Source organism: Streptomyces sp. NPDC030799, assembly GCF_055572255.1.
In genome coordinates this window covers 78,144-133,937 of the sequence record NZ_JBVIDS010000021.1, presented here as the reverse complement: position 1 = coordinate 133,937, position 55,794 = coordinate 78,144, and the positions used below count along the sequence as shown (strand labels likewise).

General features: G+C 70.9%; 56 protein-coding genes (2 of these 56 running past the window's edge). 32 read left to right on the top strand and 24 right to left on the bottom strand.

The features are described 5' to 3' along the window. Positions 1-182, top strand: the 3' portion of a protein-coding gene (locus tag ACZ41I_RS39630) for a pseudouridine synthase (protein ID WP_363218205.1). It extends 883 nt beyond the left edge of the window; only the last 182 of its 1,065 coding nucleotides appear in the window; its start codon lies beyond the left edge, outside the window; it ends in the stop codon at positions 180-182. 146 nt (positions 183-328) lie between these two features. Beyond that, entirely contained in the window at positions 329-1,078 is a 750-nt protein-coding gene (locus ACZ41I_RS39625; protein ID WP_468516422.1) for a nucleotidyltransferase domain-containing protein, read from the top strand. On the opposite strand, the gene ACZ41I_RS39620 is transcribed toward ACZ41I_RS39625, so the two are convergent. Further along, positions 1,004-1,747, bottom strand: a complete 744-nt coding sequence (locus ACZ41I_RS39620) for a nucleotidyltransferase domain-containing protein (RefSeq protein WP_468516421.1) — start codon at positions 1,745-1,747, stop codon at positions 1,004-1,006. The two genes, ACZ41I_RS39625 and ACZ41I_RS39620, sit on opposite strands and share 75 nt — an antisense overlap. Positions 1,748-1,769: 22 nt before the next feature. After that, positions 1,770-2,252, bottom strand: a complete 483-nt coding sequence (locus tag ACZ41I_RS39615; protein WP_468516420.1) for a Rieske (2Fe-2S) protein — start codon at positions 2,250-2,252, stop codon at positions 1,770-1,772. Positions 2,253-2,412: 160 nt separating this feature from the next. Here ACZ41I_RS39615 and aroH point away from each other — a divergent pair, with 160 nt between their 5' ends. The 5 genes from aroH (at position 2,413) to der (ending at position 6,869) form a co-directional block, all read left to right on the top strand. Further along, positions 2,413-2,775, top strand: coding sequence for a chorismate mutase (gene aroH / locus ACZ41I_RS39610; RefSeq protein ID WP_363219229.1), 363 nt, complete (start codon positions 2,413-2,415; stop codon positions 2,773-2,775). Beyond that, entirely contained in the window at positions 2,772-3,857 is a 1,086-nt protein-coding gene (locus ACZ41I_RS39605; RefSeq protein WP_399775614.1) for a prephenate dehydrogenase, read from the top strand. The genes aroH and ACZ41I_RS39605 overlap by 4 nt, the downstream gene beginning before the upstream one ends. 115 nt (positions 3,858-3,972) lie before the next feature. Next, complete coding sequence (gene cmk, locus ACZ41I_RS39600) at positions 3,973-4,668, top strand: (d)CMP kinase (protein WP_468516419.1); 696 nt, start codon at positions 3,973-3,975, stop codon at positions 4,666-4,668. 53 nt (positions 4,669-4,721) lie between these two features. Then, positions 4,722-5,324 carry a lysophospholipid acyltransferase family protein gene (locus tag ACZ41I_RS39595; protein WP_468516433.1) on the top strand — a complete coding sequence of 201 codons (603 nt, stop codon included), beginning with the start codon at positions 4,722-4,724 and terminating at the stop codon, positions 5,322-5,324. A 63-nt stretch (positions 5,325-5,387) separates the two neighbouring features. After that, positions 5,388-6,869 (top strand): ribosome biogenesis GTPase Der, encoded by a 1,482-nt coding sequence (der, locus tag ACZ41I_RS39590; RefSeq protein ID WP_363219226.1) that lies wholly within the window; start codon positions 5,388-5,390, stop codon positions 6,867-6,869. Between the two features lie 62 nt (positions 6,870-6,931). Here der and ACZ41I_RS39585 read toward each other — a convergent pair whose 3' ends face one another. Further along, positions 6,932-7,330: a hypothetical protein gene (locus ACZ41I_RS39585; RefSeq protein ID WP_363219225.1), complete on the bottom strand. Its 399-nt coding sequence runs from the start codon at positions 7,328-7,330 to the stop codon at positions 6,932-6,934. Positions 7,331-7,472: 142 nt separating this feature from the next. Then, the gene (locus ACZ41I_RS39580) at positions 7,473-8,264 is read right to left on the bottom strand and encodes a hypothetical protein (RefSeq protein WP_399775620.1); all 792 of its coding nucleotides are present in this window, start codon (positions 8,262-8,264) and stop codon (positions 7,473-7,475) included. Between the two features lie 539 nt (positions 8,265-8,803). On the opposite strand from ACZ41I_RS39580, the gene ACZ41I_RS39575 reads away from it, so the two are divergent. The 3 genes from ACZ41I_RS39575 to ACZ41I_RS39565 all read left to right on the top strand — a co-directional run bounded on the left by ACZ41I_RS39575 (position 8,804) and on the right by ACZ41I_RS39565 (position 11,124). Beyond that, positions 8,804-9,496: a transglycosylase family protein gene (locus ACZ41I_RS39575; RefSeq protein WP_363219223.1), complete on the top strand. Its 693-nt coding sequence runs from the start codon at positions 8,804-8,806 to the stop codon at positions 9,494-9,496. A gap of 80 nt (positions 9,497-9,576) precedes the next feature. Continuing rightward, on the top strand, positions 9,577-10,566 hold the full coding sequence (locus tag ACZ41I_RS39570; protein ID WP_468516418.1) for a helix-turn-helix transcriptional regulator: 990 nt from the start codon (positions 9,577-9,579) through the stop codon (positions 10,564-10,566). A 342-nt stretch (positions 10,567-10,908) separates the two neighbouring features. After that, positions 10,909-11,124, top strand: coding sequence for an I78 family peptidase inhibitor (locus ACZ41I_RS39565; RefSeq protein WP_363219221.1), 216 nt, complete (start codon positions 10,909-10,911; stop codon positions 11,122-11,124). Positions 11,125-11,254: 130 nt separating this feature from the next. Here ACZ41I_RS39565 and ACZ41I_RS39560 read toward each other — a convergent pair whose 3' ends face one another. Further along, positions 11,255-12,277, bottom strand: coding sequence for a phosphatase PAP2 family protein (locus tag ACZ41I_RS39560; RefSeq protein ID WP_399775623.1), 1,023 nt, complete (start codon positions 12,275-12,277; stop codon positions 11,255-11,257). Between the two features lie 237 nt (positions 12,278-12,514). After that, complete coding sequence (locus ACZ41I_RS39555) at positions 12,515-13,849, bottom strand: glycosyltransferase family 39 protein (RefSeq protein WP_468516417.1); 1,335 nt, start codon at positions 13,847-13,849, stop codon at positions 12,515-12,517. 260 nt (positions 13,850-14,109) lie between these two features. On the opposite strand from ACZ41I_RS39555, the gene ACZ41I_RS39550 reads away from it, so the two are divergent. Both ACZ41I_RS39550 and ACZ41I_RS39545 read left to right on the top strand, forming a co-directional pair. Next, positions 14,110-15,717 carry an MFS transporter gene (locus tag ACZ41I_RS39550; RefSeq protein ID WP_468516416.1) on the top strand — a complete coding sequence of 536 codons (1,608 nt, stop codon included), beginning with the start codon at positions 14,110-14,112 and terminating at the stop codon, positions 15,715-15,717. 88 nt (positions 15,718-15,805) lie between these two features. Then, positions 15,806-16,996 carry an acyl-CoA dehydrogenase family protein gene (locus ACZ41I_RS39545; RefSeq protein ID WP_468516415.1) on the top strand — a complete coding sequence of 397 codons (1,191 nt, stop codon included), beginning with the start codon at positions 15,806-15,808 and terminating at the stop codon, positions 16,994-16,996. Between the two features lie 37 nt (positions 16,997-17,033). On the opposite strand, the gene ACZ41I_RS39540 is transcribed toward ACZ41I_RS39545, so the two are convergent. Both ACZ41I_RS39540 and ACZ41I_RS39535 read right to left on the bottom strand, forming a co-directional pair. Further along, positions 17,034-17,471: a cell division protein SepF gene (locus ACZ41I_RS39540; protein WP_363219216.1), complete on the bottom strand. Its 438-nt coding sequence runs from the start codon at positions 17,469-17,471 to the stop codon at positions 17,034-17,036. A 358-nt stretch (positions 17,472-17,829) separates the two neighbouring features. Then, positions 17,830-18,753 (bottom strand): ABC transporter substrate-binding protein, encoded by a 924-nt coding sequence (locus ACZ41I_RS39535; RefSeq protein ID WP_468516414.1) that lies wholly within the window; start codon positions 18,751-18,753, stop codon positions 17,830-17,832. A 387-nt stretch (positions 18,754-19,140) separates the two neighbouring features. Here ACZ41I_RS39535 and ACZ41I_RS39530 point away from each other — a divergent pair, with 387 nt between their 5' ends. The 9 genes from ACZ41I_RS39530 (at position 19,141) to ACZ41I_RS39490 (ending at position 31,772) form a co-directional block, all read left to right on the top strand. Then, positions 19,141-19,998 (top strand): amino acid ABC transporter permease, encoded by an 858-nt coding sequence (locus tag ACZ41I_RS39530; protein ID WP_468516413.1) that lies wholly within the window; start codon positions 19,141-19,143, stop codon positions 19,996-19,998. Next, positions 19,995-21,755: an FAD/NAD(P)-binding protein gene (locus ACZ41I_RS39525; protein WP_468516412.1), complete on the top strand. Its 1,761-nt coding sequence runs from the start codon at positions 19,995-19,997 to the stop codon at positions 21,753-21,755. Before ACZ41I_RS39530 ends, ACZ41I_RS39525 begins: the two co-directional genes overlap by 4 nt. Next, positions 21,752-22,513 (top strand): amino acid ABC transporter ATP-binding protein, encoded by a 762-nt coding sequence (locus ACZ41I_RS39520; RefSeq protein ID WP_399775635.1) that lies wholly within the window; start codon positions 21,752-21,754, stop codon positions 22,511-22,513. The genes ACZ41I_RS39525 and ACZ41I_RS39520 overlap by 4 nt, the downstream gene beginning before the upstream one ends. A 156-nt stretch (positions 22,514-22,669) precedes the next feature. Next, a complete protein-coding gene (locus ACZ41I_RS39515) occupies positions 22,670-23,725 on the top strand; it encodes an LLM class flavin-dependent oxidoreductase (protein WP_468516432.1) in 1,056 nt (351 codons plus the stop codon). A 77-nt stretch (positions 23,726-23,802) separates the two neighbouring features. Then, complete coding sequence (locus tag ACZ41I_RS39510; protein ID WP_363215028.1) at positions 23,803-24,606, top strand: DUF1684 domain-containing protein; 804 nt, start codon at positions 23,803-23,805, stop codon at positions 24,604-24,606. A 180-nt stretch (positions 24,607-24,786) separates the two neighbouring features. After that, on the top strand, positions 24,787-25,689 hold the full coding sequence (locus ACZ41I_RS39505) for a S1 family peptidase (protein ID WP_399775639.1): 903 nt from the start codon (positions 24,787-24,789) through the stop codon (positions 25,687-25,689). 346 nt (positions 25,690-26,035) lie between these two features. Further along, positions 26,036-27,118, top strand: coding sequence for a S1 family peptidase (locus ACZ41I_RS39500; protein ID WP_468516411.1), 1,083 nt, complete (start codon positions 26,036-26,038; stop codon positions 27,116-27,118). Positions 27,119-27,324: 206 nt separating this feature from the next. Beyond that, entirely contained in the window at positions 27,325-30,762 is a 3,438-nt protein-coding gene (locus ACZ41I_RS39495) for a DNA polymerase III subunit alpha (RefSeq protein WP_468516410.1), read from the top strand. Continuing rightward, positions 30,759-31,772 (top strand): DNA polymerase Y family protein, encoded by a 1,014-nt coding sequence (locus tag ACZ41I_RS39490; protein WP_468516409.1) that lies wholly within the window; start codon positions 30,759-30,761, stop codon positions 31,770-31,772. The genes ACZ41I_RS39495 and ACZ41I_RS39490 overlap by 4 nt, the downstream gene beginning before the upstream one ends. Here the strand turns inward: ACZ41I_RS39490 and ACZ41I_RS39485 are convergent. Further along, complete coding sequence (locus ACZ41I_RS39485) at positions 31,750-32,124, bottom strand: cupin domain-containing protein (protein WP_363215037.1); 375 nt, start codon at positions 32,122-32,124, stop codon at positions 31,750-31,752. The genes ACZ41I_RS39490 and ACZ41I_RS39485 overlap by 23 nt on opposite strands. Positions 32,125-32,211: 87 nt before the next feature. Here ACZ41I_RS39485 and ACZ41I_RS39480 point away from each other — a divergent pair, with 87 nt between their 5' ends. Together ACZ41I_RS39480 and ACZ41I_RS39475 are read left to right on the top strand one after the other, a co-directional pair. Then, a complete protein-coding gene (locus tag ACZ41I_RS39480; RefSeq protein ID WP_399775647.1) occupies positions 32,212-32,658 on the top strand; it encodes a MarR family winged helix-turn-helix transcriptional regulator in 447 nt (148 codons plus the stop codon). Positions 32,659-32,825: 167 nt separating this feature from the next. After that, positions 32,826-33,689, top strand: coding sequence for an esterase/lipase family protein (locus ACZ41I_RS39475; RefSeq protein ID WP_468516408.1), 864 nt, complete (start codon positions 32,826-32,828; stop codon positions 33,687-33,689). A gap of 50 nt (positions 33,690-33,739) precedes the next feature. On the opposite strand, the gene ACZ41I_RS39470 is transcribed toward ACZ41I_RS39475, so the two are convergent. Continuing rightward, positions 33,740-34,702 (bottom strand): lytic polysaccharide monooxygenase auxiliary activity family 9 protein, encoded by a 963-nt coding sequence (locus ACZ41I_RS39470; protein ID WP_468516407.1) that lies wholly within the window; start codon positions 34,700-34,702, stop codon positions 33,740-33,742. 377 nt (positions 34,703-35,079) lie between these two features. Further along, on the bottom strand, positions 35,080-35,301 hold the full coding sequence (locus ACZ41I_RS39465; protein ID WP_468516406.1) for a hypothetical protein: 222 nt from the start codon (positions 35,299-35,301) through the stop codon (positions 35,080-35,082). 328 nt (positions 35,302-35,629) lie between these two features. Here ACZ41I_RS39465 and ACZ41I_RS39460 point away from each other — a divergent pair, with 328 nt between their 5' ends. After that, positions 35,630-37,321: a PP2C family protein-serine/threonine phosphatase gene (locus ACZ41I_RS39460; protein ID WP_468516405.1), complete on the top strand. Its 1,692-nt coding sequence runs from the start codon at positions 35,630-35,632 to the stop codon at positions 37,319-37,321. On the opposite strand, the gene ACZ41I_RS39455 is transcribed toward ACZ41I_RS39460, so the two are convergent. Then, on the bottom strand, positions 37,227-37,793 hold the full coding sequence (locus ACZ41I_RS39455) for a GIY-YIG nuclease family protein (protein WP_468516404.1): 567 nt from the start codon (positions 37,791-37,793) through the stop codon (positions 37,227-37,229). The genes ACZ41I_RS39460 and ACZ41I_RS39455 overlap by 95 nt on opposite strands. Before the next feature lie 473 nt (positions 37,794-38,266). Beyond that, a complete protein-coding gene (locus tag ACZ41I_RS39450; protein ID WP_468325678.1) occupies positions 38,267-38,737 on the bottom strand; it encodes an ArsI/CadI family heavy metal resistance metalloenzyme in 471 nt (156 codons plus the stop codon). 79 nt (positions 38,738-38,816) lie between these two features. On the opposite strand from ACZ41I_RS39450, the gene ACZ41I_RS39445 reads away from it, so the two are divergent. The 5 genes from ACZ41I_RS39445 (at position 38,817) to ACZ41I_RS39425 (ending at position 41,669) form a co-directional block, all read left to right on the top strand. Further along, positions 38,817-39,197 (top strand): ArsR/SmtB family transcription factor, encoded by a 381-nt coding sequence (locus ACZ41I_RS39445; RefSeq protein ID WP_399775661.1) that lies wholly within the window; start codon positions 38,817-38,819, stop codon positions 39,195-39,197. After that, entirely contained in the window at positions 39,194-39,931 is a 738-nt protein-coding gene (locus ACZ41I_RS39440) for an aquaporin (protein ID WP_468516403.1), read from the top strand. Before ACZ41I_RS39445 ends, ACZ41I_RS39440 begins: the two co-directional genes overlap by 4 nt. Before the next feature lie 29 nt (positions 39,932-39,960). Next, a complete protein-coding gene (locus ACZ41I_RS39435) occupies positions 39,961-40,371 on the top strand; it encodes an arsenate reductase ArsC (RefSeq protein ID WP_399775665.1) in 411 nt (136 codons plus the stop codon). Between the two features lie 188 nt (positions 40,372-40,559). Next, on the top strand, positions 40,560-41,141 hold the full coding sequence (locus ACZ41I_RS39430; RefSeq protein ID WP_468516402.1) for a hypothetical protein: 582 nt from the start codon (positions 40,560-40,562) through the stop codon (positions 41,139-41,141). A gap of 69 nt (positions 41,142-41,210) precedes the next feature. Continuing rightward, positions 41,211-41,669: a GNAT family N-acetyltransferase gene (locus ACZ41I_RS39425; RefSeq protein WP_468325688.1), complete on the top strand. Its 459-nt coding sequence runs from the start codon at positions 41,211-41,213 to the stop codon at positions 41,667-41,669. 14 nt (positions 41,670-41,683) lie between these two features. On the opposite strand, the gene ACZ41I_RS39420 is transcribed toward ACZ41I_RS39425, so the two are convergent. The 3 genes from ACZ41I_RS39420 to ACZ41I_RS39410 all read right to left on the bottom strand — a co-directional run bounded on the left by ACZ41I_RS39420 (position 41,684) and on the right by ACZ41I_RS39410 (position 43,442). After that, complete coding sequence (locus ACZ41I_RS39420) at positions 41,684-41,818, bottom strand: hypothetical protein (RefSeq protein WP_468516401.1); 135 nt, start codon at positions 41,816-41,818, stop codon at positions 41,684-41,686. A 213-nt stretch (positions 41,819-42,031) separates the two neighbouring features. After that, positions 42,032-42,532, bottom strand: a complete 501-nt coding sequence (locus ACZ41I_RS39415; protein WP_363215017.1) for a ribonuclease FAU-1 family protein — start codon at positions 42,530-42,532, stop codon at positions 42,032-42,034. Continuing rightward, positions 42,513-43,442: a GNAT family N-acetyltransferase gene (locus ACZ41I_RS39410; RefSeq protein WP_399775674.1), complete on the bottom strand. Its 930-nt coding sequence runs from the start codon at positions 43,440-43,442 to the stop codon at positions 42,513-42,515. The genes ACZ41I_RS39415 and ACZ41I_RS39410 overlap by 20 nt, the downstream gene beginning before the upstream one ends. Positions 43,443-43,513: 71 nt before the next feature. Between ACZ41I_RS39410 and ACZ41I_RS39405 the strand changes: the two genes are divergently transcribed. Further along, positions 43,514-43,885 (top strand): GntR family transcriptional regulator, encoded by a 372-nt coding sequence (locus ACZ41I_RS39405; RefSeq protein WP_399775676.1) that lies wholly within the window; start codon positions 43,514-43,516, stop codon positions 43,883-43,885. Positions 43,886-43,900: 15 nt separating this feature from the next. Here ACZ41I_RS39405 and ACZ41I_RS39400 read toward each other — a convergent pair whose 3' ends face one another. Together ACZ41I_RS39400 and ACZ41I_RS39395 are read right to left on the bottom strand one after the other, a co-directional pair. After that, complete coding sequence (locus ACZ41I_RS39400) at positions 43,901-44,671, bottom strand: DUF72 domain-containing protein (RefSeq protein ID WP_468516400.1); 771 nt, start codon at positions 44,669-44,671, stop codon at positions 43,901-43,903. 15 nt (positions 44,672-44,686) lie between these two features. After that, positions 44,687-45,781 carry a DUF5925 domain-containing protein gene (locus ACZ41I_RS39395; protein ID WP_363215013.1) on the bottom strand — a complete coding sequence of 365 codons (1,095 nt, stop codon included), beginning with the start codon at positions 45,779-45,781 and terminating at the stop codon, positions 44,687-44,689. 150 nt (positions 45,782-45,931) lie between these two features. On the opposite strand from ACZ41I_RS39395, the gene ACZ41I_RS39390 reads away from it, so the two are divergent. Next, on the top strand, positions 45,932-47,350 hold the full coding sequence (locus ACZ41I_RS39390) for a GH39 family glycosyl hydrolase (protein ID WP_468516399.1): 1,419 nt from the start codon (positions 45,932-45,934) through the stop codon (positions 47,348-47,350). Between the two features lie 15 nt (positions 47,351-47,365). Here ACZ41I_RS39390 and ACZ41I_RS39385 read toward each other — a convergent pair whose 3' ends face one another. The 5 genes from ACZ41I_RS39385 to ACZ41I_RS39365 all read right to left on the bottom strand — a co-directional run bounded on the left by ACZ41I_RS39385 (position 47,366) and on the right by ACZ41I_RS39365 (position 54,672). Then, positions 47,366-51,229, bottom strand: coding sequence for a lipopolysaccharide biosynthesis protein (locus ACZ41I_RS39385; RefSeq protein ID WP_468516398.1), 3,864 nt, complete (start codon positions 51,227-51,229; stop codon positions 47,366-47,368). Continuing rightward, a complete protein-coding gene (locus tag ACZ41I_RS39380) occupies positions 51,222-52,022 on the bottom strand; it encodes a polysaccharide deacetylase family protein (protein WP_468516397.1) in 801 nt (266 codons plus the stop codon). The genes ACZ41I_RS39385 and ACZ41I_RS39380 overlap by 8 nt, the downstream gene beginning before the upstream one ends. Next, entirely contained in the window at positions 52,015-53,019 is a 1,005-nt protein-coding gene (locus ACZ41I_RS39375; RefSeq protein ID WP_363215009.1) for a glycosyltransferase family 2 protein, read from the bottom strand. Before ACZ41I_RS39375 ends, ACZ41I_RS39380 begins: the two co-directional genes overlap by 8 nt. Continuing rightward, positions 53,016-53,837: a glycosyltransferase family 2 protein gene (locus ACZ41I_RS39370; protein WP_363215008.1), complete on the bottom strand. Its 822-nt coding sequence runs from the start codon at positions 53,835-53,837 to the stop codon at positions 53,016-53,018. Before ACZ41I_RS39370 ends, ACZ41I_RS39375 begins: the two co-directional genes overlap by 4 nt. Before the next feature lie 379 nt (positions 53,838-54,216). Beyond that, positions 54,217-54,672, bottom strand: a complete 456-nt coding sequence (locus ACZ41I_RS39365; RefSeq protein ID WP_468516396.1) for a hypothetical protein — start codon at positions 54,670-54,672, stop codon at positions 54,217-54,219. Positions 54,673-54,924: 252 nt separating this feature from the next. Here ACZ41I_RS39365 and ACZ41I_RS39360 point away from each other — a divergent pair, with 252 nt between their 5' ends. Then, positions 54,925-55,731 (top strand): SGNH/GDSL hydrolase family protein, encoded by an 807-nt coding sequence (locus tag ACZ41I_RS39360; protein ID WP_468516395.1) that lies wholly within the window; start codon positions 54,925-54,927, stop codon positions 55,729-55,731. Between the two features lie 17 nt (positions 55,732-55,748). Here ACZ41I_RS39360 and ACZ41I_RS39355 read toward each other — a convergent pair whose 3' ends face one another. Next, positions 55,749-55,794: the 3' end of a serine/threonine-protein kinase gene (locus ACZ41I_RS39355; protein WP_399775691.1), read on the bottom strand. The gene runs 1,580 nt beyond the window's last position; the window shows 46 of its 1,626 coding nt (coding positions 1,581-1,626); the start codon falls outside the window, past its right edge; its stop codon occupies positions 55,749-55,751.

Sequence of the window (55,794 nt, the reverse complement as noted above, 5' to 3'; positions counted from 1 at the left end):
TGACCCTGCACGAGGGCCGCAAACACATCGTGCGGCGCATGCTGGCGGAGGCCGGCTTCCCGGTGGAAAAGCTGGTACGCACCTCCTTCGGCCCGATCACCCTCGGCGACCAGAAGTCGGGCTGGCTGCGGCGCCTGTCGAACACGGAGGTCGGCATGCTGATGAAGGAAGTCGACCTCTAGGCCCGTCCACGCCGAGGGCAGTTCCCCGCGCCCCTGGGCGGGCTTCGCCCGCCACCAGGGGCGCGGACGCCCGGCCGGCCGGGCCGGGCGGGTCGAGTACCGGGGCGATCTGTCGGCGCCGGGTGCACTCTGGGACGCTTAGGCCCATGATCGACGACCTCGACATCGACCTGAAGCCCGTGGTCGCGGAACAGCCCGACCCCCTGCTGTTCGCGACCGTCTCCGGAGCGCACCTGTACGGCTTCCCCTCGAAGGACTCCGACGTGGACCTGAGGGGCGTCCATCTGCTCCCCGCCGCCGACCTCGTCGGCCTGCGCGAGCCGGAGGAGACCCGCTCGCGGACCTGGGTGCGCTACGGCGTCGAGCTGGACCTCGTCACCCACGACCTGCGCAAGTTCGTCCGGCTGATGCTGCGCCGCAACGGCTATGTGCTGGAGCAGCTGCTCTCGCCCCTGGTGGTGCACACCGGTGACACGCACCGAGAGCTGGCCGCGCTCGCCCCGGATGTCCTCACCGCCCACCACGCCCACCACTACCGGGGGTTCGCGGTGACCCAGTGGCGGCTGTTCGAGAAGACCGGCGAACTCAAGCCGCTGCTCTACACGTTCCGGGTGCTGCTCACCGGTATCCACCTCATGCGCAGCGGCGAGGTGCAGGCGCACCTGCCCACGCTCCTGGAGCTGGTCGACGCACCCGGCTATGTGCCCGACCTGATAGCCGCCAAGGGCGAGCGGGAGCACGGCGTGGCCGGCGTCGAGCACGCGCGCGTGGAGGCCGACGTGGAGCGGCTGCACGTCGTGCTCGACGAGGCCCAGGCCGCGTCAGCCCTGCCGGACGCTCCCGCCGCGTACGACGCCCTGCACGACCTCGTCATACGCGTGCGTCTGAAGGGCTGAGTCCCGGCGTACCCGGAACAGGAAGTCGGCCACGCGCGCATGGTCCGGCTCCGGCGGCAGCGGGGTGCGGTCCAGGGCCTGCTCCGTCTGGGCCCCCAGCCGGGCCATCCGGGCCTCGACCTTGGCCCAGGGGACCTCGCCCCGCTTCACCGCGAGCAGCGGCTCCCGCTGGTCGCCGACCTCGATCCGCAGCTCGCCGGTGCGCAGCAGGTCGCGGGCGGTCGTCAGCAGGCGCAGCAGGTGCATGGCGTGCTTCCAGCGCGGGACGCCCGTCGTACGGACGTCGGCGTCCAGTTTCCTGCGCTGGCCGAGGGCATAGCGGGTGAAGGTGTCGTAGGCCCGGCGGGAGAGGAAGGCGTCGCGCAGGGACAGCAGCTCCCGGCCGGTGTCGTCGACCCGCTCCACGAGCGGGGAGTGCAGGCACTCCAGGATGTTCGGGTTGCCCCGCAGGGCCAGCCCGCAGAACCGTTCCAGTTCCCAGGAGAACTGCTCGTCCCCCGGGCCCTCCACATGCGTGGGCGGCTTCTCGAACCGCCAGAACAGGGGAGTGGGGACGAGGAACACACCCCGGCGGTCCGTGTCGCTGGTGTCCGTCGCCAGACCGAAGGCCCGGGACCCCATGACACAGGCGTAGACGGTGTGGTCGCGCACCAGGGTCTCGGGCTGCATGCCGGGAGCGTACGCGGATCCCTCAGGTCAGGTGGATCGAATTTCTCTCCACCTTGATCGACTTCTGCGGAAGCGGCCTGGTCGCGGGGCCGTGGGCCACCGCGCCGTCGGCGATGTGGAACCTGCTGCCGTGACACGGGCAGTCGATCGTGCCGTCCACGACCTTGTTCACCGTGCAGCCCATGTGCGTGCAGATCGCCGAGAAGGCCTTGAACTCGCCCTTCTTCGGCTGGGTGACGACGACCTTCTGTTCCTCGAAGACCTTGCCGCCGCCCTCGGGGATGTCGCTCGTGGACGCCAGCTCCTTCTCCTGGGAGGAGCCGGAGACCGAGGAGGCGGGCGCCGGGGAGGCGGGGGCCGGGGAGGCGGGGGCCGGGGACGAGGGCACCGCGGGCGCGGACGGCGAGGAACTCTTGTCGTTGCCGCCGCCGCATCCCACGCATCCCATGGCGAGCGCCGCCGCGCCCGTCGCCAAAGCCGTGCGCCGCGTCGCGGGCTGGGTCATGTCACCACTCCGTACAGACGTCGAAGAACAAGGGGTCGAACCGGTGCATACCGGAATGTCCGCATCGTCTCAGTGATCGGGCGCCGTGCGCCGTGTCCGCGCGGGCTGACTACGCTGGACGGACCAAGAACAGATCCGCACGTCAGCAGGGAGCGACGCCGTGGCGGTACGAGCGGTCCGGGGGGCCGTCCAACTGGAGCGGGACGAGGCCGGGCACATGGACGAGCGGGTCGCAGCCCTGCTCACCGCGGTCCTGGAGCGGAACGGGCTGACCGCCGACGACCTGATCAGCATCTGGTTCACGGCCACCCCCGACCTGCACTGCGACTTCCCGGCCGCCGCCGCCCGGGGGCTCGGCATCGTCGACGTGCCCCTGATCTGCGCGCAGGAGCTGGACATCGAGGGGGCCATGCCCCGGGTCGTGCGGATCCTCGCGCACATCGAGTCGGACAAACCCCGCGCCGACATCCACCACGTCTACCTCGGCGCCGCGGCCGCCCTGCGCAAGGACATCGCCCAGTGAGAACCGCACTCGTCATCGGAACCGGCCTCATCGGCACCTCCGCCGCCCTGGCCCTCGTCCAGCGCGGCGTCATCGTCCACCTCGCCGACCACGACCCCGAGCAGGCCCGCACGGCCGCCGCGCTGGGTGCCGGTACCGACGAGGCCCCCGAGGGGCCGGTCGACCTGGCGATCGTGGCCGCCCCGCCCGCGCACGTGGCCGGCGTGCTCGCCGACGCCATGCGCCGGGGCGTGGCCCGCGGCTACCTGGACGTGGCCAGCGTCAAGGGCGGCCCGCGCCGCGAACTGGAGGCACTCGGCCTCGACCTCACGGCCTACATCGGCACGCACCCCATGTCCGGCCGGGAGAAGTCCGGCCCGCTGGCGGCGACCGCCGACCTCTTCGAGGGCCGCCCCTGGGTGCTCACCCCCACCCGGGACACCGACACCGAGGTGCTGAACCTCGCCCTGGAGCTGGTCTCGCACTGCCGGGCCGTCCCGGTCGTCATGGACGCCGACGCCCACGACCGAGCCGTCGCCCTCGTCTCCCACATGCCCCATCTGGTGTCCAGCATGGTCGCCGCGCGTCTGGAGAACGCCGAGGAGGCCGCCGTACGGCTGTGCGGGCAGGGCATCCGGGACGTGACCCGGATCGCCGCCTCCGACCCGCGCATGTGGATCGACATCCTGTCCGCGAACCCGGGCCCGGTCGCCGACCTGCTCGCCGACGTCGCCGCCGACCTGGGCGAGACCGTCGAGGCCCTGCGCGCCCTGCAGTCCTCCGACGAGGCCAAGCGGCGTGAGGGCAGCGCCGGCATCGAGGACGTGCTGCGTCGCGGCAACGCCGGCCAGGTCCGGGTACCCGGCAAGCACGGCAGCGCGCCGCGGGTGTACGAGACCGTCGTCGTGCTCATCGACGACCAGCCCGGCCAGCTGGCCCGCATCTTCGCGGACGCGGGACGGGCCGGGGTCAACATCGAGGACGTACGCATCGAGCACGCGGCCGGGCAGCAGGCCGGTCTGGTGCAGCTCTCGGTCGAGCCCAAGGCGGCGGCCGTCCTGAAGGAGGCGCTGCGCGAGCGCGGGTGGGCCCTGCGGCAGTAGCACCCGGCACCGGATTCCGCGTGCGTCCGGACGAGTGACCCGCACCCAGTAACCTTGTGCAGGGCGCTCTCGCTCCCCGCACCCCGCCAGCACCGCACCAGGAAGGTGTCCCTCCGTGGAAAACGGCGCCGCCCCGACCGCCAAGCCCGTGATCGTCGCGATCGACGGCCCCTCCGGCACGGGCAAGTCGAGCACGTCGAAGGCCGTCGCCGCGCAGCTCGGCCTGAGCTACCTGGACACCGGCGCCCAGTACCGGGCGATCACCTGGTGGATGGTGAACAACGGCATCGACCTGGAGGACCCGACCGCCATCGCGGCCGTCGCCGGCAAGCCGGAGATCGTCTCCGGCACCGACCCGGACAAGCCGACCATCACGGTCGACGGCGTCGATGTGGCCGGCCCGATCCGCACCCAGGAGGTCACCTCCAAGGTCAGCGCGGTCAGCGCGGTGCCCGAGGTGCGCTCCCGGATCACCGAGCTGCAGCGCTCGATCGCCGCCGGCGCGGAGAACGGCATCGTCGTCGAGGGCCGTGACATCGGTACGACCGTCCTGCCCGACGCCGACCTGAAGATCTTCCTCACCGCCTCCCCGGAGGCCCGTGCGGCCCGCCGCAGCGGCGAGCTGAAGGGCGCCGACGTCCACGCCACCCGAGAGGCGCTGATCAAGCGGGACGCGGCCGACTCCAGCCGCAAGACCTCGCCGCTCGCCAAGGCCGACGACGCGGTCGAGGTGGACACCACCGAGCTCACCCTCGCCCAGGTCATCGAGTGCGTCGTCACCCTGGTCGAGGAGAAGCGGGCCGGGAAGTGAGCCTGCCCTCGCAGCGGGGTGCCGAGGTCGGCCGGCGCATCGGCGTCGGCCTGATGTACGGGCTGTTCAGGCCGCGGGTGCTCGGCGCCTGGAAGGTGCCCGCCACCGGCCCGGTGATCTTCGCCGTGAACCACTCCCACAACATCGACGGCCCGATGGTCATGGGCGTGGCGCCCCGGCCGACGCACTTCCTGATCAAGAAGGAAGCCTTCGTCGGCCCACTGGACCCCTTCCTGACCGGCATCGGCCAGCTGAAGGTGGACCGCGCCACCGCCGACCGCACGGCGATCACCCAGGCCCTCGGCGTGCTGGAGAACGGCGGAGTGCTGGGCATCTTCCCGGAGGGCACCCGGGGCGAGGGCGACTTCGCCTCGCTGCGCGCCGGGCTCGCCTACTTCGCGGTACGCAGCGGGGCGCCGATCGTGCCCATCGCCGTACTGGGAAGCACCGACCGGCGCGGACGGTTGATAAAGGGGCTGCCGCCCCTGCGCTCGCAGGTCGACGTCGTCTTCGGCGACCCCTTCGACGCGGGCGACGGCAGCGGGCGGCGTACGCGCAGGGCGCTGGACGAGGCGACCGAGCGCATCCAGAAGCAGCTCACCGGCCACCTGGAAAACGCCAGGCGCCTGACCGGGCGCCAGGCGACACTTGAGTAGTGGATCAGCCCATGCGGGGCTTTTCCACCGATCACCACGAATGAACGACGAGGTACGGACTTCATGAACGACGACATCCAGCCCGGCGACTCGGCTGAGCACGAGTACGACCACGGGGCTCTCGGCGACGCCGAGTACGCGGAGTTCATGGAGCTCGCCGCGGAAGAGGGCTTCGACATCGAGGACGTCGAGGGCGCCATCGAGGCGGCGGGCCACGGTCCGCTGCCCGTGCTCGCCGTCGTCGGCCGCCCCAACGTCGGCAAGTCGACCCTGGTGAACCGGATGATCGGCCGCCGCGAGGCGGTCGTCGAGGACCGACCGGGCGTCACCCGCGACCGCGTCACCTACGAGGCCGAGTGGGCCGGCCGCCGTTTCAAGGTCGTCGACACCGGCGGCTGGGAGCAGGACGTCCTCGGCATCGACGCCTCCGTGGCCGCCCAGGCCGAGTACGCGATCGAGGCGGCCGACGCGGTCGTCTTCGTCGTGGACGCCAAGGTCGGCGCGACCGACACCGACGAGGCGGTCGTACGGCTGCTGCGCAAGGCCGGCAAGCCGGTCGTGCTGTGCGCCAACAAGGTCGACGGCCCGAGCGGCGAGGCCGACGCGGCCTACCTGTGGAACCTGGGCCTCGGCGAGCCCCACCCTGTCTCGGCCCTGCACGGCCGCGGCACCGGCGACATGCTGGACGCCGTCCTGGAGGTCCTGCCGGACGCGCCCGAGCAGTCCTTCGGCACGGCCATCGGCGGCCCCCGCCGCATCGCCCTGATCGGCCGCCCGAACGTCGGCAAGTCCTCCCTGCTGAACAAGGTGGCCGGCGAGGAGCGCGTCGTCGTCAACGAACTGGCGGGCACCACCCGTGACCCGGTCGACGAGATCATCGAACTCGGCGGCAAGACCTGGAAGTTCGTGGACACCGCCGGTATCCGCAAGCGCGTCCACCTCCAGCAGGGCGCCGACTACTACGCCTCCCTGCGCACGGCGGCGGCCGTGGAGAAGGCCGAGGTCGCGGTCGTCCTGATCGACGCCTCCGAGAACATCTCCGTGCAGGACCAGCGGATCATCACCATGGCCGTCGAGGCCGGCCGTGCGATGGTCATCGCCTACAACAAGTGGGACACCCTCGACGAGGAGCGCCGCTACTACCTGGAGCGCGAGATCGAGACCGAGCTGGGCCAGGTCGCCTGGGCCCCGCGCGTGAACGTCTCGGCGCGCACCGGCCGCCACATGGAGAAGCTGGTCCCGGCCATCGAGACGGCCCTCGCAGGGTGGGAGACCCGGGTGCCCACCGGCCGCCTCAACGCCTTCCTCGGCGAGCTGGTCTCGGCCCACCCGCACCCGATCCGGGGCGGCAAGCAGCCGCGCATCCTGTTCGGCACCCAGGCCGGCACCAAGCCGCCGCGGTTCGTCCTCTTCGCCTCCGGCTTCATCGAGGCGGGCTACCGGCGCTTCATCGAGCGCCGCCTGCGCGAGGAGTTCGGCTTCGAGGGCACTCCGATCCATATCTCGGTGCGGGTGCGCGAGAAGCGCGGCACGAAGAAGAAGTAGCGCCGGTACGACGCAAAGGGCGGCACCTGGAGGACCAGGTGCCGCCCTTCACCGTGCGCCGGTCACATGCCCCGGCGCGGCCCCGGAGGCAGGGCCGCGGGCACGTGCTGCATCCCGGTGTCGTGCTGCTGCCGCCCCAGCGTGCCGATCCGCTGCCACTGTGACTGCTGCCGGGCGCTGTAGGCCCCCGCGCTGTAGGCGCTGTACGAGCTGCTGAACGACCCCGCCCGGTGGCCGCCGTAGCCGCCCGTACGGTCCGGAAGCTGACCGAAGGGGCTGAACCTCAGCCCCTCCTCCCCGCTCCGGTCACCCGGCAGCGTACGGAAGCTCTTGACCCACTCCGCGTAGAGCGAGTCGTAGATGGGCGTGGCCGAGGCACCACCAGCCCCTTCCTGCCCCGTCCGTGCGGAGGGAATGGAGGAGAACGATGACCGGCGGGGAGGAGTGTCGTATGCGTGCACGTATGTCCAAACGACGGCACCTCTGAAGAGATACGGCCGCCCAAGGGGCGCGAGGCTGCATTCAATATGCGGCTCCGCCGCGTGGGCGCGACCGGCCGCAACCGCCGGACTGCGCGCAGCCCCCTCTCATCAGGCGAGGAGATCACGTACCCGCAAGAGGCAGCGCCGCAGCAACCAGCTGCCCGTTCGCCGCAGCCTTGTCGAGGGACTCCCGCAGCAGATCCTCCCGCGGCTGCCGCCCGATCGACCCCACCGGCGCCGCGAACATCAGCACCTGCTGGTGCTTGTTGGCGGCAGCCCGCCAGCTGTCCGTCACCTGCAGCGGCTGGTGCGCCTGCCACCAGGCGACCGGCTGCCCGCCGCCCGCCGACGGCTGCAGCACCGCGTGCAGCCGGCCCGCGGCGAGCAGCACCGACCAGCCGTGCAGCACCGGCGGCACGGACGCCAGCTCGGTCACCGGCACGAACCCCTGCTCGATGAGGAGCGGAAGGAAGTCGTCGCCGGTTCCGGTCGTGCCCGGACGCACGATGGGCGAGGTCGGCTCGACGACGAGCGCGGGGTGCAGCTCACCCTCGACCAGGACGAGTCCGCTGGTCACGCCGAGCACCGCCTGCTCGGGCGCGGCCTGCTGCGGCGCTCGCCCGGCGGCCTCGCCGGCGATCCCGCCGATGGAACGGACGGCGCCCTGCAGCTGCTCCTCGGTGACCTGGACGACCTGCGAGGGCAGGCAGCTGGCGTGGGCGAAGGCGAGGACGGCGGTCTCGTCGCCGACGAACAGAACGGTGCTGGTGCGCTCCTGTTCGGAGTCGCCCGGCGTGCGGCAGGACGTGCAGTCGTAACTGCCCGGGGCGTTCTCTCCGGCGAGCAGCCGGTCGGCTTCTTCGTCGCCGATCTCGGCGCGTACGGCGTCACTGACGTCGAGCATGCGCGGCACGGTGGCTCCCTCGGGATGCGGTGCTGGGTCGGCCGGGTGGCTCCCGGCCGATGAGCCCCGGGGTTCCGGGCTCATGAAGAAGACAACGGACGTCCTGTGGTGGGAGTCACGCCTCAAGGTCGACCGGTTCCGACCAAGCACCGCACACGGTCACCTCATGTGCGGAATCCGCCACTCACGGTCAACTCCTCGCCGAGTCAAGGAACTTGATGGGGTGAGGTGAGTCACAGATCGCTTCGGCCGGTGGTCGACAAATCGGGAAATCAGCGCATGTAGTGGGTGGCCGAAAATTGCCGATACTCGCGGTAACGGGCAACTGGCCTGGAAGGACGGGGAGTTGGTTGATTCCGGCTGCTCGACCTCCCTACATTCCTCCGCCGTGTGCAACGAGCACCGCTCGGGTACGTCCGACGGCCGGCACCGGCAGGGCACCAACGCCGGCACCGGCCACACGGACGGGGCGGGCACGGCCGACCGCGGTCCTGCGCGGCGAGGCGTGCTCCGCCTGGGGGAGCCCGGGTTCGTGGAGAGGGAATTACATGTCCGAGTGTGCCGATACCACCCGTAGCACCGCCCGTCACGACGGCGCCCGCAAGCGCCGTACGACGGCCGCGCTCGCCGGAGCCGCCCTGCTGGCCCCCCTGGGCCTGCTGGCCGCCACCGGGAACGCCGCAGCGGCGGACAACGGGGTGTGGGACCGCATCGCCCAGTGCGAGAGCGGCGGCAACTGGCACATCAACACCGGCAACGGCTACTACGGCGGGCTCCAGTTCTCCGCCGGCACCTGGCGCGCGTACGGCGGCTCCGCCTACGCCCCGACGGCCGACCAGGCCTCCCGGAGCGCGCAGATCGCCGTCGCCACCAAGGTCCAGCAGGCCCAGGGCTGGGGCGCCTGGCCCGTCTGCTCGGGCCGCGCCGGAGCCTATGGTGCCGCTCCCGCGGCGGCGCACACCGGCTCCTCCGGTACGCCGGCATCCAAGGGCGCGACGACGAGGTCCGCCCCGGTGAAGTCCGCCCCGGCCAAGTCCGTTCCGGCCAAGACGCCGGAACGCCCGTCGGCCCACCCGGGCCGCAGCTCCTCCCGCGGCGAGTACACCGTCCGCGAGGGCGACACCCTGAGCGCCATCGCCGCCCGGCACGGGACCACCTGGCAGCGGATCTACGCCGCCAACAAGAAGGTCATCGGCGGTGACCCCGACCTGATCGTGCCCGGCCAGCGCCTCGCGCTCTGAGCCTCGCCCGGTCCGCCCGAGACAGCCGCCGTCCCCGATGAGGACGGCGGCTGTCCGCATCCCCTGGCAGACTCGGCCCCATGTTGGAGACCTCGGCACGTCTTCTGCGCCTGCTCTCGCTGCTCCAGGCCCACCGCGAGTGGTCCGGCGCCGAACTCGCCGACCGGCTCGGCGTCACCCCGCGCACGGTCCGCCGGGACGTGGACCGGCTGCGCGAGCTGGGCTATCCGGTGAACGCCAGCCCCGGCACCGGGGGCGGCTACCAGCTGGGCGCGGGCGCCGAACTCCCGCCGCTGCTGCTGGACGACGACGAGGCCGTCGCCGTGGCCGTCGGTCTGCGCACCGCCGCGGGCCAGGGCATCGAGGGCATCGGCGAGACCTCCGTACGCGCCCTCGCCAAGCTGGAGCAGGTGCTGCCGAACCGGCTGCGCCGCCGGGTGAGCGCCCTGAACGCCTTCACCGTGCCGATGACGAGAAGCGGCCCGCCGGTGTCGCCGGTCGATCCCGCGCTGCTCACCGAACTCGCGTACCTGTGCCGGGATGCCGAGCGGCTGCGCTTCGAGTACCGGAGCCACGACGGGGCCACCGGCCGGCGCACCGTCGAGCCGCACCGGCTGGTGTGCAGTGAGCGGCGCTGGTATCTGGTCGCCTGGGACGTCGACCGGGCCGACTGGCGGACCTTCCGCGTCGACCGGATCACCCCCAGGCCGCCGCACGGGCCCCGCTTCACCCCGCGCGAGCCGCCCACCGAGGACCTGGCCGCCTATGTCTCCAGGGGTGTCTCCACGCGCGCGTACGCCACGCACTCCGCCGTACGGCTGCTGGTGCCGCTGCACGAGGCCGCCGAGCGGATCTCCCCGTCCGCCGGAACGCTGGAGCCCGATGGCGCGGACGCGTGCATCCTGCGCTCCGGTGCGGCGAACCCGGACCTGATGGTCGTCCACGTCATGATGCTGGGCTTCCCGTTCGAGGTGATCGAGCCCGCCGAGCTGGCCGAGGCGATCAGAAGGGTCCGGGACCGGCTGGACGCGGCTCTTGCTGCGGCGGAAGCCGACTGTGGTCGGCGGTGAGCCGGTAGGCCGCCGCCCGGCCGGTCCGGTTCCTGCCGTGTACGGCGGTCATGTGCCGAATCGGTGAATTTCCTATGCGGAGTCAGCTGCCGCGGCGCGGCTCAGGATTGCATGGAGAATCCCACTCCGGAGCCGTCCGCATCGACGCTGCGCCACTTTTCGCGGGATAATTCGACGGGGTGCTGCACGGCATGTGAATTGTGGCCGATAGACCCGCTGAGGCCTGCGGAAACCCTCGTACGTGTGAAGAGAACGAGGGATACGCCGGCCGGGAAGCTGTGACAGAAGTGTGACGGGAGTCTGATAGGACTCTTACCCTGGGCTGCGCGGTAGCGTGACGGCATGGCATCGAATCCCACTCCGTCAGCGGAGCCCCAGGACAGTCCGGACGGGTATGTCGGCCTCGACGCCGCGCACGCCGAGCGGCTCGCTCGGCAGCGGGGGTGGTCGACGGTGCGGTCGCTGCCGCCGGGCACGATCATCACCATGGAGTACCGGGCGGGGCGGCTGAACTTCGAGGTGCACGAGGGACTCGTGACGCGGGCGTGGAAGGGCTAGCAGGTTTTCGCCCGGCATGACACCGGCATGCTCCCGGCATGACCAAGGCCCCGGTTCCTTCAGGGAACCGGGGCCCTCTTCGTGGCGTGCGGGCGGTCGTGCGTACCGGGACCCGCTGCCGTCCCTTCCCTCAGCCGCCGGTCAGGGGCCGGGCCGGCTGGGTGCCGCGGGGGAGGCGGTGGTCGGCGTGGGGCGGGCGGCGGCTGCCCGCCGGGGTGACCGGGGTGCGTTCCGAACGGGTCGTGTGCGGACCCGGGGCCAGATGGGCCAGCCCTCTGGAGGCACGGGTCGAGGCGACCGGCTCCCGCGCCGGGGCCTGCTGCTCGGCCGGTGTGACCCGGGGCCTGAGGACCACCGGTGTGAGGACGGCCGGTTCGGGCACGGGGCGGCCGCGGCGGGCGCGCCAGCGGTCGCGCAGATCGAACAGCGCGGCCTCGGCCTTGGCGATCAGCGGCTCGAACCACGGCAGGGCGAGCAGGATCAGCAGGCCCGCGGCCCAGCCCAGCAGGACGTCGCTCAGCCAGTGCGTACCGAGGTAGACGGTGGTGAGGCCGACGCCCAGCGCAGTGATGGCCGACAGCGCCGACAGCCAGCGCCGCGCTCTCGGGGTGGAGGCCAGATAGGCCAGGATGCCCCAGGTCACCACCGCGTTGGCGGTGTGGCCGCTGGGGAATATATCGCCGCCCAGGCCCATCTCGTTCGAGCCGATCACGGTCGCGTAGTGCGGACCGAGGCGCCCCATCCCGAGCTTGGCGGCGCCGACCGTCATGTTCAGCAGCAGCAGGGAGGTGGCCAGGGTCAGCAGCGGGCGCAGCGTGTGCTGCCGCCAGGAGCGCCAGCCGAGCCAGGCCGCGACCATCACCGCGGTGGGGCCGCGCTGGCCGAGCACCACGTAGTAGTCGAGGAAGGCGTGGATCTGCGGCCACTGCTGGTACGGCCGGAAGAACATGACCTGCCAGTCGAGCCGGACCAGCCAGGACGTGATCACCACGGCCCACACGATCGCCAGGTAGAAAGCCAGGGTCGCGGTGAAGAGAACGACCCGGTGCCGGCTCATCCTTGGCACATCGATGTGGGCCGGTCGTTCCGGCTCACGGTCGAGTCTGGCGAACACCCGGTCCAGACGCCGGGTGAGGTTTCGTTCGGTACGCACCCAATCGACGTTACAGCGAGTGAGCTGTGTTCCCGGTCGTAACAGCGGCTTTGTGATGACGATGTGATGTGGGAAACCTCTCAAGCGAGGCGCGAATTCCAGCGATTCCGCAATCCTGTGACGCTGTTCTCTTCAATTCCTTTGATCATGCCGGGTGTTCTTTATGTGGCGCTTATGAATGCGTTAACCCGGTTCTGGGGAGGAATTCTCCGGAGCGTCATCGGCCCTGGATGTTGATCATGGTGGACCGGAGCCGTTCAGCCAGAAGGCCCCGTAGACCGCCGAGGCGACCGCCAACAGTGCCGTGACCAGCACGGATCGGGACGTGCGCAGTCGGGCGAGGGCGCAGGCGAGCGGCAGCAGCACCGGGAAGGCGGGCACCAGCAGCCGCGGCTTGGAGCCGAAGTAGCTCGATGCGCACAGGGCGAGGGCGAGGACGACCCCCGTGTACACCAGCAGTTCGACCGGCTGGCGCCGGCGCACGCCGGTCAGGTAGAGCCACAGCAGCAGGGCGACCCCGACGATCAGGCCGACGCCGGCGAGCGCGGAGGGGAATGACGTGAACTTGGCGGCCACGAAGCGCGCGAATGCATAGCCGCCGTCGAAGCCATTGCGCCATCCGGCCTGAATGTCCAGGTATCCGAACAGCCCCTTGCCGGTCCGCTGCCCCACCCACAGCACGTAACCGGCGGCCCCGAGCGGCGCGATGAGCATGCCGAGGGCGCGGCGCAGTGCTGAGGCCTGTGCGACCACCGCCACCTGGGGGCAGGAAGTGGGCGATGGGGCTTCTGCGCCTGTAGTGGGCGCCGGGGTGTGTGTGACCTGCGATGCGCCGGGTGTGTGCGCTGGGGCGTGGGAGCCCTCTGGTGCGCTCGGCGTGTGCGCCGGGGCGTGTCGGTCGCCGTGTGCGCTGGGTCTGCGCATCGCGCTCCGGTCACGCACGAACGAGATCACGCCCGCCACCCACACCGCCGCGACCACCGCCGCCCCCACCGGCCGGGTCAGCCCCGCCAGTGCGGCCGGCACGCCCGCGGTGATCCAGCGGCCGGTCAGCAGCGCGTACAGCGACCAGGCCGCAAGCGCCGTGAACAGCGACTCGCTGTACGCCATCGACTGCACGATCCCGACCGGCAGCACCGCCCACAGCAGGACGGCGCAGACCCCGGCGCGGGCGCCGTACACCCGGTCGGCGACCGCGAAGATCCCGCAGGCCGCCGCGAGCGAGGCGAGCACGCTCACGACGAAACCCGCGTCCGCGTACGACAGCGGCAGGACCGCGTGCAGCAGCCGCTCCAGCCAGGGCAGCAGCGGGAAGAACGCCAGGTTGGAGTGCACGTCACCGTTGGGCAGCCGCACCTCGTAGCCGTACCCCAGTTCGGCGACCCGCGTGTACCACAGCGAGTCCCAGCGCGCGGTCAGCAAGGTGTACGCGCTCTTGCCGCGCGCGGCGCTCCACACCGCCAGCACCACCAGCCCCAGGGCGCGGACCGCCGCATAGCCCAGCAGGGCCGGCGCCGCCCGGCGCAGCAGCGGGGCGCGGGGCGGGGCCGCGCGCGTGTCAAGATCGGTCACGGACTCGATTATCGACCGGTGGTGGAACCGGATCGGACCCCGGGGCGTGGTCAAGAGGGAGCGACGTGGCGTACGCCACACGGGTTCCGTCGAGCGTGTGAGAGGTCCGCCACGTGCCCCCGTGCCGAACTCGCGTACGCTGACGAGTCACCCGCGTGGGTTCGCGCGGGCCGGAGACACCGCTCCTCTCCGGCCGTACGACAGGGAGTCCCCACCCCGTCGGTCCGCCCCAACGCGAGGCTCATCTGGGAGGTACGTACATGTCCGGGACGACCACGGCTGCCGTACGGCCGCGCCGTCGGACGGCCGGGGCCGGTGCCAACCGCTGGGTCGTCCTCGTCGTCCTCTGCGTCAGCCTGCTGCTCGTCGCGCTCGACGCGACCGTGCTGCACGTGGCGGTGCCCGCCGTCACCGAGGACCTCAAGCCCGGCGCCATACAACTGCTCTGGATCGTCGACGTCTATCCGCTGGTCTGCGCCTCGCTGCTGATCCTCTTCGGCACCCTCGGCGACCGGGTCGGGCGCAGGCGCGTCCTGCTGCTCGGCTACGGCCTGTTCGGTGTCGCCTCCGCCGTGGCCGCGTTCGCGCAGACGGCCGAGACGCTCATCCTCGCCCGTGCGCTGCTCGGCGTCGGTGGCGCCATGATCATGCCGGCGACCCTGTCGATCCTGCGTCAGGTCTTCCCCGACCGGCGCGAGCGCGCGCTCGCCATCGGCATCTGGAGCGCGGTGGCCGCCGTCGGCGCGGCCGTCGGACCGCTGCTCGGCGGGTTCCTACTGGAGCACTTCTGGTGGGGCGCGGTCTTCCTCGTGAACATCCCGCTGATGCTGGTCAGCCTCCCGGTGGGCCGGATGCTGCTGCCCGAGTCCCGCGGTGACCGCAGCGGGCCCTGGGATGTCGTCGGTGCCCTGATGGCGGCCGGCGGTCTGTTCGGTGTCGTCCTCGGTGTGAAGCGGCTGGGCAGCGGCGAGGCGCCGGCGAGCCCCTTCACCGTGCTGCCGCTGCTGGCCGGCGCGGCCCTCCTGTTCCTCTTCCTGCGGCGGCAGCGGCGGCTCCCGCATCCGCTGGTGGACCTGCAGATGTTCCGCCGGCCCGCGTTCAGCACCTCGGTGGGCTGCATCGTGCTGGCGATGCTCGCGCTCGTCGGCCTGGAGCTGATCGCCGCCCAGTATCTGCAACTGGTGCTCGGGCTCTCCCCGCTGCAGACCGGCCTCAGGCTGCTGCCGCTGACCATCGCGGCGATGGCGGCGGGGCTGGCGGGCGCGCGGATGCTGCGTCGCTTCGGGCCGCGCCGGATGGTCTGTTTCGGCTTCTGCCTGACCGCCGCGGCGGTCGTGACGCTCACCGCGATGGGCGGCACCGACAACGCCCCGCTGCTGCTGTCCGGTTTCGTGCTGCTCGGCTTCGGCCTGGAGACCACGCTCTTCGGAGCGTACGAGTCGATGCTCAGCGAGGCCCCGGCGGACCAGGCCGGCGGGGCGGCGGCGATCGGCGAGACGTCGTACCAGCTCGGCGCGGGCATCGGGATCGCGCTGCTCGGCAGCGTGATGAACGCGGCCTACGCCCCGGGTCTGCGCTCGGTGCCGGGCGTCCCGCGGCACGCGTCGGAAGCGGCGGGCCACTCTCTCGGTGAGGCCTACGACATCGCCGGACGCCTCGGCGGTACGGCCGGGGCGGCGCTGCGCCGGGCCGCGCGGGACTCCTTCGTGCACGGGCTGCATGTGACGCTGCTGGTGAGCGCCGGTCTGTTGCTGCTGGGCGCGGTGATGGCGCTGCGGCTGCCGTGGGCCATGCAGTGCGCGGAGCCGGCCGCGGCGGTGGAACTGCCCGCACCGCGGGAAGTGGCGGAGCCGCGCGTCACGGCCTGACCCACTGGACGTGGGGGGCACTGCACCGTAACGTCGGCAGCGAAATGTAACTAGCGGTGCTAGTTTCTTGTGTGCCGGAGGGTGTTCCATGTTCGCGTCCTCGAAGTTGCCCCCCTTTGATCCCGCCGACCCGCTCGGGATCGACGACCTGCTGGAACCGGAAGACCTGGCCGTGCGGGACACCGTGCGGTCCTGGGCGGCGGACCGGGTACTGCCGTACGTCGCCGACTGGTACGAGACGGGTGAGCTGCCCGGCATCCGGGACCTCGCGCGTGAACTCGGCGCCCTCGGTGCCCTCGGCATGTCCCTGACCGGGTACGGCTGCGCGGGCGCGTCGGCCGTGCAGTACGGCCTGGCGTGCCTGGAGCTGGAGGCGGCGGACTCGGGCATCCGGTCGCTGGTCTCGGTGCAGGGCTCCCTCGCCATGTACGCGATCCACCGGTTCGGCAGCGAGGAGCAGAAGCAGCAGTGGCTGCCGCGCATGGCGGCCGGCGAGGTGATCGGCTGCTTCGGGCTGACCGAGCCCGACCACGGCTCCGACCCCGCCTCCATGCGCACCCACGCCAAGCGCGACGGCGACGACTGGATCCTCAACGGCCGCAAGATGTGGATCACCAACGGATCGGTCGCCGGGGTCGCCGTCGTCTGGGCACAGACCGAGGACGGCATCCGCGGCTTCGTCGTGCCCACCGACAGCCCCGGCTTCTCGGCGCCCGAGATCAAGCACAAGTGGTCCCTGCGCGCCTCCGTCACCAGCGAACTCGTGCTGGACGACGTACGGCTGCCCGCCACCGCCGTACTGCCGGAGGTCACCGGACTGCGCGGACCGCTCAGCTGCCTGTCGCATGCCCGGTACGGCATCGTCTGGGGTGCGATGGGCGCCGCGCGCAGCAGCTTCGAGGCGGCACTCGACTACGCGAAGACGCGGGAGCAGTTCGGGCGGCCCATCGGCGGCTTCCAGCTCACCCAGGCCAAACTCGCCGACATGGCGGTCGAACTGCACAAGGGAATCCTGCTCGCCCACCATCTCGGGCGGCGGATGGACGCCGGCCGCCTGCGCCCCGAGCAGGTCAGCTTCGGCAAGCTCAACAACGTCCGCGAGGCCATCGAGATCTGCCGTACGGCGCGGACGATCCTCGGTGCCAACGGGATCTCCCTCGAATACCCCGTGATGCGGCACGCGACCAATCTGGAATCGGTGCTCACCTACGAGGGCACCGTCGAGATGCACCAGCTCGTGCTGGGCAAGGCGCTCACCGGGCTCGACGCCTTCCGGTGAGCCCCCGAAGGAGGCAGGGCCGGTGAGCGGCCCTGCCTCAGCTCTGGTTGAAGAAGCCGTCCTCGCGGTGGGCGGACGCCTCACCGCTGATGATCTCCGTGTCGGCGGGCGTCAGCAGGAACACCCGGTTGGACACCCGGTCGATCGAGCCGCGCAGGCCGAAGATGAGCCCCGCCGCGAAGTCCACCACGCGCTTGGCGTCGGCGGGCTCCATCGCAGTGAGGTTCATGATGACCGGGACCCCCTCCCGGAACAGCTCGCCGATGGCGCGGGCGTCCCGGAAGCTGTCCGGGGTGACCGTGCCGATCCGGCGGCCCTTCTCCTCGGCCGTGTCCGCGGCCACCTTCACCCGGGGATCCGTGACCCAGGCGTCCCCGGATTCGGTGCCCTCGGAGTACTCGTCGTCGTAGTAACGCTCGTCATCGTTGTCGTCGACGAGGCCGAGCCACGCACTCGCCTTGCGTACCGATCCCATGGACGCCTCCTCTCACAGCGGTCTTTCTTGCTTTCCGCATCCCTATGGTCATCCATGATGCGGACGGCGCGCCAAGTGGATAGACGCCGCGCGGGGGGTTTGTGACGGTACTGGTGCACAGGCGATCCGTCGAGAGTCCTTGTACCCCAAGGGTCCTGACACATACGGCTGCTGACTGAGAGTGAAATATGATAGTCGGCGGCGGATGGGTGACGACCGGTGCGTCCGGGTGAACGTCAAACTCGTACCACATCACGAGGGAACGCCGTGCGCGGAATCGTCAGACTGTGCGTTCATCGTGACGGACCATGAGGGTTTTCCTCTCGCTCCTGACGGAGAATCAGGCCGGGCGGCTCCCTCAGCCCTTCAGTTCCGGCGGGCTGATCCGGGACTTCTTGATGGCCGAACCCGTCGTGCCCCACTTCTTCAGAATCTTGGCGTACGTGCCGTCGGCCAGCAGTCTGTTGACCGCCGCCTGGAGCGCCGGAGCCAGCCTGGTGCCCTTCTTGAAGGCGAAGCCCACGTCCAGGCGGTGGTACTCGTTCAGGAACTTCAGCCCCGGCTGGTGGGCCACGGCGTAACGCAGGCCGTTGATCGTGGACATCACGATGTCGCTGCGGCCCTGCTGCACGGACGACCAGATCGCACTCGGCTCGGAGTACGTCTGCACCTGGTACGCCTTCTTGCCCGCGTCGGCGCACACGTGCTTGTTCTCCTCCAGCGTGGCCTCGAAGGTGGTGCCGGCGCCCGTCGCCACGTTCAGGCCGCACAGTTGCCGGAGGTCGGTGATCTTCGTCAGTTTGCTGTCCTTGCGGGTGGCGAAGCCCTGGCCGTCGTTGACGTAGGTGACGAAGTCGATGGTCCTGCGGCGCTCGTCCGTGACGCCGAAGTTGCTGGCGCCGAAGTCGTACTTGCCGCTGTCCAGCGCGGGCAGGATCGCCTCGAAGCTCGCCTGTTCGACCTTCAGTTTGATACCGAGCACCTTGGCGACCGCCTTGGCGAAGTCGACGTCCTGGCCGGTCAGCGTCTTGCCGTCGGGCAGGTAGGTGGTGCCGGGCGGAGTGCCGCCCACGCTGATCGCGACGGTGAGGCGGGTGGTGCCGGCGGGCAGCAGCCCGGCCGCCGCGCCGTCCTTCTGCTCGGCGGAGACGACGTCCGTGGTGGGTACCTCGCCGGGCTCGGCCGCCACTGCGGACGTGTCCGTCCCACCCGAGCCGCAGGCGGTGAGGAGCAGGGCGGCGGAGGTTATGCCGACAAAAGGCATGAAAACACGCTTACGCATCGGTGGCGGTCTCCTGAGAGCAGAGTGGTGCAGAGCGCGAGGGGAGGGGGCGCGTGTGAAGGCAAGAAAAGGAGGAGAGAAACGCGACTGCGCCCGCCCGGAGGGCAGGCGCAGGCAGGGGGTCAGCTCAACAGGAAGAGGACCACACGCGACCGAAGTCGATGTGGGAGCGCGTGACCAGCCACTGCTGTGGATGCATGGGCCAAGTGGAACAGGCATACGGTTCCGCGTCAACTGACTTGAGATGTACGGCTCACAGTCCGGACAGCCTTGACAGCGATGGGAAACGCCCCCGTACTCTCGACGGACGGCCCTGCTGAGGGGCTCGGCCGTGTGAAGGCACCACCCCGTGTTCTGACGTTCCTCCAAGCGTCACGGAGCCTTCGCATGTCATCCGACACCCTTGCCAAAGTCCCCACCGCAGCGGGCCATCCCGAGCCGGCGGACGTCCCGCGGATCGTGCCGCGGCGTCGGTACGGCCAGTGGGCGGCAGCCGTCGCCGTCCTCGCGCTGCTCGGCCTCGCCGTCAACTCCGTCCTGCGCAACCAGGCGTTCCAGTGGGACGTCGTCGCCGACTACTTCACCACCGACTCCGTCCTGCGCGGACTGTGGCTCACGCTGTGGCTGACCGCGGTCGTGATGGTCCTCGGCTTCGCCCTGGGCGCCCTGCTCGCCGCCTTCCGGCTCTCCGCCAACCCGGTGCTGCGGGCGGTCGGCTGGGGCTATGTGTGGCTGTTCCGGTCGATCCCGATCCTGGTGCAGCTGCTGCTGTGGTTCAACATCGGGGCGCTGTACCCGCAGGTGTTCGGCGTGAGGACCGTCGACCTGCTCACCCCGGTCGCCGTCGCGATCGTCGGACTCACCCTGCACGAGGCCGCCTTCGCCGCCGAGGTCGTCCGGGCCGGCATCCTCTCCGTCGACCGCGGCCAGATCGAGGCCGCCCAGGCGCTCGGCCTGAGCCGGTGGCGCCGCTGGTGGCGGATCGTGCTGCCGCAGGCCATGCGGTCCATCGTGCCGCCCGCCGGCAACATGCTCATCGGCACCCTCAAGGGCACCTCGATCGTCAGCGTCATCGCCGTCAACGACCTGCTGTTCTCAGCCCAGTTGATCTACCACCGCACCTATCGGGTCATCCCGCTGCTGATGGTCGCGACCCTCTGGTACGCGGTCGTCACCTCGCTGCTCGGCCTCGGCCAGCACTACATCGAGAAGTACTGCGCGCGCGGCACGGAGCACGCCCGATGAGGCCGCAGCTGGTGATCGTGGGAGCCGGGCCGCGGGGGACCGGCCTCCTGGAGCGGATCGCCGCCAACGCCCCCGAGCTGCACGGCACTTCGGGCCTCGACATCCATCTGGTCGACCCGCATCCGCCGGGCGGCGGCCGCATCTGGCGCCAGGCGCAGTCACCGCTGCTGTGGATGAACTCGCACGCCGAGGACGTCACCATGTTCACCGACGAGACGGTGACCATGGACGGCCCGGTGCGCGAGGGCCCCACCCTGCACGAGTGGGCCGGGCTGGACGGCGGCACCTTCGCCGACCGGCAGCTCCAGGGCCGCTATCTGCACTGGGTGTACGAGCAGGCCCTGGCCGCCCTGCCGCCGGACGTCACCGTCCACCACCACCCCCGGCGAGCCCTGCGCATCAGCGGCCCGCGCGAGGGCCGTCAGCAGGTGTGGCTGGAGAGCCGCGCGCGTCCCCTCCTCGCCGACCTGGTCGTCCTCGCCATCGGCCACCTCGACGCCGAACCCGACGACGAACAGGCCGCGCTGGCCGCCTACGCCCGCGAACACGGCCTGGTGCACCTGCCGCCCGACTTCACCGCCGACAGCGACCTGTCCCCGCTGGCGCCCGGCGAACCCGTCCTCGTGCGGGGCTTCGGGCTGGCCTTCGTCGACCTGATGGTGCTGCTCACCGAGGGGCGCGGCGGCCGGTACGAGGGCGACGCCTACCTTCCCTCGGGCCGGGAACCGGTGCTCTACGTCGGCTCCCGGCGCGGAGTGCCGTACCACTCGAAGATCGGCTACGACTGGACCGGCGACCGGCCCCCGCTGCCCCGCTTCTTCGGCCCGGCCGAGGTGGACGCCCTGCTCGCCCGCCCGGCGGGCTTCGACTTCCGGCGCGATGTGTGGCCGCTGGCGGAGAAGGAACTGGGCTTCGCCCACTACCACCGGCTGTTCACCGCCCATGCCGAGCGTACGACGATGGCCTGGGCCGACTTCGAGGAGAAGTACGCCGCGGCGAGCGACCGGGCCGAGGTACAGGCGCTGGTCGCCGCCGCCGTGCCGGATCCGGCCGACCGGCTCGACCTCGCCGCGCTCGACCATCCGCTGGACGGGGTGCGCCATGCGTCGCACGAGGACTTCCAGGAGGGCTTGCGGCAGTATGTCGAGGCGGACCTGAGCCGCCGCCACGACCCCTCCTTCAGCGCGGATCTCGGTGTCTTCCTCGGCCTGCTCTCCGTCTACGGGCAGCTCGTGCGGCTCGGGAACACCAGCCCCTGGTGGCACGGCTTCTTCAGCTACCTGGCGTCCGGGCCGCCCGGACCCCGGCTGCGGCAGATGCTCGCGCTGTCCCGGGCCGGGCTGCTGAAGTTCGTCGGCGCCGACATGACCGTCGCCGCCGAGGACGGGGTGTTCCGGGCCGCCAGTCCCACCGTGCCGGGCTTCTCGGTCGAGGCCCGCGCGCTGGTCGAGGCCCGGCTGCCCGAGCCCACCGTCGGACGGGCCCGCGACAGCCTGCTGCGCGAACTGCACACCGACGGCGCCGCCGAGACCCCCGAGGGGCTGCTCCGGGTCGCTCCCGGCGACGGCCGGATCCTCGACCGGGCCGGGCGGCCGCATCCCCGGCGGTTCGCGCTCGGCCCCTACACCGACGCCCGCACCCCCGGCGCCTTCACCCGGCCGCGCACCGGCGGGGCCGCGTTCCGGCAGAACGACGCCACCGCCCGGGCGGCGCTGGCCTTTCTGAGCGCCTCACACGTAAAGGAACCCGCGCGATGAGCGTCATGGTCGACATCAGGTCCGTGCACAAGAGCTTCGGCCCGCTCGACGTCCTCAAGGGCGTCGATCTCCAGGTGCGCGCCGGTGAGGTGACCGTCGTGCTCGGCCCCTCCGGCTCCGGCAAGTCCACGCTGCTGCGCACCATCAACCATCTGGAGAAGGCCGACCGGGGCGAGATCAGCGTCGACGGCTCGCTGATGGGGTACCGGCGCGCCGGGGACAAGCTGTACGAGCTGCCCGAGCGCGAGGTGCTCCGGCAGCGCACCCGGATCGGGTTCGTCTTCCAGAACTTCAACCTCTTTCCGCACCTCACGGCCTTGGACAACGTCGTCGAGGCGCCGGTGTCCGCGCTGAAACGGCCCCGGAAGGAGGCGGAGGCGGGCGCGCGCCGGCTGCTGGAACGGGTGGGGCTGGGCGACAAGGCCGACGCCTATCCACGGCAGCTGTCCGGCGGGCAGCAGCAAAGGGTGGCCATCGCGCGGGCGCTCGCGCTGGAGCCGAAGCTGCTGCTGTTCGACGAGCCGACCTCGGCGCTCGATCCCGAACTGGTCGGCGAAGTCCTCGATGTCATCCGGGACCTGGCGGACCGGGGCACGACGATGATCGTCGTCACGCACGAGATCGCGTTCGCCCGTGAGGTCGCCGACACGGTGGTGTTCATGGCCGACGGCAGGGTCGTCGAGCAGGGGCCGCCGGATGAGGTGCTGGACCGGCCGCGGCACGCGCGGACCCGGTCGTTTCTGGCGAAGGTGCTGTGAGGTGGGCGTCGCTGTGCGGTGTGCCGTGTTCCGTACCGCCGGCCTGTGCCGTCGTGGTCGCCCGCCGTTGCGGTGGAAACCAGGTCTGCGGAAACCAGGTCTGCGGAAACAAGCGCTGCGGAAACAAGGGCTGCGGAGGCGTCCGGCGTGAACAGGCTGCTGTGTCTCGCCGCCGCCGTCGACGTGCCGGGCTGCTTCGGTGCCGAACCGTACGTCGAGCTGGTCCGGCTTGCCGAGCGCGGTGGGCTCGACTTCGTGACGCTGGACGACTCCTTCGTCCGGCCCGGGCCCGACGCGCTCGCCGTGCTGTCCCGGGCCGCGCCCGTGACCCGGCGGATCGGGCTGGTCCCGACCCTCACCACCACCCACACCGAGCCCTTCCGGGTGCAGGCCGCCGTGGCGACGCTGGACTGGGTCAGCCGGGGCCGGGCCGGCTGGCGGATCGACGTGTCCGCCGGCGAGGACGAGGCCCGGCTCTTCGGCCGGCGTCGGGCGGCGCCGGCCGAGGCGCTGTGGGACGAGGCGGGCGAAGTCGCCGCGGTGGCCGCCAGGTTGTGGGACAGCTGTGAGGACGACGCCGAGATCCGGGACGTGCCGGCCGGCCGTTTCCTGGACCGGGAGACACTGCGCCGCGTCGACTTCACCGGTGGCGCCTTCTCGGTCCGGGGCCCCTCGACCGTGCCCCGGCCGCCGCAGGGCCACCCGGTCCGCGTGGTCGACGCCACCGAGGCCCAGGCCCGTACCGTCGCCGCCCGGTACGCGGACGTGGCCCTGATCCGCGTCGCAACCCCGGCGCAGGCCGCCGCCGTACGCGAGGAACTGTGCGCCCGGGCCGCCGAGTCCGGGCGGGATCCGGAGACCCTGCGGACCCTGGTGAGTCTGCTGGTCGACCTCGGCGACGGAGAGTACGCGGCCGAGCCCGGACACGGTGGCGGCGGCCCGCGGCCGACCGCGCGGGGGCCGCTGTACCGGGGTGGCCCGGTCGGCCTCGCCGAGCTGGTCGCCGGCTGGCACGCGGACGGTGTCACCGACGGCTTCCACCTCGTGCCCGTCGAGCCGCGCCGTGACCTGGAGCGGCTGGTCAACGGCACGGTGGCGGTCCTCCAGCACCGTGGCCTGTTCCGCACCTTCTACCCGGGCAGCACCCTGCGCGAGCACCTGGGCCTGGCCCGGCCCGCCGACCCGTACGCCATGACCGGGGGAACGTCATGACCGTACGACGGCAGATGCACCTCGGAGATCCCTGCCCGGTATGGGAGGGTTGAGCACACTTGAAAGGAACCGACGGCATGACGACGGACGCGCCCGAGGCGTGGCAGCAGTGGCACGACAAGCGTGTGGAGAAGGTCTCGGCGCCCTACGGGCCGCTCGCGCTGACCGCAACTCAGTGGATCGAGGACTATCCGGAGGGGCTACTTCCGGACATTCCCGGGAGCTGGGTGGCTGATGATGACGGCGTGGTGCTCACGGCCGCCGAGGCCGATGGACTGACCGTGGACGGGCGGCCCTTCGCGGGCGGGATACGGCTCGCCGCCGATCTCGGGCCGGAGGCCGGATCGCGGGTCGCACTGGCTGAGAAGCGGCTGGTCGTGCTGGTCCGTGAGGGCGTCTGGGGCGTGCGGGTCTACGACCCCGAGGCCGAGGCCCGGCGCGCCTTCAAGGGCATCGAGGCCACCGCGTACGACCCCCGCTGGTCGGTGCCGGGGCGGTTCACGCCCTACGACGGCACGCGCACCGTGCGGGTCGGCAACGCGGACGGGCGCGAGCGGGGGCTCGCCCTCGCCGGTGAGCTGGCCTTCGCCCTGGCGGGCCGGGAGCTGACACTGCGGGTCGCACAGCAGGGCGACGGGCCGCTGTGGGCGGTGTTCGCCGACGCCACCAGCGGCGACACCAGCTTCCGGTTCCGCTTCCTCCATCCGCCCGCACCGGACGCCGAGGGGCGTACGACTGTCGACTTCAACCGCGCGCAGCTCCCGCCGTGCGCCTTCGCCGACCACTTCATCTGCCCGTTCCCGCCGCCCGGCAACACGCTGGACGTGGCGATCGAGGCGGGCGAACGTGCACTGAGCCGGCGTCAAGAGGCTGCTGCGTAAGAGTGGTTTAAAGTCGGACGGCCGAAAGGCACTCTTGTGGCGACCGGTCGTTCGGCCGAATACTCCCCCTCAGCGCTTGTCAGGGCATGCATGTTCGGAATCCGGCCACAATCCCTGGCTGCGACTCACGGGCCCCGACCCCACGCGGGCCCCCGACTTCCCCATGGGAGGGAACGAAAAGTGAGGATCAAGCGCACCACTCCCCACAGCGGCACTGCGAGACGGACCCGGCTGATCGCCGTGGCCACCGGCATCCTGGCCGCAGCGGCGTTCGCCGCCCCCACCGCGAACGCCGGCGACGACGGCCACGCGTTCAGCGCCGCCCAGCTCAGCAAGGTCGACGAGTCCGTCCTCAAGGCCGACGTACCCGGTACGGCCTGGGCGGTGGACAGCAAGACCGACCGCGTCGTCGTCACCGTCGACAGCACGGTGTCCAAGGCCGGCATCGACAAGATCAAGCGGCAGGCCGGCGCCGACGCGGGCGCGCTCACCATCAAGCACACACCCGGCAGGTTCAGCAAGCTGATCAGTGGTGGCGACGCCATCTACGGTGGTTCCTACCGCTGCTCGCTCGGCTTCAACGTGCACAGCGGCAGCACCTACTACTTCCTGACCGCCGGTCACTGCGGGCAGGTCGCCTCCACCTGGTACAGCAACTCCAGCCACAGCACGGTGCTCGGCACCAATGTCGGCTACAGCTTCCCGGGCAACGACTTCGCGCTGGTCAGGTACACCAACTCCGCGGTCTCGCATCCGAGTTCCGTGGGAAGCCAGTCCATCACGAGGGCGGCCACGCCGTCCGTGGGGACCACCGTCTACCGGCGCGGTTCCACCACCGGCACGCACAGCGGCCGGGTCACCGCGCTGAACGCCACCGTGAACTACGGTGGCGGCGACGTCGTCTCCGGGCTGATCCAGACCACGGTGTGCGCCGAGGGCGGTGACAGCGGTGGTCCGCTGTACGCGGGCACCGTGGCGTACGGGCTGACGTCCGGGGGCAGCGGTGACTGCACCTCCGGCGGTACGACGTTCTTCCAGCCGGTGACCGAGGCGTTGAGCTACTACGGGGTCACGCTGCCGTAGCGCATCCGGCTCCGGTTTCCTCGAAGTCCCCGCATGCACCGCGCGTGCGGGGACTTCTGCCTGCCCGGCGGGGAAGAGGGTGAAGCCGGAAGAGTGGAGAACAAGCCATGCACTGTCGTGACGTTCCGCTCCGGTGTACTTGCGCCTAGTGTTTGCAGTGCGAATTTCTGGGTGTGACCGTGGTCGGTCAAGCCCATGGGGAGTGCGCAACCCCCCTGTGTGCGCGTCCTGAAGTCAACCTTGTGTGCTCCCTGTGCCGTTCGGAAGAGTAGACGCTCGTCAACCAGCCTTCCGGCCCGTCGAGTCCCCACAACTCGCGGGCCGTCCCCCCACAGGAGGACGTGAGTTGAAGCACCGACGCATAACCCGGCGACGGGCCGCCCTGGCCGGGGCGGGCATCGCCGCACTGGTCGCCGCGGGTGTCACCTTGCAGAATGCGAACGCCAGCGAGCCTGCGAAGTCCGCTCCGCAGGCGCGGGTTCTGTCCGCTCCGGCGGCTGGAAACCTCGCCTCGACGCTGTTGAAGAACCTCGGCTCCGGCGCCGCCGGCAGCTACTACGACGCCCGGGCCAGGAGCCTCGTCGTCAATGTGCTCGACCAGGGTGCCGCGAAGGCCGTCGAGGCGGCCGGGGCCAAGGCGAGACTCGTCGCCAACTCGCTGGCCGCACTCGACGGCGCGCGGACGACGCTGAAGAAGGACGCGACCATCCCGGGGACGTCGTGGGCGATCGACCCGGTCAGCAACAAGGTCGTCGTCACCGCCGACAGGACGGTGTCCGGCGCGCAGTGGGCCAAGCTGAGCAAGGTGGTCGGCGGACTCGGCGGCAAGGCCGAGCTGAAGCGGTCGAAGGGGGAGTTCAAGCCCTTCATCGCGGGTGGCGACGCGATCAGCGGGTCGGGCGGGCGGTGCTCGCTGGGCTTCAACGTGGTCAAGGACGGACAGCCGTACTTCCTGACCGCCGGACACTGCACCGCGGAGATCTCCAGCTGGTCGGACTCCGGTGGCAAGGAGATCGGGCAGAACGCGGAGTCCCGCTTCCCGGGGACCGACTTCGGCCTCGTGAAGTACACCTCGCAGACGGACCACCCCAGCGAGGTCGACCTGTACAACGGGTCCACGCAGAAGATCACCGGGGCCGCCGAGGCGACGGTCGGGATGAAGGTGACCCGCAGCGGGTCGACGACCCATGTGCACGACGGCACGGTCACCGGGCTGAACGCCACGGTGAACTACCAGGAGGGCACCGTCAGCGGCCTCATCCAGACCAATGTGTGCGCCGAACCCGGTGACAGCGGTGGCTCGCTGTTCTCGGGGAGCAACGCCATCGGGCTGACCTCCGGGGGCAGCGGTGACTGCACCTCCGGCGGGGAGACGTTCTTCCAGCCGGTCACCGCGGCGCTGTCCGCCACGGGGGCGGAGATCGGCTGACGCGTTCGACTGCACTGCGTTCCGTGGAGCCCCGTCCCCGGTGTGGGGGCGGGGCTGCCGCGTATCTGCTGCGGTGGGCGTTTGTGCAGGTGAGGGGCACCCTCAGTGATGTCGTACACATGTTCGGGAATGGGGGTATGGTGGGGGTGGAAGTAGGGAACTGATGTTCGAGAGCTGTTCGGGGCTCGCGAGTGCGGGAGGTGCGTGTGCCGGGCTTCGCGCATCTGCACACCGTCTCCGGGTTCTCCCTGAGATATGGGGCGTCCCATCCGGAGCGGCTGGCCGAGCGCGCCTCGGAGCGGGGGATGGACGCCCTCGCTCTCACCGACCGGAACACCGTCGCCGGTGCGGTGCGCTTCGCCAAGGCCTGTGCCGGGGTGGGGGTGCGTCCGGTCTTCGGAGTGGATCTGGCGGTGGCCGAGGCCGAGGCCGTACGGCATGCGCGGCGGAAGGCGCCGGTGCGGGGCGGGGCCTTCGTGGACGAGTCGGCTCCTCGGGTGGTCTTTCTTGCCCGGGACGGGGCGCGGGGGTGGGCCGACCTGTGCCGGATCGTCACGGCGGCGCACGCGGGAGAGGGGGTTCCCCTGCTGCCCCGGGCGGACAATCACGGCGACGGTCTGACCGTGCTGCTCGGCCCGGGGTCGGACGTGGGGCGGGCCCTCGCCGCGGGGCGTCCCGACCGGGCCGCGAAGCTTCTCGGGGCGTGGCGTGAGGTCTACGGTGACGCGCTGCGGCTGGAGGCCGTGTGGCACGGGCGGACGGGTACGGGGCCCGGGTCCCTGCGGCTGGCCGCCCGTACCGTCGGGTTCGCCGCCGAGCAGGGGGTGCGGCCGGTGCTCGGCAACGCCGTCCGGTATGCCGATCCCGGGGCGGGGCCCGTCGCCGATGTGCTGGATGCCGCCCGCCGGCTGATCCCGGTCGACCCGCGCGGGGAGCTGGACTCCGGGGAGGCGTGGCTGAAGGACGCGCGGGCGATGGCGGGGGTCGCCGAGCGGGTGGTGGAGGCTGCCGGGTACCGGCGGGACACCGCCCTGCGGCTGATGGAGCAGACCCTGGCCACGGCCGAGGAGTGCCGGGTCGACCCCGAGGGGGACCTCGGTATCGGGACCGTGCACTTTCCCGAGGCGCATCTGGTGGGCGCCGGACGGCGTACCGCCCAGCGGGCCCTCGCCTCGCGGGCGGTGGCGGGAATGGTGCGGCTCGGGTACGGCGGGAAGCGTGCGTACTGGGAGCGGATGCACCACGAGCTGGACATCATCGCCCATCATGGCTTTGCCTCCTACTTCCTCACGGTCGCCCAAGTGGTCGATGACGTGCGGAAGATGGGGATCCGGGTGGCCGCTCGCGGTTCCGGTGCGGGCTCCCTCGTCAATCATCTGCTGGGTATCGCGCACGCCGATCCGGTCGAGCACGGCTTGCTGATGGAGCGCTTCCTGTCCAAGGAGCGTGTCGTGCTGCCGGACATCGACATCGATGTGGAGTCCGCGCGCCGGCTGGAGGTCTACCGGGCGATCATCGACCGGTTCGGCACCGAGCGGGTCGCGACCGTGTCCATGCCGGAGACCTACCGGGTGCGGCACGCCATCAGGGATGTGGGCGCCGCCTTGTCCATGGACCCGGCCGAGATCGACCGGATGGCCAAGTCCTTTCCGCACATCCGGGCCCGGGACGCGCGGGCCGCGCTGGCGGAGCTGCCCGAGCTGAAGCAGCTCGCGGGAGAGCTCGATCGGGCAGGGGCGCGGTACGGCAGGCTGTGGGAGCTGGTCGAGGCGCTCGACGCCCTGCCGCGCGGAGTCGCCATGCATCCGTGCGGGGTGCTGCTGTCCGACGCCTCGCTCCTCGCCCGTACGCCGGTGGTGCCGACCAGCGGTGAGGGGCTGCCGATGTCGCAGTTCGACAAGGAGGACGTGGAGGACCTCGGGCTGCTCAAGCTCGATGTGCTGGGTGTGCGGATGCAGTCGGCCATGGCGCACGCGGTCGCCGAGGTGGAGCGGGTGACCGGGGAGCGGGTCGATCTGGACGCGTTGCCGGAGGGGGATCCGGAGACGTATCGGCTGATCCGGTCTACCGAGACGCTGGGGTGCTTCCAGATCGAGTCGCCGGGACAGCGGGACCTGGTGGGACGGCTGCAGCCGAGTACGTTCCACGATCTGGTCGTCGACATCTCGCTGTTCCGGCCCGGGCCCGTCGCCGCCGACATGGTGCGGCCGTTCATCGAGGCGCGGCACGGCCGGGCGCCGGTGCGTTACCCGCACCCGGACCTGGAGGAGCCGCTGAAGGGGACGTACGGGGTCGTCGTCTTCCACGAGCAGGTCATCGACATCGTCGCCGTCATGACCGGCTGCGGGCGGGGCGAGGCCGACCGGGTGCGGCGCGGCTTGTCCGACCCGGAGTCGCAGGGGCGGATCAAGGTGTGGTTCGCGCAGGCCGCGGCGGCTCGGGGGTACAGCGCGGAAACGATTCGGCGGACCTGGGAGATCGTGGAGGCGTTCGGGTCCTACGGGTTCTGCAAGGCGCATGCGGTCGCGTTCGCCGTGCCGACGTACCAGTCGGCCTGGCTGAAGGCCCATCACCCGGCCGCTTTCTACGCCGGGCTGCTCACGCACGACCCCGGGATGTATCCCAAGCGGCTGCTGCTGGCCGATGCGCGGCGGCGCGGGGTGCCGATCCTGCCGTTGGACGTGAACGTGTCCGGCGCCGCTCATCGGATCGAACTGGTGTCCGAGTCCGGGGTGTGGGGACTGCGGCTCGCCCTCTCCGATGTGCACGGCATCAGCGAGGCCGAGGCCGGGCGGATCGCGGACGGGCAGCCGTACTCCTCGCTGGTGGATTTCTGGGAGCGGGCACGGCCGAGCCGTCCGCTGGCCCACAGGCTCGCCCAGGTGGGGGCGTTGGATGCCTTCGGCGCCAATCGGCGGGACCTGCAGCTGCATCTGACCGAGCTGCACCGGGGCGCCCGGGGCGGTGGCGGCGGACAGCTTCCCCTGGCGGGCGGACGCAGGACCGCCTCGGCCGGACTGCCGGACCTGACGTCGGCGGAGAAGCTCAGCGCCGAGCTGGGTGTGCTGTCCATGGACGCCTCGCGCAATCTGATGGACGACTACCGCACGTTCCTGGACGAGCTGGGCGTGGTCTCCGCGCGCCGGCTGCGCGAGCTGCGGCACGGCGAGACGGTGCTGGTCGCGGGCGCCAAGGCGGCCACCCAGACCCCGCCGATCCGCTCCGGCAAGCGGGTCATCTTCTCCACGCTGGACGACGGTACGGGCCTGGTCGACCTGGCGTTCTTCGACGACTCGCACGACGCCTGCGCGCACACCGTCTTCCACTCGTGGCTGCTGCTGGTGCGCGGCGTGGTGCAGCGGCGTGGCCCGCGCAGCCTGAGCGTGGTGGGTTCCGCCGCCTGGAACCTCGCCGAGCTGGTGGAACTGCGTGCCGAAGGCGGTCTGGACGAGGTGGCGGCGCGGCTCGCGGAGCCGGTGGCCGAGGCCGCGGGCGGTGATCCGGCCGGTGGGCGGCGGATCCACCTGCCGACCGGATACGAGATGCATCCGTGGGCCGATCTGCGGCCCGCGGGCCAGGAGGCCGCACAAGGGCCTTCGGCGATACGGAAGTTGTGGCACCAGAGTCCGGGGAGTGCGGGATGACCATTCTCTGCGTACGTTTCCAGCTGCCGCCGATGTACGAGGCGGCCCTGCCGGGACTGCTCGGGTTGCTGGAGGACTTCACCCCGGTCGTCGAGGCGCTGCCCCCGGACGGGGCGCTGGCCGATCTGCGCGGGGCCGAGCGGTACTTCGGACGCAGCGCGGTGGAGCTGGCCTCGGTGATCCGGGTGCGCGCCCTCGCGCGGTACGGCGTCGACTGCGCGATCGGCGCCGGTCCGGGCCCGATGCTGGCCCGCGTGGCGCTGCAGGGCGCCCGGCCGGGGGTGACGTGTGCCGTGCCCGAGGACCCGGACGGCGCCGCCGCCTTCCTCGCCGGGCGACCGGTGTCCGCGCTGCCCGGCGTCGGCACGGCGACCGCCCGCACCCTGGCCGAGTACGGCCTGGACACCCTGGGCCTGGTCGCCGCCGCGCCGCTGTCCACGCTCCAGCGGCTGATCGGCGCGAAGGCCGGCCGTGAGCTGCGCGAGAAGGCGAGCGGCATCGACCGGGGCCGGGTCGTCCCGAACGCCGCCTCGCGCTCTGTGACCACCGAACGGCCCTTCGACACCGACGAGCTGGATCCCGGCCGGCACCGCAGGGCGCTGCTGTCCGCTGCCGAGGAACTGGGCGCCCGGCTGCGCGCGGTGCAGCAGGTCTGCCGCACCCTGACCCTCACCGTGCGCTACGCCGACCGGTCCTCGACCATCCGCAGCCGCACCCTGAAGGAGCCGACCGCGCACTCGGCGGCCCTGGCGAAGACGGCCTACGGCATGTACGAGGCACTCGGCCTGCAGCGCGCCCGGGTCCGCGCGCTCGCCCTGCGCGCCGAGGGCCTGGCCCCCGCCGACCAGGCCTCCCACCAGCTCACCTTCGACCCTGTGGACGAGAAGGTCCGCCGTATCGAGGAGGTCGCGGACCGCGCGCGGGCCAAGTTCGGGCCCCGGGCGGTGATGCCGGGGGCGCTGGGGCGCGGCGGCGGCTCCACGTCGGTCAGTTGGCCCAGGGCGGCGTGATGCGGCTGCCGTCGGCCATCTCGGCCTCCAGGCCGATGGAGGTGGTGACCCAGGAGAGCGCGGTGTGATCGGTCGGATTCTCCAAGGCGAAGGTCGTGCCCGGGTTGACGATCACCGTGTCGCCCGCGCCGATGCGGTCGGTGCGGCCGTCGAGGGTGATCAGCAGTTCGCCCACGAGCAGATGGAAGATCTCCTCACGGCTGACGGTGTGGGCGGGCCCCTTGGTGCCGGCCGGGATCTCCCCGCGCCAGGCGCACAGCTCCTTGCTGCCGGTGAGCGGGGTGGCGTACGAGACGAAGCGGGCGCCGTGGATCTCATGGGTGGTGGCCTCGGACGAGCGGACGACGGGCATGGCGGTGAACTCCGTTCCAGTGGTCAAGTGACTTGACTATATGGTCAAGCTGCTTGACCAAACTGTCAAGGGTGTTTCAATGCCTCCGTGCAGAACTCCCAAGCCATGGCCCTGTCCGCCGCCCTGCTCGCCGTCGCCGGCGACCTCACCCAACGCATTCACGACGGGGTGGTGGCGCGCGGGTTCACCGATCTGCGGCCGGCGCACGGCTTCGCCTTTGCGCGGCTCGCCCCGGCCGGAGCCACCGTGACCGACCTCGCGGCGCACCTCGGGGTGACCAAGCAGGCCGCGAGTCAGCTGGTGGACGAGATCGTGCGCAAGGGGTACGCCGAGCGGCGCCCGCATCCGCAGGACGCGCGGGCCCGGCTGGTCGTGCTGACCGAGCGCGGCTGGGCCTGCACCCGGGCGGCGGAGGAGGCGGCGGCCGAGGTCGTGGAGGGATGGGCCGAACTGCTCGGCGAGGGTGAAGTGCGCGCGCTGGGGGAGCGCTTGGCGCGGATCGCTCCGTATGGTCCGATCAAGCCGGCCTGGTGACGGTCTGTCAGGGTCCGTCGACCCTCTGGTTATCACTGGAAGTTTTTACTGACGCGTAACTTCACACCGGTGCTACTCGCCCGTAACTTGACGAGTGAACAGCATCCTCGTGATCCGGATCACAGGGTAAGGCCCCCACCTCCCTTGAGCCGCAAGGAGATCACACGATGCTGCCCTGGAAGCGCGTGCTCAGACCCCTCGCCGCACTGCTCCTCACCACCGCCGTCGCCGCCGTTCCGGCCGCCACCGCACACGCCGCCGACGCCGCTCCCAGCAGGGGCTGGAACGACTTCTCCTGCAAGCCCTCCACCGCCCATCCCCGTCCGGTCGTCCTGGTGCACGGCACTCTGGGCAACTCGGTCGACAACTGGCTGTCCCTCGCCCCGTATCTGAAGGACCGCGGATACTGCGTCTTCTCCCTCGACTACGGCCAACTGACCGGCGTCCCTCTCTTTCACGGCCTCGGCCCCATCGACAAGTCGGCAGAGCAGCTGTCCGCCTTCGTCGACAAGGTGCTCGCCGCGACCGGCGCCGCCAAGGCCGACCTCGTCGGCCACTCCCAGGGCGGCATGATGCCCCGCTACTACCTGAAGTTCCTCGGCGGAGCCGGCAAGGTGAACGCCCTCGTCGGGCTGGCCCCGGACAACCACGGCGCCACCCTGAGCGGCCTCACCAACCTGCTGCCGTACTTCCCCGGCGCCGGGGACCTGATCAAGGCCACCACCCCCGGGCTCGCCGACCAGATCCCCGGCTCCGACTTCCTCGCCGAGCTCAACACGGGCGGCGACACCGTCCCCGGAGTGCACTACACGGTCATCGCCACCAAGTACGACGAGGTGGCCACCCCTTGGCGGAGCCAGTACCTGAGCGGCTCGGACGTCCACAACGTCCTGCTCCAGGACCTGTGCCCGCTCGACCTCTCCGAGCACGTCGCCATCGGCCTGTTCGACCGCATCGCCTTCCACGAGGTGGCCAACGCGCTCGACCCGGCCCGGGCCACCGCCACCACCTGCGCGTCGGCCTTCAGCTGACGTGGCGCCGGGGCCTGTCCGGCCTGAGCCGCCGGACAGGCCCCGGAACTTCACCGGCGGTGGGTGCCACCCGCCGCGCGCCGCCGCACCGACAGGAACAGTGCCGCCGAACCGAGCGCCAGCGCCGCCGCGCCGCCGACCGCGACGTACGAGGTGCCGGAGGAGGCACCGGTCTGTGCGAGGTGGTCCGAAGCACCGGCTGCCTTCGGCGCATCGGACCCCGTGGTGGGCTGCCGGGCGGGGATGGCCGTGGCATCGCCGCCGTGACCGTGGTGCCGCATCGCCGACCTGTCGGCACCGTCCGCGATCTGCCGGTCGGAGGGCACGGAGGCGGCCGGAGCGGGAGCGGTGCCCGTGTGCCCCGTGCGGCCGCCGCCGAAGTCCACGTCCGAGCAGGAGTAGAACGCCTCCGGACTGTCCGAGCGCTGCCAGATTGCATACAGCAGCTGCCGGCCGGACCGCTCGGGAAGCGTGCCGGAGAACGTGTAGAAACCGCCCGAGGCGACCGGGTCGGTGACGGTGGCCACCGGGTGCCGCAGATCCAGTTCGGACCAGGCCAGCGGCTTCGCGGGGTCGTAACCCGGCTTGGTCGGATACACCGTGAACGTGCCCTTGTGCGGGGCGGTCACCCGGTACTTGAAGGTGTACGACCCGCTGTGCACGCGGGTGGCGGGCCAGTCGGCGCGGGCCAGGTCGAGGCCCTTGAACTCCGCGTGGTTCGCGCTGCACAGCTTGCCGTCCGGGATCAGCTTCTGATGCCGCCCCGCGGCGTCGCCGATCCGGATGCCGTTCCAGTCGTACAGCGCCTGCGTGCCGCCGGCCGCCACCGCCGCCCTGCACGCGGCCGACTCCGGACTCTCCGGCCCCTCCGCGTAGCACTGCGAGACACGGCTGACCGGGCCGCCCATCGAACCGTGCGCGGACGCGGGGGCGGCGCCGAGCGCGGTCAGGGCGAGCGGCGGCACGCCGAGCACGGCGACGACGGCGGCCGCGCGGCGGGCACGAGCGGGCATGCGGAACTCCTCCGGAAACGGTCCTGCGATGGGGCTGGAATCCCGTGGGGGCGATCCGAAACTAGCGCCGACAAACCGTGAAATCGCCTGTTGGAGGCGGGTGGAGGGGATCCTTATGGTGCCGTTAAGGCCGGACTAACCGAGGGCTCAGGAAGAGAAGTAAGAACCCTGTGGCTCACCTGCACCGAGTGGCGCGACTGTCCGTGTCGGTTCGGGTTCGTTCGCCGTCGGACGCCTCGGTTGGAGTTCGATCCGAGCTCGCTTCAGCTACCGCGGTCGACAGGTGCGACGGCCGGACAAGGGTGCTGGTGTGCGCCCCCGTCCGGCGTCGTTGATGTCAGCCGTGGATGTCAGAAGCTTGCGGGTGCGCGGCGTCGCTACGGCGCGGATGTCGGTGTCGGTTTCCGGCGCCTGGCGAGGCGGCGCCAGGCCACCCAGAGATTGATCACAAACAGGACCGCTCCCGCGATGGGCCAGCCCATGGATCCACCGTTGCGGTGGGTCTCGATGCCTACCGCCAGCAGCATGACGCCGATCACCGGGCCCATCAGGTCCATGAAGGCGTCCAGGCGACTTGCGATCTTCGAAGAGTTGGCCACGGCTTGATCGTGACAGTCAACGCGGTGCTTGCAAAGGAGCAAGGTCAGGACCGCACGGAGCTGCCACTGCCTGTCTGAGTCGAGGCCGACCCCGGTTTACCGCCATCAGCTTGGGAAACTGCGATCATGTGCCGTGGGATCGCGCGCTGACCAGGGCGAACGCTATTACGGTGGTGGCGTTGGGCGTTGCTGCTTTCCCCGCGATTCCCCGCTGTTCCCCGCTCGATCCGGTGCGGTCTGTGGTGCGCTTTGCGAGAGTCAGCGGTGACCCATGGGGAACCCGGATCCCAGGGGTCCTAGGCGATTTTTCCGGTGACAGGAGGCAGCAATGAGGGGCCCGGATGGTCCGCGGGAAGCGGTTGCTACTGCCCTCGACGCCCTCGGTACCGGTGCTTACCTGACGGACGAGCAGGGCTTCATCGTCGCTGTCAACGCGCGTGGTGAAGAACTCCTGGCCCGCCCCGCCTCGGATCTGGTCGGCCAGGACGCCCATGACCTGCTGCACCGCACCAGCTGCGGGGAGCCTGTGCCGAGGGGCCAGTGCCGGATGCGGGAGAGCGTCCTCGGCGGGCGGACGGAGCAGGGTGAGGAGGAGTGGCTCGAGCGCGGAGACGGCACGCTGTTGCCAGTGGCATGGCTGGCCACACCCTGTGACATCGGTATCCGTCCGTCGGCCACGCTCTTCCTCTTCCACTCCACCGGCCGCTCCGGGCGTCCCACCCAGCGGCCACCGGCTGGCGGACGGCTCTCCGAACTGGAACGGCTCGCTCTGCTCGCCGAGACGACCACCCTGCTCACCTCCACCCTGGACATCCACGAGGCGCTGCGCCGCCTGATCAACCTCGTAGTGCCTCGCATCGCCGACTGGGCCGTCATCGACCTGATCAGCGAGCGGGACGAAGTGTCGCGCTTTGCCGTCGCCCACGCCGAAGGCGGCACCGTGGTGTTCCGGGAGGACCTCCAGGGCCCCATGCCGCCCGTGCCCCAGGAGTCCCCGATGCCCCTGTCCCGGGCCCTGCGCGGTGTCACGTCCTCCTTCGCTGGCCCCGAGATCTACCAGGGACCACCCGATTCCGGCATCGCGGTGGAGCAGCGGCGCCTGTTCGAGGCGACCGGCATGCACTCGGCGATCGTGGTCCCCCTCCGCAGCCTGCACGACGTACTGGGCGCCCTCACCCTCGGCCGTGCCGACCAGCCCGAGCGGTTCACCGCGAGAGAGGCCGCCCTGCTGGAAGACATCGCCCGACGCGCCAGCCTCGGCCTGGAGAACGCCCGCCTCTACCAGCGCCAGCGCAAGGTCGCCGAAACCATGCAGCGCCATCTGCTGCCGAAGCTCCCGCGGACGCCCGGCCGCAGCATGACCGCGCGCTACCTGCCCGCGCCGGACGCCTCAGAGGTCGGCGGCGACTGGTACGACGCGTTCACCCTGCCGGACGGCGCCACCGCCCTCGCCATCGGCGACGTCGTCGGCCACGACCTAGACGCCGCGGCCGGCATGGCCCAGCTGCGCAACATGCTCCGCGCGTACGCGGTGTCCCAGCAGAAGCCACCGAGCAAGATCGTGGAATGGCTCGACCGGGCGACCCTGGACATCGCGGAGGTCTCCATGGCCACGCTGGTCTTTGCCCGCATGAGTGAGAACGACGCCGGCCAGTGCGAGCTGTCCTGGACCAACGCGGGCCACCCCCCGCCGCTGCTGGTCACCCGTGAGGGCATAGCCCGCTATCTGACCGACGGCCACGGGATCCTGCTGGGCGTTACACCGGATCAGGTCCGCCCCGACGCGACAACGGAACTGCTCCCCGGGGCAACCCTGCTCCTCTACACCGACGGCTTGATCGAGTCCCCGAGCCACACCCTGGACGAGGGCCTCAACCGTCTGCGCCGCCACGCCGCGTCCTTGGCCCACCGCCCCCTGGAATCCTTCACCAACGAGCTGTTGGCACGGGCACGCCCACCGGACAACGACGACGACGTGGCCCTGCTGGCCGTCCGACACGGGCCGGACTCGTCGTATTGAAGCTCTCGAGGCTGCGATACGGCACCGGCAAGTCACTTCTTCTTGCCCTGGGTCTTGCCGGGGTTCTTGGTGACCTGGGTTTTTGCTGGTCAGGGGTGAGCTGTGACTCGAGGTCCCACGGCTCGCTTTGCTCGATCCAGCACACTCGCGCGTTGTCCGCCATCCACTGGCTCAGGGTGGCTTCGCCGGCCTTGCCGAAGGTCATCCGCTTGCCGCTGCCCACGCGGCGCAGTTCAAGTCCGAGCAGGCAGCCGAGGGTGAGCCGTAGGGTCGAGCCGGCCGCGTTGCCCCGGTAGTGGTAGCGCACCCGCTTGCGCAGCTTCTGCGTGCTGGTCCGGTTCGCCATGTACCGCGGTGCTATCCCGACGTAGAGCAGGCGCCCAGCGTCCAGGTCCTGGTGGGGCGGCTTGGCGTGCCATGAGTGATCGCCGCAGGCTACTGGGCGACGCTGACAGAAGGCCCCGGCGTGCACAGCTATGTGACATCAGCTTGGGAAGCTAAGGTGATGGTGGCTCGCTATGGGTGCTGACCTGCGACGGAAGCATGTGGCCGCCTGGTGGGCGGATCCGTTGATTTCCCAGTGTTGCCCGTGGTTCCCCGCAGCGTCTGGCACGGGTCTGAAACGGGGGCCATCGACACTCGGTGGACATAACCAGCCCCAGCAGGCAACTGGCGCATGGGCCGTGGCCCCTGAAGGTCGGCGGGCGCGGGCGGACCGGCTCGGCGGCCCTGACTGCAACCTCCGGGGTTGTAAGGCACACTACGGCGCGGGCTATCCGGCGACATCGTCAAGAGAGATCGAGCTGCAAGGGGTCGACTACTGGCGGCTCTTTGCTACAGCCTCCGCCAACCGCTGGGCCGAACCCGTTTGAACGGTGGTGTCCGTCGCTGAATGAGCCGGAAACTGAGACGGACGGGCCCGGGCTGACCAGGCCGTCCGGCTCACTAGCCGCAGGCGCATCCGGCCGCTGCCGGGCTCTCCTCGGTGGCCTGGCTGGTGCAGCAGCCGTCGCCGGTGGCGTTGGGGTCGGCGCTCTTGCCGAGGGTGTCGGCGTCGGCCTTCACGACGTAGACCTCCCAGGGCTCCTTGCCGGGGCCGTGGACCCAGACCTTGTCCTGGAGGGCGTAGCAGCAGGAGGTGTCGTTCTCCTCGAAGGTGGCCAGGCCGGCGTCCTTGAGCCGGGTGGTGGCGGCGTTGACCTGGTCGGTGGACTCGACCTCGACGCCGAGGTGGTCCAGGCGGGTTTCCTCGCCGGGCTCGCCCTCGATGAGTACGAGCTTGAGCGGGGGCTCGGTGATGGCGAAGTTGGCGTAGCCCTCGCGCCGCTTGGCGGGTTCGGTGCCGAACAGCTTCGAGTAGAAGGTGATCGACGCTTCCAGGTCACTGACGCGCAGGGCGAGCTGGGCACGGGACATGGCAGGACTCCCATCGGCTTGCATTGATCTCTGTCGATGCAAGCTTGCGGCATGGATCGAAGGATGTCAATATAGAGGCATGTCGAAGCAAGAGCTTGCGGTGCTCGGTCAGAGCGAGGAGAACAGCGCGTGCTGTCCCGGGCTGGTGGCCGCACCGTTGGACGAGGGTCAGGCGGCGGATCTGGCGAAGCTGTTCAAGGCGCTGGGCGACCCGGTTCGGCTGCGCCTGCTGTCGTTGATCGCCTCGCGGTCGGGCGGTGAGGTCTGTGTCTGTGACCTGACCCCGGCCTTCGACCTGTCGCAGCCGACGATCTCGCATCACCTCAAGCTGCTGCGGCAGGCCGGTCTGATCGACTGTGAGCGGCGTGGCACCTGGGTCTACTACTGGGTGTTGCCCGCCACCCTCGACCGGCTCGCCGCCTTCCTGAAGACGTCGCAGACGGCCGGGGCGACCGCGTGACCGCCCCGCTGGGCCGCCGGGCCCTTGCCGAAGCTGTTGGGTCGGCCGCCCTGGTCGCGGTGGTCGTCGGCTCAGGAATCCAGGCCACCGAGCTGTCCCATGACGTCGGCGTGCAACTGCTGGCTAACTCGCTGGCCACCGTCTTCGGCCTGGGCGTGCTCATAGCCTTGCTCGGGCCGGTTTCCGGTGCGCACTTCAATCCGGTCGTCACCCTCGCGGCATGGTTCACCGGCCGCCGCAGCGAGGACGGGCTGACCGCGCGGGACGTCGCTGCCTATCTCCCGGCCCAGATCGCGGGAGCCGTCGCCGGTGCCGTCCTGGCCGACGCCATGTTCGGCAAGCCGCTCGTGCAGTGGTCCAGCCACGACCGTTCCGCCGGTCACCTGTGGCTGGGGGAGGTGGTCGCCACCGCCGGACTCATCCTGCTGATCTTCGGACTGACCCGCACGCAGCGAGCCCACTTCGGCCCCGTGGCCGTGGCGTCCTACATCGGCGCCGCCTACTGGTTCACGTCCTCCACCTCGTTCGCCAACCCGGCTGTGACCATCGGCCGCGCCTTCACCGACACCTTCGCCGGCATCGCCCCCGCCTCGCTCGGCCCCTTCATCGCCGCCCAGCTGGCCGGCGCCGCGTTCGGCCTCGGGCTGGTCTTCGCGGTCTTCGGCCGCCCGGCGCCCACACCCGGCACCGCACCGCTTCAGGGCGAACCCGAAATCGCCGCACCGGCACTGTGACCAGCCCGCTTCTGAGAAAGACATCCGCCATGAACACCCCTGCTGAGCGTCCTTCCGTGCTGTTCGTCTGCGTTCACAACGCCGGGCGCTCCCAGATGGCCGCAGCGTTCCTCACTCACCTTGGCGGCGACCGCGTCCAGGTGCGCTCCGCAGGATCCGCCCCTGCCGACACGGTCAACCCGGCTGTCGTCGAAGCGATGGCGGAGGCGGGCATCGACATCTCGGCCGAGGTGCCCAAGGTCCTCACCGTCGAAGCCGTCCAGGCCTCCGACGTGGTCATCACGATGGGCTGCGGCGACACCTGCCCGGTCTTTCCCGGCAAGCGTTACCTCGACTGGGAGCTCCCGGACCCGGCCGGCCAGGGCGTCGACGCCGTGCGCCCCATCCGCGACGAGATCGAGAAGCGAATTCGTGGGCTGCTTGACGAGATCGCCCGGTGAGCCAGGCACGACTACCGGGGGTGGTTGAGTTCTCAGGGCGAGTCGGACGCCGGGGCGCTGTCCACTCCCTGAAGATGGCGGACTACCGCCGACCACCTCTTGTAGGACTCACTTTCCGGGCTTGACTTGACATCACTGTTAGGTGAGCCTTACCTAAACCCCGCCTGTGATTGTCCTAGGAGTCGTCTGTGTCCGTGCTGCCCTCGGAGTCTCTCGCTTCCCTCAAGGCGGCACCCACCCGACGGTTGGGGCTGTACGACACATGGTGGACGGTCGGAGCGGCCGCGCTCGCCGCCTGTCTTGGCCTCTCGGCCTGTGCATGGATATCCCTGCACCTCCGAGTGGACGCCGCTCTCCACACCGTGGCGCTCTTTGCCCACCTGGCCTCGCTCGTGCTCGGCTTCGGGGCTGTCCTGGTGGCCGACTACTACGCGCTCCTGTATCTGACGGGCCGGTGCACTCTGCGCGATGCCCTGAACAGCACGACCCACCTCCACGTCCCCGTCTGGACCGGCCTCGTCGGTCTCGTGGCCAGCGGCGTGATGCTCCACCCCGACCTCGGCTTCGCGTCGACCCGCATCAAGTTGGGGCTGGTGCTCGCCCTCACCCTCAACGGCCTCCAGGCCGGGCTCCTGAACAGACGCATGCTGCAACAGGGCGGTGCCGCGCTCGGCCCGCGCCTCCTCGCCTGGGGGACCGCGACGGCTCTGGTGTCTCAGGCCTGCTGGTGGGGCGCCGTGGTCATCGGATTCCGCAACAGTCAGCACTGAGGTCGGTCAGTCTGTTGACCTGCCGTCGAGGCACTACTCGGACTGCGCTCGGGTAGGTAGCCTGCGTCCATGATCCACAAGGACCCGCAGCACGTCCGGCCCGCCGTCGCCGACGATGTGCCGGCCGTCAAGGCGGTGACGGACGCGGCCTATCACCACTACATCGAGCGCATCGGTGTGGTGCCGCAGCCCATGGAGGCGGACCACGCGGCGAACGTGGCCGGCGGCAAGGTGTTCGTCACCGGGGAGCCCGTGGTCGGGCTGGTGGTGGTCGAGGCGTTCGCCGGCCATCTCTTCCTGGACAGCATCGCCGTCCACCCCGACGCCCACGGCACGGGCGTCGGGCGGCGGCTGCTGCACTTCGTCGACGCACACGCGCGTGAGCTGGGGCTCGATGAGATCAGGCTCTACACGAACGCGTTGATGTGGGAGAACCAGAAGATCTATCCGAAGTACGGATACGACGTCGTGGAACGCCGCGTGGACGGGCCCTACGACCGGATCCACTACCGCAAGCGGCTGGACTGACGGCTCCGGCGGGGTCAGCCGTCGGGCCACCAGATGCGGGCGATGTCCTTGCGCACCTCGGGACGCCCCGCGGGGCGCTCCTCCGCCTCTTCGCGGATCCGGCGGCTGTCCGTCTTCTTCGGGGGCTTGTGCACGGTTGCGCGGCGCATGGCTGCCTCCTTGCGTGCCTACCGGGTTTCGCGTTGTCACGCAGGTAGACGCTTTCGGGGAGCGTTCCTCATCGGAGCCGGGTTGTCAGTGGCGGGTGTCACTCCCGGCGCATGACGAATGAGACGAGGCGCACCTGTCGCTTCTCGCGGCCGAACGGGGACACCCTGTGAGGGGCGTCCCCGTGCTGCACCCGGCCGGTGTCGCCGAGGGAGTCAGGACAGCAGTTCCGCGAAGCCGCCGGTGCGGGCCAGCGTCTCCAGTTCCCCGAGGGCGGCCACGGCGGCCGACGCGGCTTCCGGGTCCCTCTGCGCGAGCCCGCTCTCGGCGAACTCGTCCTCGTCCAGGCGCCGTACGTCCGTGCCGTCGGCGGAGCGCCACAGGTCCAGGTCGAGATCCTCCACGACCAGGTCACCGCCGTCGCGGATCGCCGGACGCGTGATGTCGCAATACCAGCCCTTCAGGGCGCCGTCGGCGGCGCGGACCTCCTTCACCGAGTACCAGCGGTCGCGCCAGTAGTACTCGGTGAAGAGGTCGCCCGGCTCGAAGCGGACGAAGCCGAAGTCGCGGATCCCGGAGCCCGCCCAGGGCGCGCGTACCGCGATCCGGGTGCCGTCGTCCTGGAGCAGCTCGGCCGGATAACGGATCTTCGTCCGGCCGGCCTTGACCAGGACCACCTCCAACCCAGCCGCTGTGTCAGTCGAGTTCACGGACATGGCGCACCTCCGTCGCGCAGATTTCATAGCCGAGCCACTTGTTGATCGCGATCATCGGTGCGTTCCCGGCGTCGTTGCCCGTGAACGCCTCGGTGACGCCGGCCGCACGGGCCCGGTACAGGGAGTGGATCTTGGCGAGCTTGGCCAGTCCGCGTCCCCGGTGGGCGCGAGCTGTGCCGGTCATCGCCGTGGTGTACCTTGTGCCGCCGTCGGTGTAGGCCACGCTGAAGGCGACAGGACGGCCCGCGACACACGCGGCCACCGTCAGGTCGCGGTCCAGCAGCGGATGCTTCCAGTGCTGCTCGATCCAGGCCTCGTAGTCGCGGAACGCGCAGTCGACGTCACCCGGTTCGTCCAGCAGGGTCTCCGCGTCCAGCTCGAACAGCGGGCGTGGGTCGTCCGCGAAGTCCGCGGCCGTACGCAGCTCGACGCCCGGCGGGGTCTTTGGGAGGGGCGGGAGGGCGGAGCCCGCCAGATCGAGGCGCAGGAAGTGCGCGGACCGGCTGCTGCGATAGCCGTGCCGTTCGGCGAAGGCGCGGTTGGCCGGTTCGTCCAGGACCCAGCTGAGCAGCCGGGTCGCGCCCTGGGCGGTGAGGTACTGCTCGGCCGCCCGCAGCAGGAGCCGGCCGGCGCCGCGACCGGTCCGGTCGGGTCGGACGTAGATGTTCAGCAGGCCCTGGCCCGGCTCGGTGCTGTCGTGGGCCAGGTGCACCTGAGCCGTGCCGATGATCTCGCCGTCCTCCTCCGCGATCAGCGGACGGTAGCGGGCCTCGTGCGGCATGTGCAGGGCGTCGTGGCGGATCGAGTCCGAGGTGAACAGGATGTACGGAAGGGCGAGCCGGCGGACGCGGGCGAAGCCCTCGGTATCGGCCGGTACATCGGGGCGCAGGTCGCGCACGATCACTGCCATGGGCAGGCACGATAGGCGGAGGCGGACCGGGGACGCCTCTCATTTTCCGGCGCGTACGGGACAATCACCGTGTGAGCCTGAAGATCCGCATCGATGACAGCGCGCCCCCGTACGAGCAGGTGCGCGCGCAGATTTCCGAGCAGGCACGGTCAGGGGCGCTGCCGGTGGGGTACCGGCTGCCGACCGTGCGCGGGCTGGCCGAGTCCCTGGGCCTCGCCGTGAACACCGTGGCCAAGGCCTATCGGGCGCTGGAGAACGACGGGGTGATCGAGACGCGGGGGCGCAACGGCACCTTTGTGGCTGCCGCCGGCTCGGCCGCGGAACGTGAGGCCTCCCTGGCTGCTCAGGCGTACGTGGAACGTGTGCGGAGGCTGGGGCTGGGGGAGCCGGAGGCGTTGGCCGCCGTGCGGGATGCCCTGCGCGCGGCTTACGGGGAGGGCTGAGGAGGGCGTGGCGCGCTACCGGCGTGACATCGGCTCCGGCGTTCTGGTCACCGTCAGCCCCGCCCGTCCCGCCGCCTTTCCGAACACCACCGCATCCAGCACCGCGGCCCCACCCGGATCGTTGTTGAAGTACGCGTACACGTCCTCCCCCTCCGACCACGTCGTCGCGATGCGGTCCACCCAGGTTTCCAGGGAGCGGCGGCCGTAGCGGGGCCAGGGCCGGGCCCGGCCCTGGTGGAAGCGGACGTAGCCCCAGTCGGTGGTGCGCCACAGCGGGGTGACCGGGCGGGCCAGGACGTCCGCCCAGCACAGGGCCGCGCCCCGGGCCGACAGCACCTCGCGCACCTCCGGTGTCCACCAGGAGTCGTGACGGGGTTCCACCGCGACCCTCGTACCGGGCGGGAAGCAGGCCAGGCAGGTGTCCAGGAGGGAAGGGTCCACGCGCAGGGTGGGCGGCAGCTGGAGGAGGACCGGGCCCAGCCGGTCGCCGAGGCCCGCCGCGTGGCTCATCAGGCGGTGGACCGGTTCCTCGGGCTCCTTCAGGCGCTTGATGTGCGTGAGGTAGCGGCTGGCCTTGACCGCCACCACGAAGTCCGCGGGGACGCGGTCGCGCCAGGCGGTGAAGGTGTCGTACGACGGCAGTCGGTAGAACGCGTTGTTGATCTCCACCGTGGCGAACAGCCGCGTGTACTCCTCCAGCCACAGCCGCGCGGGGACCCCGGCCGGATAGACGAGGTCCCGCCAGTCCTTGTACTGCCACCCGGAGGTGCCGACGAACAAGGTCACAGCACCATCAAAGCACTACAGGTACAGGCCCGCGTCCGCGCCGTCCCGCGCCCCCGGCACCGAGGTCGGGGAGGAGCCCCGGCGCAGCGCGTACAGCTCGGCGAGCGTCGCCCCCTCCCGGCCGACGCCCTCATCGGTGCCCAGCCAGTTCACCGCCTCCCGGCGGGTCAGCCGGCCCACCTCGATACGGGCCAGGCAGCGGCCCGGGCGGACCACGGCCGGGTGCAGGCGCTCCAGGTCCTCGTTGGTGGTGACGCCGACCAGGACGTTGCGGCCCTGGCCGAGCAGGCCGTCGGTGAGGTTCAGCAGCCGCGACAGGGCCTGGCCGGCCGTGTGCTTGGCCTCACCGCGGATCAGCTCGTCGCAGTCCTCCAGGAGGAGCAGGCGCCAGCGGCCCTTGCCCGCCGAGTCCTCCTCGCCGATCGCGATGTCCATCAGATAGCCGACGTCCGAGAAGAGCCGCTCCGGGTCCAGGACACAGTCCACCTGGCACCAGTCGCGCCAGGAGCGGGCCAGCGTGCGCAGGGCGGAGGTCTTGCCGGTGCCGGGCGGGCCGTGCAGCAGCAGCAGCCGGCCCGCGATGTCCTCCGGGGTCGTCTTCATCAGGCGGTCCATCGCGTCCGCCACCGGCGCCGTGTAGTTGGGCCGCACCTCGTCCCAGGTGCCCGCCGAGATCTGCCGGGTGGTGCGGTGCGGGCCGCGCCTGGGGGAGACGTACCAGAAGCCCATCGTCACGTTCTCGGGCTGGGGTTCCGGCTCGTCGGCGGCGCCGTCCGTGGCCTGGTCGAGGATCCTCTTGGCCAGTTCGGCGCTGGTCGCGGTGACCGTGACGTCCGCGCCGCGGTTCCAGCGGGAGACCAGCAGGGTCCAGCCCTCGCCCTCGGCGAGGGTGGCGCTGCGGTCGTCGTCGCGGGCGACCCGCAGCACTCGGGCGCCGTCCGGCAGCAGCGTCGCGCCGGAGCGGACGCGGTCGATGTTCGCCGCGTGCGAGTACGGCTGCTCGCCCGTCGCGAAGCGGCCGAGGAACAGCGCGTCGACGACGTCGGACGGCGAGTCGGAGTCGTCGACGTGGAGCCGGATCGGCAGAGCGTCGTGTGGGTTCGCAGACATGGGGCCATGATCCGGCACGAATGTGCTGTGCGCACGGCATTTCGCGTCGGCGGAAGCGTTGTTCGCCGGCTGCCGGCCGTCCTGGGAGAGATTTCACGCTCTTTCCAAGACCTGCCCGCGCCCTCGGTTCCGCCGTTACTGTTGTCCCCGATGGCACGTCATGGGTGGGAATCGGATACTCGGCGGTGGCGGCTCACCGCCCTGCTCGGTGTGGGCGCGGCCGTACTGGCCCTGGCGGTGACCCTGTTCGGCACGCTGTCCGGCGGGGCCAGTACGGCGGGCACCACACGCGACGGCGACAAGGTGCACGGCACCCCCGCCACGACCGCAGCGAAACCCGAGCCGTATGTCGGCTGGGGCTTCACCCACACCCAGTACAGCGCCGACGAGGGTGCCACGGCCGCCACCGCGCGCGTGCGGCAACTGCTCGGACAGAACGGCGGACTGGCGCAGAACCAGCACATCATGGGCTGGGGCGCCGACAACCCCGAACCGGTCGAGGGGCACTACGACTTCGGCGCGCTGGACCGCCGTATCGACTTCATGCGGGCCTCCGGCGGCACCCCGGTGATCACCCTGTGCTGCTCCCCGGACTGGATGAAGGGCGGCAAGGCCGGGGTCGACAGGACGGACTGGAGCCAGGCCGCCCTGGAGACCGCCCCCACCCCCGACCACTACCAGGACTTCGCCGACCTCGCCGCCACCGTCGCCCGGCGCTATCCGGACGTGAAGCACTTCATCGTCTGGAACGAGTTCAAGGGATTCTGGAACGACGCCGGGTCCCGCTGGGACTACGAGGGATACACCAGGATGTACAACCTGGTGTACAAGGCGCTGAAGAAGGTCGACAAGGACATCATGGTCGGCGGGCCCTACCTGGTGATGGACAGCGTCGGCCCCCGCGACAAGGACGCCTCCACCGCGCTGAAGGGGCCCTGGGGCGCCATGGACCAGCGGGTGCTCGACGCCTTCTCGTACTGGAACGAACACAAGGCGGGCGCCGACTTCACCGTGGTCGACGGCTCCAGCTACACCCGCGACGACGAGCTCAGGCCCGACGAGTTCGCGGCCACCGACAAGCTCACGGCGGTCGGCGCGTGGGTGCGGCGGCAGACCCGCGACCTGCCGCTGTGGTGGGCCGAGTACTACGTGGAGCCCGGCGACGGCAACGACGACCGCAAGGGCTGGTCCGAGCCGCACAGGGTCGCCGTCCAGGCCACCGGGATGATCGCCATGGTCAAGGGCGGCGCCGGCTCCGGCTTCTACTGGAACCCGGAGGACAGGACGGGCACCGGCTGCGCGGGCTGTCTGTGGACCCCCACCGACGGCGCCGGCGGGGGCAGGGCCCTGCCCATGTACGGCCTGGTGTCCCGGTTCGCCAAGGCGTTCCCGCCGGGGACGCGGTACGAGAACGTGCCCGTGGCCGCGGACGACGTGCCCAACGTCCGTGTCCTGGCCAGCGCCAGGACCGTCCTCGTGGTCAACACCCGCAACCGGACGATCAGCGCGCAGGTGGACGGCAAGCGGTTCGACATGGGCCCGTACGACGTGAAGTGGCTCGACCGCTGAACGGCCGAGCCGTCCTCACTTCATGGTCAGGAACCGCTGCACCAGCGAGGCCAGCACCACCGCCAGCAGCGGCAGCGCGAACCAGAACGTGCCCTGCAGCAGCCGCAGCTGACGTACGCCCGGCCGGACCGCGACCCGTACGACCTCCCGCGCGGCCAGCAGCAGGATCAGGACGACGGCGGACAGCGCGCCGACCACCGACCACGGGGTCCACGTCACCTGCGGCCCGATCGGGCCGGGGTGCGGCTTCGGCACCGCGCCCGTCGGCTGCCTGCGCAGCGCGAACACCGTGACGTCGTCGTTGACCAGGACCTTCGTCAGCTCCTGCCGGTCGTCCAGATTCTCGATCAACCGGGACTCCCAGGTCGCGGAGTAGCCCGCGTCCAGCTGCAGATAGGTCACCTGACTGCGGTTGATCATCAGATACGAGTTCGGTCCGGCCCCCTTGAGCGCCTTGACCAGGCCCGACACCAGCACCGGGTCGGTCGGGGCGAGCGTCGGCACATAGTTCACCCGCTCCATGTCCCGCGCGCCCCACGGCATCGCCGGAGTCACGTCGTTGACCGTGTCCTGGGTCAGCCACAGCAGCCGTACGGTCGGCTTGTCATGGGCGTACACCCAGTTCATGGCCGCCACCTCGCCGGGCCGGACGCGCTCGAACGGCTCGTTGCCCCAGCGGGCCACCAGGAAGCCGCCCATCAGCAGCAGCCCGGCCAGCAGCGCGGCCGGCGGGGCGAGGCTGATCCGGTCCTTCTCGCGCTCCTTCGCGGTGGCGCCGGTGCGCGGGAAGAGAGCGAGGGCGCCGAGCAGCGCCGCGCCCGGTACCGCGAACATGAAGACGCGCAGCGCCATCTCTCCGCCGTACGACTGCATGCCGAAGCCGAGGAACGGCACGAAGGTCAGCACCAGCAGGGAGCGTTCGCGGTAGCGGTGGAAACGGCGGCGCCACCAGCCCCAGCAGGCGAACGCCATCACCGATCCGGCCAGCAGGACCCGCGTGTACAGCACCAGCTTGTGGGTCGAACTGCCGCCCTGGATCCGGCCGGAGACGGAGGTCGAGACATTGCTGCCCACCCCGCCGACGCCGCCGAACAGGTCGTTGAAGTGCCCCGACCAGTACGGCTCGGCCATGAAGCCGACCCAGACCGCGACCAGCACCGCGAACAGCAGCGGCAGGCCGCGCAGTTCGGACCGGCCGAGCAGGACGAGGGCCGCGAGCACACCGAGCATGACGAACGGGGTCAGCTGGTGCGCGGGGACGCTCGCCGCGTACAGACCGATGAGCACCAGGAGCAGGACCGCCCGCCCGCGCCGGTCCACCGGCTCCACCTCCGCCTCGCCCGGGCGGAACCTCGTCCAGATCACGCGCGGCGGGCGGAACCAGACCAGCAGGATCGCCACGAACATCAGGTACAGCAGGTAGGTGAAGCCCTGCGGCGAGAAGTAGTCCTGGCCGACCCAGCCGCACAGCACGAACAGCCAGATGCCGGTCCACTTCGCCCGCCAGCTCGCCCGCAGCGACCGGGTCAGCAGGAACATCGGGGCCAGATAGGCGAGCTGGATCGCGGTCGGCCACCAGCGGATGACCTCGGTGAAGTCGGTGACCCCGCAGACCCGGCCGACGAACGCGGCCACCGCGAAGAAGCCCGGCCAGCTCCAGCGGGCGTCCAGGTCCGGTACGGCGGACCCGGTGCGGTCGATGTAGTCGATGAACCCCAGGTGCTGCCAGGCCGTCGGGAACCGCGGCTCGGCCTCGATCACGGCGGGCAGCGCGTGCAGCGACACCACGGTCGCCACCAGCGTGACCAGCAGCAGCGCCCGGTGCTCGCGGCGCAGCCAGAGCAGCGCGGCGAAGACGGTGATCAGCAGGGCCGCTCCGACGAGGGTCGGCGGCGGCAGCACCGAGATCAGCCCGAGGCCGCCCATCCGGTCCAGATCGGCCTCGCCGAGCCGCAGCGCGGGCACCCAGTACAGCAGCAGCGCGGCGATCAGCAGACAGCCGAGGACGACACCGGAGCGGGTGGGCAGCAGCCGCCGCAGCAGCGGGACCGGTACCGGGGGCTCTTCGGGCACGGGTTCCTCGGCGACGGTCTCGTCCGGTACGGCGGTGTCGGAGGCGGACCGGACGGGCTTGTCGAAGGAGGCTTCCCGTTCCTCCTGCGTGAACGGCGCGTCCACCTCCGCCGCCTCCGCCTCCCGCAGCAGTTCGGCCTCGGCCGGGCCCAGCGACGCCTCGCTGCCGGGCTGTCTCTCCTCCACCGGAAGCCCCACCGGAAGCCCCACCGGAAGCCCCACCGGAGGCCCGAGCGGAGGCCCCGCCGCGGGCACCGGTGTACCCGCGGGCGGTGTGCCGGGCCCCGGGCGGACGTCCGGCCGGCGTTCCACATGGTCGAAGTCGACGTGGATGCCGAAGGCGAGGGTGTCGGAGTCCAGCGCCCAGGCCGGGGACTGCCGGCGAGCCGGCGAGGAGGCCGGGACATCGGGGGTGCCCAGGTCGGCGAGATCCCCGTCGGGCGCCACCGTGTCGGGCACGGCGGCGGGCGCGGTCCGGATCGTCCTCCAGAGCTTCGGCGCGGCGATCGCCGCGATCACCGCGAGGCTGGCGGCTTCGGCGACGCCCGCGCCGGTCAGCCCCATCCGGGGCAGGAGCAGCAGGGTCAGGCCCAGCACCAGTACGCACAACAGGCCCTGCAGCCAGGCGAGTCCGGCGGTACGGCTGCGCGCGCGCAGCACCGCGAAGTACGTCTCGATGACGACCCGCAGCACCGAGCCGACCGCGAGCCAGCGCAGCAGCGGGGTCGCCGCGCCCGCGTAGCCCTCGCCGAACACGCCGAGGATCCAGGGCGCCCCGATGATCCACAGGGCCGCGATCGGCAGCATGATCCGGGCCATCCGCTTCAGCGCGGCACGCGTGTTGGAGGCCAGCCGCCCCGGGTCGTGCGAGCCCTCGACGGTGAGGGACGCGCCCATGTTGATGGCGAGCAGGTCCGTCGTACCGCCGATGGTGGTGGCGATGTAGAAGTAGGCGTTCTCCGCGGAGCTGACCTGCGCTGCGACGATCACCGGCACCAGGTAGACCACGGCGAGCGAGAACAGCGAGCCGGTGTAGTCCCCGGCCAGGAACCGTCCGACCTGCTTGAACGTCGGCGGCTCGGTGCGGCCCTCGGTCGCCTTGACGTGCCGGGGCACCAGCCGCCGGAACACCAGCCAGCCCAGCGGCACCACCGAAGTGGCGATCGCGGCCACCCAGGAGACGAAGACACCGGTGGTCGGAAGGGCGACGGCGAACGCGACGAGCAGGGCCAGCTTCACCGCCGAGAACACCGTGTTGCCCACCGGCACCCAGGTCGCGCTGCGCAGCCCGGTCAGCACGCCGTCCTGCAGGGTGAGCACGTTCCAGGCGGCGACCGCCACGAGGAAACCCAGGCCCTTGACGGAACCGTGCAGGAATCCGTACGACGGTCCCCAGGCGTCCAGGGTCAGCAGGAACACCCCGGCGGCGACCGCCACCAGCAGGGAACTGCCGGCGTAGGTGAGGGAGATGAGCCGTCCGGTGCGTCTGCCGGCCACGGGGATGAAGCGGGCCAGGGCGCCGGTCAGGGTGACCGCGGTCAGTCCGGCGAGGAACTTCATCGCGGCGATGGCGGCCGAGCCCTGTCCGACCGCGTCCTCGGAGTAGTAGCGGGCCGCGGCCAGCCAGAAGCCGAGGCCGAGGACGGCGGAGATGCCGGTGTTGAGCATCAGCGCGTAGGCGTTGCGGAACAGCGGGCTGCCGCCGGCGGACCGGCCCGTCCCGGGCAGCCGCAGACGGCGCCCGGACTTCCCGGACGTCTCTGCGGCGGTCGTCGCGGCCTCGGTCGTGGTGGTCGTGTCAGACACGGGAACGGATGGCCTTCCGGCGGACCTGGCGGGCTCTGCGGACGAGGGCGTACCCCTTGGTGAGGGCGCGGTCCCCGGCGAAGGTGCGGGTGACGGCACGGCCGTGCAGCAGCCGCTCGAACTCCTCCACGCCGGTGCCGCGCCGGACGGTGACGCGCTGGAGCGCGTACGGCCCCTGGCGGCGGCGGGCGAGGGCGTTGCCCACGGCGAGCGCCTGGGCGTACCCGCCCGCGCGCACGGCCTCGCGGACCCTGCGGTCGGAGTAACCGTAGGGGTAGGCGAAGGACACCGGCCGGATGCCGAGTTCGTCCGTGACGATCTCGGTGCAGCGGTCCAGTTCCGTGCGCAGCGTTTCCGCGTCGAGCTGGTCGAGTTGCGGGTGGGTGTGGCTGTGCCCGCCGATCTCGACGCCGGCGTCCGCGAGTTCACGCACCTGCGGCCAGTCGAGCATGGTGTCCAGGCCGCCTCCGGTGTCGTGGGCGCCCCTGATCCAGCCGGTGGACACGAACAGCGTGGCCGGGAAGCCGTGCTTGGCGAGGACGGGCAGCGCGTGCCGGTGCACGCCCTCGTAGCCGTCGTCGAAGGTGATCAGCACCGGCCGCGCGGGCAGCGGGCGGCCGGAGCGCCAGCGGGCCGCGAGGTGGGCGGTGGTGACCGGGGTCAGGCCCAGGTCGCCGATGAGCGCCATCTGCTCGGCGAACGCCTCGGGCGCGACCGACAGGGCGCGGGTGGCGTCGTTGGGGGCGACGGAGACGGAGTGGTACATGAGGATCGGCACAGGCGTGTCACTCATCGGTGCCTCCCGAGGCCGGCGCCGCCGGGATCGGTACCACCGAGAACCTCGTGTCGCCCCGCCGTGCCCGCAGGGTGCCCACCGCATAGCCGCCGGCGGCGCTCAGCACGCCCGCGACGATCGCGCCCGCGCGTCCGGCGCCGCCGGGCCGGGCCAGCAGGGCGTCCCGCAGGCCACGGGCGACCCCGGCGGGCAGTACCCGGGTGGTGTACCGGCGTTCGGACTCCAGGCCCTTGTCCGCGCCCACGCTCTTCGCCACCAGCGCCTTCGACAGTCCCTCGGCATAGGTGCGGGTGCGGAAGTAGGCGAAGTGCTCGCGGGGTGCGGGCACCCGGTGGTGGATCACCGCCCGGTCGTCGATGAGCAGGACGGCGTCGGGGCGGGCGCGGGTGAGGCGGATGCACAGCTCCGTCTCCTCGCAGCCCAGCGGACGGCGGTCGCCGTCGCGGCCGATGCCGGTGGCGAAACCGCCCGCCGCCTCGAACGCCGTGCGCCGGAAGGAAGCGTTTCCGCCCAGGACGTTGCGGACCTGGACCCGGCCCGGTGGCAGCCCCTGGTAGGTGCAGCCGACCACCCAGTCGAACTCCCGCGGGAACCAGGCCGGCCGCCGGCCCGACGCCCAGATGGGCTCCGTACGACCGCCGACCGCCATCACGCGCGGGTCGGCGTACCCCTCGGCGAAGCGGCGCAGCCAGTCCCGTTCGGCCACGGCGTCGTCGTCGAGGAAGGCGATGACCTCGCCGTGGGAGGCGGCGATGCCGGTGTTGCGGCCGGCGGACAGGCCGCGCGGGCCCGCGTTGGGCAGGACCCGGACGCCCTCGGTGTCCTTGTACTCGCGCTCCAGCCGGTCCTTGAGGGCCGGGTTGTGGTCCACGACCAGGAGCGTCTCCAGCGCCGGGTACGACTGCGCGCGCACCGAGGAGACCGCCGCGAGGATGTCCTCCCAGCGGTCCTCGGTGTACACACAGATCACGACGGAGATGCCGGGATCTCTCACGACACCTCTCCCCCGACCGTGTCGAGCAGCGGCGAGTGGCGTTCCTGGCGGCGCAGCTCGCGCCGGTTGGAGCGCTCCTTGAGGATGACCTTCAGCACCCGGAAACCGTCGCGCACGGCCCGCAGGTTGCTGGTGCCGTGGATGCGGAGGTATTCGTGGCTCGGGATCTCCTGGACCTTCAGGCCGGCCTTGACCACTCTGATGTTCATCAGCGTCTCGACCTCGAAGCCGGTGCAGTCGAGGTCGATCTTGTCGAGGCAGTGCCGCCAGAACGCGTTGTAGCCGTAGCACAGGTCGGTGTAGCGGGCGCCGAACTTGCGGTTGACGACGGTGCACAGTGCCCAGTTGCCGAGTTTGCGGATGAAGGTCATGTCGTCGGTGCCGCCGCCGTTGGCGAACCGCGAGCCCTTGGCGAAGTCGGCGCCGGAGACCAGTGCGGAGACGTAACTGACGATCTCGCCGCCGTCTGCGGAGCCGTCCGCGTCGACCATCACGATGATGTCGCCGCTGCACGCCTCGAACCCGGTGATCAGCGCATCCCCCTTGCCCTTGCCGCGCTGTCCGACGACCTTGACGTCCGGCCACAGGGAACGGGCCACGTCGACGGTGTCGTCCGTGGAATTGCCGTCCACGAGAACGACTTCGTGTATCCAGTCCGGGAGCGTCTTGAAGACGTAGGGGAGATTCTCCGCCTCGTTCATGGCGGGGATCACCACGCTCACCGGCGGGGTTATCGCCAGGTGAGAGGAGATGGGCCGGTAGTGGGCCGCGATGAAAGGATCTTGGCCCGAACTCGGCGGGCGCAGGACGGAACTCATGAGTCTTTTCCCTCTCGTCCGGTGGACCGCCCGCCCCTGGGCGGCCCGGCTCTGTGTCCGGTTCGAAAGGGGGGTTCTCATCTTCGGCACGGGAAATCGATCTGAGAATTGATCTCCGTGCACGCCGATGAGCTGGCAAAGCTGGCCGGTCCGCCGGAGAAGAAAGGCAGCCGGTCGCGCGGCACGGCTCGGTCACAGTTGCGGTCACCGAGCACGGCACCCCCCTACCGCGCCCCGCGCCGGTGACGCCGCGGCCCTGAGCCCTCCCCTGGAGCCGTGTGCCGACGTGCCGGTGCGGGTGAGATGTACGACGGTATTGACGATTGAACCCGAAAGGCAAGCCCTGAAGGGCTCCCTCCCGATTTTGTTGGTTTGGCCGTTACACAACCTTGGCCGGTGTTGCTCGGACTTGTGTGCGTTTTCCGGAAATTCGTTCCCGCAGCAGGACCGCGAGCAGCAGGAGCCCGCTCAGTGCGGTCGCGGCGAGCACCCCGCCGCGGACCGACCAGCGGTGAACCGCGAGCATGCCTTGGGCGACCAGCATGGTGACGACGACCGAGCCCGCAAGCGCGCAGAGCACCCGGCCGAACGGATCCAGCCCGCGCAGCGCCGCGGCGAGCGCCATGGCGGGCGCCGCGAGCAGGAAGAACAGGGCGCACGGGCCGCGCAGTACGGATGTGGCGTCGACGAGCGCGAGCAGCGCGCCGACCCCACCGATGGCGGTCGTGGCCCCCGCGAGCAGCGGTGACAGGGCCCTCCCCGGCCCGGTCCGCGCCGCCCCGGAGTCCTCGGGGTCGCCGTCTGGTGAAGGTGACTTGATGCCTAAGGTCTGCATTGGCGACTTTGCCCCCCGACGCGCCGGATGCCGGGCTTCACTGTGGCGCGCGCCGAGGGGGGTAGTCAAGAAGGCGATTGTCGAACCGTCACACAGTCATGACATGGGCATGGTATGGACAGGCAATAGATGAGCCGTGAATGTTTCTGGTTGATCCTGTTGAGGCCCGAATAGTCTTGGCATGGACACTTCCCGTCAACACGCGTAGTTGCTACGACAGTTGTGGCAGAGATCCTGCTAAAGGGAGGTTCCATGAGACGTTCCCGACTTACCGGATTGGTTATCTCACTCCTCCTCGCCGCCGGCCTCGGTCTCACCGGGGCCGCCTCGGCGCAGGCGTCCTCGACGGCCGTGTCCGGCGGCTATGTGGCCCTCGGCGACTCCTACGCCTCCGGAGTCGGCGCCGGCAGCTACATCAGCTCCAGCGGCGGCTGCGACCGCAGCACCAAGGCGTACCCCTACCTGTGGAACGCCGCCCACAGCCCGTCCTCGTTCGCCTTCAACGCCTGCTCGGGCGCCAAGACGGACGACGTACTCGCGAACCAGCTCGGCTCGCTGAACTCCGCCACCTCACTGGTCTCCCTCACCATCGGCGGCAACGACGCCGGGTTCTCCGACGTCATGACGACCTGTGTGATCCAGTCCGACAGCGCCTGCCTCGACCGGATCAACACCGCCAAGGCGTACGTCGACTCCACGCTCCCCGGCAAGCTGGACACCGTCTACAACGCGATCAGCGCCAAGGCCCCGAACGCCCGGGTGGTCGTGCTCGGTTACCCCCGCTTCTACCTGCTCGGCCAGACCTGCCTCGGGCTCTCCGACACCAAGCGGTCCGCGATCAACGGCGCGGCCGACTACCTCGACGCCGCCGTCCAGAAGCGAGCCCAGGCCCACGGCTTCGTCTTCGGCGACGTCCGTACCGCGTTCTCCAGCCACGAGATCTGCTCCGGCGACTCCTGGCTGCACAGCGTCAACTGGCTCGACATCGGCGAGTCGTACCACCCCACCGCGGCCGGCCAGTCCGGCGGCTATCTGCCGGTGCTCACGAACAACGCGTGACCGAAAGGGCTCACCCCTCAGGGTGAACTTTCCGGTGAGCCCGACGCCGAAGCGGAGGCCCCG

Bases quoted from the DNA above. Each gene is read 5' to 3' on its own strand.
- ACZ41I_RS39535 (WP_468516414.1), bottom strand. From the start codon at position 18,753: ATGCGTAAGCGTGTTTTCATGCCTTTTGTCGGCATAACCTCCGCCGCC.
- ACZ41I_RS39380 (WP_468516397.1), bottom strand. From the start codon at position 52,022: ATGAGTGACACGCCTGTGCCGATCCTCATGTACCACTCCGTCTCCGTC.
- der (WP_363219226.1), top strand. From the start codon at position 5,388: ATGAACGACGACATCCAGCCCGGCGACTCGGCTGAGCACGAGTACGAC.
- ACZ41I_RS39485 (WP_363215037.1), bottom strand. From the start codon at position 32,124: ATGCCCGTCGTCCGCTCGTCCGAGGCCACCACCCATGAGATCCACGGC.
- ACZ41I_RS39435 (WP_399775665.1), top strand. From the start codon at position 39,961: ATGAACACCCCTGCTGAGCGTCCTTCCGTGCTGTTCGTCTGCGTTCAC.
- ACZ41I_RS39565 (WP_363219221.1), top strand. From the start codon at position 10,909: ATGGCATCGAATCCCACTCCGTCAGCGGAGCCCCAGGACAGTCCGGAC.
- ACZ41I_RS39540 (WP_363219216.1), bottom strand. From the start codon at position 17,471: ATGGGATCGGTACGCAAGGCGAGTGCGTGGCTCGGCCTCGTCGACGAC.
- ACZ41I_RS39365 (WP_468516396.1), bottom strand. From the start codon at position 54,672: ATGCAGACCTTAGGCATCAAGTCACCTTCACCAGACGGCGACCCCGAG.
- ACZ41I_RS39545 (WP_468516415.1), top strand. From the start codon at position 15,806: ATGTTCGCGTCCTCGAAGTTGCCCCCCTTTGATCCCGCCGACCCGCTC.
- ACZ41I_RS39450 (WP_468325678.1), bottom strand. From the start codon at position 38,737: ATGTCCCGTGCCCAGCTCGCCCTGCGCGTCAGTGACCTGGAAGCGTCG.
- ACZ41I_RS39520 (WP_399775635.1), top strand. From the start codon at position 21,752: ATGAGCGTCATGGTCGACATCAGGTCCGTGCACAAGAGCTTCGGCCCG.
- ACZ41I_RS39595 (WP_468516433.1), top strand. From the start codon at position 4,722: ATGTACGGGCTGTTCAGGCCGCGGGTGCTCGGCGCCTGGAAGGTGCCC.
- ACZ41I_RS39470 (WP_468516407.1), bottom strand. From the start codon at position 34,702: ATGCCCGCTCGTGCCCGCCGCGCGGCCGCCGTCGTCGCCGTGCTCGGC.
- ACZ41I_RS39460 (WP_468516405.1), top strand. From the start codon at position 35,630: ATGAGGGGCCCGGATGGTCCGCGGGAAGCGGTTGCTACTGCCCTCGAC.
- ACZ41I_RS39390 (WP_468516399.1), top strand. From the start codon at position 45,932: ATGGCACGTCATGGGTGGGAATCGGATACTCGGCGGTGGCGGCTCACC.
- ACZ41I_RS39420 (WP_468516401.1), bottom strand. From the start codon at position 41,818: ATGCGCCGCGCAACCGTGCACAAGCCCCCGAAGAAGACGGACAGCCGC.
- ACZ41I_RS39490 (WP_468516409.1), top strand. From the start codon at position 30,759: ATGACCATTCTCTGCGTACGTTTCCAGCTGCCGCCGATGTACGAGGCG.
- ACZ41I_RS39525 (WP_468516412.1), top strand. From the start codon at position 19,995: ATGAGGCCGCAGCTGGTGATCGTGGGAGCCGGGCCGCGGGGGACCGGC.
- ACZ41I_RS39370 (WP_363215008.1), bottom strand. From the start codon at position 53,837: ATGAGTTCCGTCCTGCGCCCGCCGAGTTCGGGCCAAGATCCTTTCATC.
- ACZ41I_RS39475 (WP_468516408.1), top strand. From the start codon at position 32,826: ATGCTGCCCTGGAAGCGCGTGCTCAGACCCCTCGCCGCACTGCTCCTC.
- ACZ41I_RS39570 (WP_468516418.1), top strand. From the start codon at position 9,577: ATGTTGGAGACCTCGGCACGTCTTCTGCGCCTGCTCTCGCTGCTCCAG.
- ACZ41I_RS39625 (WP_468516422.1), top strand. From the start codon at position 329: ATGATCGACGACCTCGACATCGACCTGAAGCCCGTGGTCGCGGAACAG.
- ACZ41I_RS39620 (WP_468516421.1), bottom strand. From the start codon at position 1,747: ATGCAGCCCGAGACCCTGGTGCGCGACCACACCGTCTACGCCTGTGTC.
- ACZ41I_RS39410 (WP_399775674.1), bottom strand. From the start codon at position 43,442: ATGGCAGTGATCGTGCGCGACCTGCGCCCCGATGTACCGGCCGATACC.
- ACZ41I_RS39425 (WP_468325688.1), top strand. From the start codon at position 41,211: ATGATCCACAAGGACCCGCAGCACGTCCGGCCCGCCGTCGCCGACGAT.
- ACZ41I_RS39575 (WP_363219223.1), top strand. From the start codon at position 8,804: ATGTCCGAGTGTGCCGATACCACCCGTAGCACCGCCCGTCACGACGGC.
- ACZ41I_RS39530 (WP_468516413.1), top strand. From the start codon at position 19,141: ATGTCATCCGACACCCTTGCCAAAGTCCCCACCGCAGCGGGCCATCCC.
- ACZ41I_RS39445 (WP_399775661.1), top strand. From the start codon at position 38,817: ATGTCGAAGCAAGAGCTTGCGGTGCTCGGTCAGAGCGAGGAGAACAGC.
- ACZ41I_RS39395 (WP_363215013.1), bottom strand. From the start codon at position 45,781: ATGTCTGCGAACCCACACGACGCTCTGCCGATCCGGCTCCACGTCGAC.
- ACZ41I_RS39510 (WP_363215028.1), top strand. From the start codon at position 23,803: ATGACGACGGACGCGCCCGAGGCGTGGCAGCAGTGGCACGACAAGCGT.
- ACZ41I_RS39550 (WP_468516416.1), top strand. From the start codon at position 14,110: ATGTCCGGGACGACCACGGCTGCCGTACGGCCGCGCCGTCGGACGGCC.
- ACZ41I_RS39615 (WP_468516420.1), bottom strand. From the start codon at position 2,252: ATGACCCAGCCCGCGACGCGGCGCACGGCTTTGGCGACGGGCGCGGCG.
- ACZ41I_RS39360 (WP_468516395.1), top strand. From the start codon at position 54,925: ATGAGACGTTCCCGACTTACCGGATTGGTTATCTCACTCCTCCTCGCC.
- ACZ41I_RS39415 (WP_363215017.1), bottom strand. From the start codon at position 42,532: ATGTCCGTGAACTCGACTGACACAGCGGCTGGGTTGGAGGTGGTCCTG.